The following is a 57,671-nucleotide window of genomic DNA, read 5'->3' as shown; positions in this document are numbered from 1 at the left end:
TTCAGTAAGTGTAAGTAGCACTGCAAATTCAAGTGTGGTTAGCGGAAGCACTACGATTGTTAATTCGTCATCAAGTAGTGTGAAACCAGTTTCTGGCAGCACTACGATTATTAATTCGTCATCCAGCAGTGTAAAACCAGTTTCTGGCAGCACCACGATTGTTAATTCGTCATCAAGTAGTGTAAAACCAGTTTCTGGCAGCACCACGATTGTTAATTCATCTGCAAGTAGTGTGAAACCAGTTACTGGAAGTACAGCAATCAATAATGGATCATCCAGTAGCGCAAAGTCAAGCAGTAATAGCACTACGCCTAGTAGCTCAGCTAGTTCGGCTAGTGCAAGTTCCAATAGCGCAAAGTCAAGCGGTAGTAGCACTACGCCTAGTAGTTCGGCTAATTCATCTAGTGCAAGTTCCAATAGCGCAAAGTCAAGTAGTAATAGCACTACGCCTGGTAGTTCAGCCAATGTGGCTAGTGCAAGTTCCAATAGTAGTCAATCAGCAGCCGTAACTGATCCGGGGGATGTTAACCCAACCTTACCTCAATTTAACGTTGGTGATACGGTTGGAATAATTACTGGGGATCCAAGCATTGTACCAATTGATCACTTCCCTAATAGTGAGACTGATACTTCAGGTAGAGTTGATATCAGTAACATTGATCAAATTAACGTTAAAATCCTAGCTAAAAGGGTTGCTCCTTGGAAGGTTTACTACTACCAGGTTAAGTTTAGCAACGGCTCAACTGCATGGGTAACTAATGGAGATCTATTTAACCCTTACGCTACGCCACAGCAATTAAGCCTTACTGCTAGTGACTATACGAATGCTTATAATCAAGCTCTTCAATACATTAACTACGTTCGGAAAAACCATGGATTGAACCCACTTAGCTTTGATAGTCGCATTTCTAGTCTAGCTAAGACGCGGAGTACGCAATTAGTTTCTAAGTTTAGTCACAGTGATGCAAGTGGCGGTCCAGCATATGAAAATCTAGCTAAACAAGCTGGCTATAGTGATCTTGCTAGTTCATATGGTGAAAATATTTCATATGATGGGGATACGTTCGGAAACCCACTTAACCAAAGTATCTTAGTAAGCATTAACAGCATGCTTTATGAAGATAGTGGATCCGAATGGGGACACCGTGATAACTTCCTATCACCACGATTTACTAAGATTGGAATTGGGACTTCGGTTAGTGGATCTGTTGTGTATACGTCGTTTGATTTTAATTAAATGAATGGGATGGAGATAGGGATGAACTACATGGAATTAACATGTATTGTTCATTCCTATTTATTTTAAATCTATTTGGTTTATAATAACGACACCAAAGGTATATTTAATATTGCTTATTCATTGACATGAAATATACCTTTGATATATAATAAAGATAATCTAAAACTCATTGAAACAACCTGCGTAATGTTAAAATCAAACAAGGCTTTTGCCAAGTTTTCTTTTTAGATGTTCTTATGAGCATCTTTAGGCACTTCGTTAGTGCCATACATACAAAACGTTGAAGGGAGAAAAATCATAATTACTGATTTTTCTCCCTTTTTGTTTTTTATGATCTTAGATGACGTAGTTAATTGGGTTAATTTTAGGAGGCTATTATGGATAAAAAACCTTATGGAATTGGTTTAGATATGGGTGTTGGGTCAGTTGGATGGACAATTGTTGATGGTAATAGCAAGATCCTTAGGGTTAAGGGAAAGGATGCCATTGGTGTACGTCTTTTTGATGAGGGTGAAACAGCAGCTAAGACTAGAACATATAGAGCTGCAAGAAGACGCTATAAGAGAAGAAAATGGCGTTTGAGAATGTTAGATAATTTCTTTTATGATGAAATTATTCAAAAAGATCCTAATTTTTTTCAACGATTGAGGTACTTTAGTGAACATCCTGATGACCCTAATCGACATGGTTATGCAAGTAACTTAATAGCTGGAATGACTGATAAAAGATATCATCGTCTATACCCAACTATTTATCACCTAAGAAATGCCCTAATGACTAAGCATGAACCTTTTGATATTAGACTAGTTTATTTAGCAATTCATCACATTGTAAAGTATCGTGGTAACTTTTTAATGGATGGTACAGCAGATAGCTTTAATGTTAAAAATTCTAACTGGGAAGAGTCATTTAATAGAATCAAAGAACAACTATTAAAAATTAATAGTAATTTTACCGGGTTCAGTGGCGATTTTGATAAAGTTAGAAAGATTGCTTTTGACCACAAGAAGTCTAGTACAGATAAGAAAAACGAAATTGTTAAGGAACTAATAGAAAATAAGCAAGATAAAAAGATTCTAAATAATTTAATTAACGCTATTTTAGGAAATAAAACTAGGTTTGAAGAATTATTTGGGATTGATGTTTCTGATGAAGATCGTAGTAAATTTAACATCTATATTAAAGATTGGGACGATAAAGTAGATGAAATTAGTAGTTACTTATCTAAGATTCCGGATGCATATGACTTAATTAATGAAATAAAAAAATTACACGCTGAAGTTCAGCTTTCTGGAATTATTCCAGGTAACCAGAGTCTATCCGAAAAAATGATTAGTTCATATGAAAAATATGGGGAGCAATTAAATCAACTAAAGGCATTTAGTAAAGCCAACCCTGAAATTGGTAATAAGTTAATGTCAGCTTATGATGTTTATAATTCTGATGGAAACATTGAAACTTTTTATACCAAAGTCAAGAGAGCACTTAAGGAAAGAGAAGATAATTTTCCTAAAAAAATTATAGCTGCTGCTGACCCTAATCATCCAAAGTATTTGGTAAAACAAAGAGCTGCTACTAATTCATCCATTCCATATCAAATTCATCAACGTGAACTAGACGAAATAATTAAAAACCAAACTGAGTTTCACAAAAAATTAGCAACACCAAATCCAACCAGTGATAGCATTAGAAAAAAGGCCTTTCCATATGCCTTAGATGAACTAGTTGGTTTTAGAGTTCCCTACTATGTAGGTCCATTAGTAAGCTCTAAAGAATCAAAATTTGCTTGGATGGAAAGAAAAAATAATAGTGACAACAATGAAGAGATAACTCCATGGAATTTTGATGAAATTGTGGACCGAGATAAGTCTGCCATGAATTTTATTGATCGAATGAAGACCACTGATAGTTACTTAATTGATGAAGAAGTAATTCCAGAAAATAGTCTAACTTATCAAAAATTTACTGTTTTAAATGAATTGAATCGAATTAGAGTTATGTTTAATGGCAATGGTGAAAATGGAGAACTACTAACCGTTAACCAAAAGCAAAGGATTTTTAACCAAGTATTTAAATCTAAAAAAAGTGTAACGGATAAGGATATTATTGAAAACTTGAAGATAAATTCAGAGGTGCCAAGTGATGTGGTAATTAAGGGATTATCAGATGGAAAACATTTTAATAGTTCCCTTTCCGCTTACATTGAATTTAAAAAAATTATAGCTGACAAAGTTGATGATCATAAATATTTTAATGATATTGAACAAATGATTACGTGGTCAACAACTTTTGAAGATAATAAGATCTTTAAAAGACAATTAAATCGAATTAAGTGGTTAGATGATAATCAAAGAAACATTATTTCTAATATCCGCTATCGTGGCTGGGGAAGACTTTCGAATAAATTATTGTTAGAGATTAAAGACAGTAATGATCAATCAATTATGGATCATCTTTGGAATTCTAAGAATAATTTCATGCAGATTGTTAACAGTCCTGAATTTAAATCTCAAATAATTGAAATTAATAATAAAACTTTAGATAGAAATAGAAAAATTGATGGCGGATTAAATGATACAATTAAAGATTTATTTACTTCACCACAAAATAAAAGATCAATTAGTCAGGTAATGCTAGTAGTTAAAGACATTGTCAAGATAATGGGGTATGAACCTACGTGGATTTTTATTGAAGCCGCTAGAGATAATAAGAAAAAGGGTCAAAAAACCATATCTAGAGCTGAACAATTAGCTACAATGGTAAAAGAATTTTCTAAGGATGTTAAAAAAGAATATGAGGAAAAGAAGGATTCAGGTGCAACATTTACTGATGCTTTAATGCTTTACTTCCAACAAGATGGTCGGGATATCTATGGCAATTCTGATAAATTGGATATTAATAGAATAGATAGGTACGACATCGATCACATTATTCCTCAATCCTTAATTAAGGATGATTCATTAAATAACCGGGTCTTAACTTCTAAGGATAATAATGAACATGTAAAGAAAAATCAACTTGCAATGGATGTATTTGGAAAAGGTATGATTAGCCATTGGAAGAATTTAGAAGCTAGGGGCTTAATTACTAAGACTAAGTATAATAATTTAACTATGCGTAGGGAAACATTTAATCAACAAGCTAATCGATTTATTGGTCGACAGTTAGTAGAAACAAGGCAAGTAATTAAACTCGTAAGCGACATTATTAGTAATCAGTATCCCGAAACTAAGATTATAAACGTAAAGGCAAAACTTTCGTCAGATTTTAGAAGAGAATTTAAGTTTCCTAAAATTAGAGTTGTTAATGATTTCCATCATGCTTTTGATGCTTACTTAGCTGCGATGATTGGGAATTACTTAATGCGTCGTTCTAAAACTTGGAATCAATTCGTAATGTATGGAGATTATCCTAAGGATAAAGTATCTTTAGATCGTTTAAATGGAATTAATAATTATAACATTATTGGAGAATTTAAAAAGGATAAGCTAGTTTCAAAAGACACTGGTGAAATTATATGGGATAAGCAAAAGCAAATTAAATATCTTGATCAAGTTTTTAATTGGAAGTGTATTTTAGTTACTCACCGTCTCTATACTGATAATAATAGAATGTTTAAAGAAACAATACTAAAAGCTGGGAATAAAAGTCCTAAACCAGCTTTTCCCATAAAGAAGAATAAGCCTCTGAATCTTTACGGAGGATATGCAAATGGAGAAATTTCTTACTATTCAATTATTAGGGTTCTTGGGAGGAAAAAGAAAACAATTAAAATATGTAAAATTTCAACTGTAATTGTAGATAAATTAAATAAGTCGGTTAATAAATATAAATCTCTAAAAAAATATATTTCTAGTTTTGTTAAGGATGAATTTGAAATATTGATTCCTAAGGTATACAAGGAACAATCATTTATAGATTATGATGGTAGATATAAGCGAAATTATAGAATAGACGGAGATTATAGAAGTAATCAACAATTTTATATGAATAAATCAATGCAGCTATTGTTGGAAAAACCACTGAAAAGAATGAAAATTTATGATGATGATAAAATAAATGATGAAAAGATGAATGACATTTTTGATTATATTTGTGATCAAATCATTAACTATTTCCCAATGTATCATAAAAAGAACTATTTAGATTCTCTTAATAATAGTAAAAAGATATTTTATTCATTGCCTATTTATAGTGGTAATGATAAGGAAGAAGATAAGCTTAAGGTAGTTAGTAAGTTATTAGCAGGCCTTCATACAGACTCTGATTCTGAAAACTTAAAATCTATTGATTTAGGTGATAGATTTGGAAGAATGCAAAGTGGAATTAGCCAAGGACCTGTAGTCATAAATGACTCAACTAAAATAATCTATTCTTCACCAACAGGATTATTAAATAGAGAAGTTAAACTTTCAAATTTAAAAGGAAAATAATAATGGGATGGAGAACTGTTGTAGTAACACAGCATGCTAAGATATCTTTAACTTTAGGTAATTTATTAATTCAAACAGATACTGGAATCAATCATGTTCATGTAAAGGATATTCAAGTTTTGATAGTTTCTTCCTTACAAGTAGTAATTACTTCAGCTGCTATTTGTGAATTATCCAAAAATAATGCCAAAATTATATTTAGTGATAATTCTAATCAGCCGATATCAGAAGTCATTAATTATACTAGAAATATTAGCAACGTTAGTTTATTAAAAAAACAGTTTGATTGGACTAGTAATAATTTAGTTTCTAAGAAATTATGGACCAAGATTGTAATTAGTAAAATTAGTAATCAAATTCAAGCCCTTGATTTTTTTGGTATCAACTCTGATTCAATAATCTCAGAGTTAGATAAGATAGAACTAGATGACATTACTAATCGTGAAGCCGTTGCAGCAAGAAAATACTTTTTATTATTGTTTGGAAATGATTTTAGTAGGGATGAAGTTTCTCCAATTAATGATGCTCTTAACTATGGATATTCCATCATTCTATCTTCAGTTAATCTTCAAATTACTGCTTATGGTCAATTAACTCAGCTAGGAATTCATCATCATAGCGATGAAAATTATTTTAATTTAGGATCTGACTTAATGGAACCATTTCGACCAGTTGTTGACCAATGGGTAGGAAATCAAAAATTTAAAGAGTTAACACCAGATGTTAAGTTTAGTCTTATTAGATTGTTGGATGTCGAAGTTACTTATAATCATCAAGAAATTATATTAAGAAACGCAATCTATGAACACGTAAGAAATTGTCTTGATTATTTAAATCTTAAAAAAGACTCTATAAAAATTGAGGTGGGGATTCCGAGTGAGGTATCGAATAATGCGTTTAATGATAATGTTTGATTTGCCAACTGAAACTAGCGAACAAAGAAGAAACTATCGTCATTTTAGAAAGGACCTATTAAAAGAAGGGTTCTTTATGATGCAGTATTCTGTATATGTAAAGGTTTGTACGAGTCGTCAATCTGCTAAATTTACAGAAAATCGATTAACGGTTTTAGCACCTAAAGAGGGACTCGTTCAATCATTTATGTTAACTGAACGCCAATATCAAGATATGAAATTTATTTCTGGAAAAAAGAATGATGATGTCATTAATTCTAGTGATCGGACGTTGATATTATGAATATTACAATCTATCCGTTTCAACCATATCAGATATTAGATAATTCTCTTAATATTATAGACATTGCAAGTACTAATCTAAATTCAAAGATTATTAATCAAGTTAGAACTTACGGTGATAAAATTATTTTTAGCAGCGAAGACTCTAATGTTATTAGCTCTAAGGATGCATATGATTATTATGGAGATATTCTAATCAGCCTTGATTTAGATAAGATGTTTATTGCTAAGATTGAAAAGAAAATAGAACAAGATATTCAAAATCCTAGCATTACCAATATTTTTGATAATCAAAGAAAAATGTTTTCAATTTTTCTACAAGAAGCCTATCTTTTGGATTTACCCATTAGAATGAACTTTACACCGAATGTAGATAAATTGTTAAAACAATCTAAGTTATCATTTATTCATGATGAATTAAATGAACCATATCCAATTTTGGAAACCTTAGTAAAGACGGTTACTAGTCTCCAAGACGATAAATTAATTATTTTATTAAATTTAACCAATTACTTGAATGATTCAGAATTAAAATTAACTAATCAACTATTAGCTGACTGTAAGAAGACAATTCTAACTTTTAATTTTAATAGTGTGAGAAGATCATTGACTGATAATTATAATTATTTATTTATTGACGAAGATTTTTGTGAATGGAAATAGAAATGAAAGTTCATTTTATAGTATAATTATCGATGAGTTTAGATATTAGAAATAAGTTAATTTTTTAATGATTGAAAAACTTGTTTTGACAGCATTTGTTTGAAATTATTGTATGTTTTATTATAATATAATGGTTTTAGATGCAGGTTGTTTCAATGAGTTTAAGATCACTGATTAGCAACTTTAATAATTTAATTAGGTTTTAGATGCAGGTTGTTTCAATGAGTTTAAGATCGCATTCTGCGTATCCGTATCCGCATTTTGCGTTTTAGATGCAGGTTGTTTCAATGAGTTTAAGATCATTATTCATACTGGAAGTTCAGAGATATTAGTTTTAGATGCAGGTTGTTTCAATGAGTTTAAGATCAAACAAATCCATGATTTCAGCGTGCGCTGTGTTTTAGATGCAGGTTGTTTCAATGAGTTTAAGATCATTAACTTAGCAATTGCAGCGATAAATTCGGTTTTAGATGCAGGTTGTTTCAATGAGTTTAAGATCGCTAATGTTTCTTTCAAGGCTTTAATTTCTGTTTTAGATGCAGGTTGTTTCAATGAGTTTAAGATCGTAGCTCTTAGAGGTATTCCACTACTTCTAGTTTTAGATGCAGGTTGTTTCAATGAGTTTAAGATCCCTTGCATTACATAATTGATAAATAATGGTGTTTTAGATGCAGGTTGTTTCAATGAGTTTAAGATCCTTTCTAGCTGCCAGTTGCCTTCACTATCTGTTTTAGATGCAGGTTGTTTCAATGAGTTTAAGATCACGTTATAGATAGTGGCAGTTCCAGTTCCAGTTTTAGATGCAGGTTGTTTCAATGAGTTTAAGATCTTCATCAAAGGCAAAGCTAACTTAGCTAAGGTTTTAGATGCAGGTTGTTTCAATGAGTTTAAGATCTTATTGTCGCTACGTTAGAAGGTAATCACAGTTTTAGATGCAGGTTGTTTCAATGAGTTTAAGATCCCAAGGACTCGAAGAAGTCTGGCACAAGTAGTTTTAGATGCAGGTTGTTTCAATGAGTTTAAGATCATAAAGTCCTGACTGATATGCTCAACGACAGTTTTAGATGCAGGTTGTTTCAATGAGTTTAAGATCGCGATAATGTAGCAATCCAATCGCTTGTGTGTTTTAGATGCAGGTTGTTTCAATGAGTTTAAGATCAGAATTACAGTGTTGCCGCTGCCTTTCGCTGTTTTAGATGCAGGTTGTTTCAATGAGTTTAAGATCGCTGTTGTTTGGTTCTACTTTGAACAATATGTTTTAGATGCAGGTTGTTTCAATGAGTTTAAGATCACTGATTTTATCCCACATGAAAAAAAGGAAGTTTTAGATGCAGGTTGTTTCAATGAGTTTAAGATCTGAAGCCGATTTCTTTTCAGTAGACGCTTGGTTTTAGATGCAGGTTGTTTCAATGAGTTTAAGATCAAAACTAACAGCTTAGTGGGCACTTTATCCGTTTTAGATGCAGGTTGTTTCAATGAGTTTAAGATCATAATTTTACCGACTTCAATCAATATACGAGGTTTTAGATGCAGGTTGTTTCAATGAGTTTAAGATCCTTCCTTTCAAGAAGATGAACCCACCACGGGTTTTAGATGCAGGTTGTTTCAATGAGTTTAAGATCTGGTCACGTTGCCTTTACCGTCATCTAAGAGTTTTAGATGCAGGTTGTTTCAATGAGTTTAAGATCCTGCCCATTGGCGTATCTTCAACAGTGCCAGTTTTAGATGCAGGTTGTTTCAATGAGTTTAAGATCTGCAATATACACCAACGACCATGGCATCATGTTTTAGATGCAGGTTGTTTCAATGAGTTTAAGATCCTAACATGCGTAATCGGTCAGGCTTTGACAGTTTTAGATGCAGGTTGTTTCAATGAGTTTAAGATCTAACGTTACGATGAAGGGTGGTAATGCTAAGTTTTAGATGCAGGTTGTTTCAATGAGTTTAAGATCAGATGTAATCATCAATGAATTTAAACGCTAGTTTTAGATGCAGGTTGTTTCAATGAGTTTAAGATCCTTAATTGCATTTTTTAAACGCATGTTTTCGTTTTAGATGCAGGTTGTTTCAATGAGTTTAAGATCAACCAATTACGAAATGCAAGTAGGCGGTAAGTTTTAGATGCAGGTTGTTTCAATGAGTTTAAGATCATAATGGCGTTGCCCGTATGATGAAGAGATGTTTTAGATGCAGGTTGTTTCAATGAGTTTAAGATCATGAAATCTGAACTTTCTAAAACTCGAAATGTTTTAGATGCAGGTTGTTTCAATGAGTTTAAGATCCTTAACGTCAACGGATAGACCGTTGTATAAGTTTTAGATGCAGGTTGTTTCAATGAGTTTAAGATCAACCATCACCTTCCTTGTTCGGGTCAGTAAGTTTTAGATGCAGGTTGTTTCAATGAGTTTAAGATCATGATGCCGATGGCTCGCGTTATATGCACAGTTTTAGATGCAGGTTGTTTCAATGAGTTTAAGATCGTCCTTGACGATAGACTTGAGCGCATCGTAGTTTTAGATGCAGGTTGTTTCAATGAGTTTAAGATCGCAAGACGGTGATGATCCGATGGACTGCTTGTTTTAGATGCAGGTTGTTTCAATGAGTTTAAGATCCAAAAGCACATTCCCGAAGATGATTATTGGGTTTTAGATGCAGGTTGTTTCAATGAGTTTAAGATTTAATTCTAAATGGAAATCACTTTAATTATTTTTGTATTTTTAAATTCCAAAGTATGTTAGATCAATAGTTTTATACGCACTTTTTCAATAACGTTTTAGATAAAAATAAGGATTAGAGGGCCTCCAACGCCCTCTAATCCTTATTTACTTGCATTTATATATCTTTTTTTAACAACATATTAATCATTGCTACTTCTGTAAATACGACTATTTTGAACTCCAGTTGAAACTTCATCAACTGGGGATAACGCTAATAATTCCGAGACTGCATCATTACCAATCCCTTATATTGTTTTAATGCACTTTTGACCAGGTTTCATTTCAGCTGCAATCTTCGGGGCTTTCAATTTCTTTCCTAATCAGTTTTTTAGGTGCTCTTATTATCGATATTATCAATCTGCTGAATAGAATCACAACTGATACGATTGTCCATGAACATGTTCCTCCTAAAGAGATTATTACTTCTACATATTTAACATTCAAAATAATCCCGATTCCCTAAATTTTTCACCATTATTTTGACATCCCTACCCACTTCCACTCTATTTAAGACATCAAATTTTTCCCACTAGGAAGTGTAGTGTCGCACCATGAAGAGGGCTACTCATCCACGCTCTTATTCTGAGTCCCATTCTAGCAATTATGTTTGATCAAATCTTACAGGCAAGTACCAAGGTCAGCTCAAATCGGTCTAAGAAAACATTTCGTTCAACATGAATTCCACCGGGACAACCACAACCCAGAGTAACTTACAGACGATCAGCTCGATATTTCAAGAAGATAAGTTCTAAGGGCCACCGGAATAACTTTCTCTCGAATTGCTTTACCAGGATTGAGGACGTGCAACGTTTAACAACGCTACCATCTAAACTGCGTTTGATTTTAATTAAAAAAATTCATTATTCATATCTTACAATGTTTAATTTTGTACTTTAAATTTTATTGTACTCAGTGTATAATAAATATAATATTTAAATAATTCTTAAGGAGTTATGCCCTATGAACAAACTAGCCACGTTTATGACAATTTCACTACTATCAATTACTCTTGCTGGATGTGGCAGCAAGGGAGCTTCCCAAAATGGCAGTAGCAGCGATAAGACCAGTTCATCAAAGAAGACTAGCGCTAGTGCGTTAAACTATCAAAACTTCCAGTCGGTCAAAGTGGGTTCGTTTGTGGACGGCAGCGGTTCGACTACTGCCTACGTGCGCAAGGCACTTGGAAAGCCGACTTCGACTACTACCACTAAGGTTAGTGGGAAAGAATCTAAGACGTACGTCTGGTCCAATCTGAATAGTAGTTTTAAAGCTAAGGACGTCACGATTTCATTTGAAAATGGGCGGGCAATTGCCAAGGGCTATGCGAATGCTGATATTAATCATTTGAAAGCTTTGAATCATCAGAAGGTGAATTCGATTAAAATTGGTGACAGCTACAATAGCGTAATTCAAAAGCTGGGCCAGCCATCTTCTGAATCAGAAAGTGGTAGTGGAAATATTTCCATTCGTTCGGTAGTTTATCTGACCGGAAAAAATGGCGAATCGACCAGCTTTGTCTTTAATGGGGATAAGGTAAACCAAATTACTAAAAGTGAATTAAAATAAAAAATAGGTGGTAAATTGGTGGTGGTCATCTAAAAAGCACGGATAATGACACCACTAATTTAGTTAAAATGCGTTTCGCTTAAATAACACTAATAAATAAAGAGCCATCCAGGACTGAACAGCATTGTTCAATCTCTGATGGCTCTTTTTCTAATCGTTAACTAAATCGATCAAATAAAAAGTTTTCCTTACTTAAGATGTCCATTGCAGTAATTTTTTCAATTGGAATGGGCTCATTTTCATCTACGTCATTAAAGCCGTTTAATTCGCTATATTCGACCTCATTTAAGGTAATCAAGCCATCCTTTATTAATAAGATGCGGCCCTGTTGAACGTAGTCGTGGGCAGTAGTATAAATTGAGACCGCAGCTTCATGGGCAAAGCAGTCTGCAAGAAGCGTTAAGAAGTCATCCGTTTTAAACTGTTTATATTGCTCCTTAAGTTTGAATGGATCATATAAATGGCTTTCCTTAGTGAACTCCACGTACCGGTCAAATAGTTTGGAGTAGGTGGTCCCAAAGGAAATTTTAGAAATATCTGATTTTAACATAACGGTATATGAATCTAAAAAACCATAGTCATCAATCGTCTGGAGAATTAAGTATGGCCCTAAATCCTTTACAATGAACCCCAGGGCAAAGTTTTCATATTTATATTGATCGCGCGACTTGGAATAAATTTCTAATGGCTTATCATTACCGATATATTTGTTAATCTTATGGTTTTCCATTGGCATTAGCTCCTGACTCATTCACTTATTAGGGTTATTATAATTAATTTGGGTAAACTTGTAAAAATATGTGGCTTCAAAAAGAACGCAAAACTAATGTTTTATACTAAAAGGATATAATTTTAAAAGCTGGTTCAACCGGCATTATAATGGATGGTTGACCATTTGATTGCGATGTTAGTTGCTATTGGGAATGATTAACTTATGATTTTTATTATCAACTGCAGCGATAGCAATTATCTGATTTATAATTTTTTTAAATTAACTGTCATTTGCTCGTAACAAGATGTCTTATTGTAGATACGCTCCTGTAATGTCGTCATTTTATAATCTTAACTAGTCAATTAGTCAAAAAATTTAATTTAAGGTAGCTGTAATCCTTCAAGCTATCAAATGAAAATAAACGGGAGTGTAACATACATGTTTAACAAGTATCTGAAGGGAATCCTAGTTGCAGCAGGGCTTTTCTTTACGGTTAACCCAACTCAGTTGATTCCACCGACTGCCAAAGCTGCTTCAATTAGCCAATCGGTCATTAATAACCCCATCCCCGATCTTTCTGAATGGCAGGGGGCCTTGACTGACAGCCAAGTTAAGAAACTAAAAGCCACCGTCCCATTTGTAATCCTGCGGGTTCAATACGGGAGCAGTTATCGGGATAAGTACTTTGACCAAAACGCAGCCCTCTGTCGGAAGTACGGATTAAAGTACGGGGTGTACTCGTACAGTCTCTATACAAATGCAGCGACTGCCCGTACTGAAGCTAAGAATCTTTATAACCGGGGGGTTGGCGCTAGTTTTTACGTTAATGACTACGAGCAACAGACCGTCACCAGTGGTTCCACTGAAACAGCCACGAACGCCTGGTATCAACAAATGCGTCAGCTCGCACCCAACCGCCGGATTCTCTTTTATTCATACCTTAGCTTTGCGCAAACCTACGCCCCAACTTCAATGCTCAAGTATGATGGCTACTGGTTAGCTAATTATACGTCGGTCAAGCCAACCGGAACGTACGCACTTTGGCAGTTTACCGATAGCTGGTACTCCTCGGCGTTAAATCAAAAGATCGATGCAAGTCAAAAGAACCTTAAGACGAATTCATGGTTCCTATCTAGTCGGGCCATTAAATATGATAAGGTGGTAGGCCCCCAGAACAAATCTTATCGGATCTGGCGGAACCTTGATTTTACAGCAAGTAATGGCAGTACTAAGTTAGATAGCAACCAAGCATATGAAGCCCGGAATTACTATGAGCACTACGATGGGGCAAAGTATTATTCACTTTATAAGAATAATCGCTTTGTTGGTTATGTAAACGTTAATGCGATGCAGACCCTAAAAGCAACGAAGACCGATTTAACCGTAAAGATCAATAAGGCTAACCAATCTATTTGGGGAAACCTGTTCTTTACGAAGGTACGGGCTAAAACGGTTGGCAATGATGATAAAACGTATACTGTAAAGAACCTTTATCACCATCCGAATGGCAAAACGTATTATTCCCTTTACCACGATGGAAAGTGGCAGGGGTATATAAATAAAGACGCAGTTACAATTGAAGGAGGAGCATAGCAATTGATCAGTAGCAAAATTAAAGCAATTACCATTTCCACAATCATCGCCATTGTTGGTTTTGCAGGGGGCGTAAAGTGGATCGTAGAAAGTCAAAATGTCCATGCTACCCAAACGGTAGTGCAGCAGTTATCAATTCCAGCAACAGCAACGGTTGATCAACAGAAATACGTTGCCAAGGCCGTTAATAACAATCAAGTTCAATATCAAGATTCCGATTCCAACCTGAAAGCAGCCGACTACCAAGTAATTAACAGTGAAAATCCCCATACCGCTAGTAACCAGTATCACAATCTCAAAATGCCAATCAAATTTGATGGTCAATCGACAACCCTAAGTGATGGGACAAAGTCCACAATTCAAGGAGCGATGGGCCACGTCTACGTTCAATGGCAACGGGGAAACTGGACGGTCACCACCGTTAGTAGCCCAGAGGTTGCTAAGAATCCTAAAGCAGCCGTTAAACAAGCTAATCAAGTAAACAAATTAATCAAGGAATCGCAAGTAACCGACCATTCCATTGACCGCGGATCAATCGTAATTGATCAGGATTCACAGGGAGATAACGAAAGCCAAATTAGCTGGCAAAAGGGGAAACAAACCGTTAACACCACTGGCCAGAATGCTGAATTGATTACCAAAGTGGCTGAGCAAGGACTCAGTAAATAGTTTCATAAAAATCAAAATGCCTGACAAATCATTATTCATGACTTGTCAGGCATTATTATTATGGATTTGAATCGTTAGTAACGAAATGGTGGAAACATTCCTTTCTTATTTAAACTCTGGGGTAAATCGATTGATTAAGTGAATGGTAAGTACCTCTCTTTCATTAGCTGGGTAAAGCAAGCTCTGCACTAAGTTGGTGATTACATCTCCTTATAAATTAATCTGAGGTAAAGCGCTTCTTATGACATTGGAAACAACCCCTTTGATTTATTGTCATTATAATACACCCGCTATCTGAGAAAGTAAACCCTTTTGATCAACTTTTTCTAATTTATTTTAATTATTTTCTAATTTTAAAATCGGGTGAAAAAGCACGGAAATCAAAATACCTGACAAACCATCTTAGATGACTTGTCAGGCATTATTATTATGGATTTGAATCGTTAGTAACGGAATGGTGGAAACACTTCTTTCTTATTTAGAATCTGGGGTAAAGCGGTCGTTTAAGTGAATGGTAAGTACCTCTCTTTCATTAGCTGGGTAGTTCACTTATACTAACATTGGTGGAAACACGTCCTTTACAATTTAATCTGTGGTATTACCTTCGGATTGCATTGGAAACATCCCCTTTGCTTTGTTGTTGATAATAATATACATCCTTTAAATGAGAATGTAAAGCTTTTTATCTAATCTCTTTGTAATTATTTTGCAATTTTTATCTAAGTGTTGATATATCAACGATTTCGGACTACAATAATTTTGCCAAATTAATTTAAAATCTACTAAAGAAGGTTATTATAATGAAAAAGTCATTATTGGTAACACTATTGTTGAGCTCCGTGTTGGGGCTGGGTGCGGTTACTAATGAACCCAATGTAAATGCTGCTAAGCACCATGTTGTTAAGAAGGCCCACAAAAAGAAGGCACATCATCAGCAAAAGCAGACGAAGCATAAGCACAAGCAGGGGGAGCAAACCGTTAAAGCTTCTATCGACCTCAAATCAGATGATCAATCTAATTCCAATAGTAATTCTGATGACCAGAATAATAATACCAATTCCTCGATTGTAAATAATGCTACATATGAACAACAATATCGGGCTGAAGCCTTAAAGGAAATTAATGCCTTGCGGGCCTCAGTGGGTGTGTCTCCGGTGGTTGAGGACCCAACGCTCGATAAAATTGCTGACCAACGGGTGGCTCAAAACATGGCCCGCAGCGACGGTTCAATTAGTCACTATGATAGTAATGGCAATGCTTTGGGTGACGAAGATGCCAAACAATATGGAATCAATGACGGATTAAGTGAAAACTTAGCTGAACGGGGTTATGAAAGTGGTGATCCGAGTTCCCCAACCGAGGTTGCCAATGAATTGACCCACCAATATATTGACGAGGGTCCGGAGGCCAATGACGGAAAGGAACATGGTCACTACGAAAACCTAGTGTCTCCAATAAATAAGTCGATTGGAATCGGATTTGGAATCTCGAGCAATGCTGATTCAGAAGGATTCAAGAACCTCTACGATGCGGAAGATTTTTCGTTCGATACCAACCCAACGAGTGCGCAAAGTCAAAATGACACGGCGCCAGCAACTACGACTAGTACGAATGGTCAACAAGCAACGTCGACCAATTCAAACTCTGCTGTAGGTTCCGTTAGCACGGTCCCTCAAAATAATGCTGACTGGACCTACCAACAGGCCCCCGGTGGTGATTGGGTGGGCACCCCAACCCCTCAGTATGAACAAGAGCAAAAGAATGAGTTTTACGCCACCCATCATATTGAAACCTCTTCCGATGGTGAACAAGTATATGTGAAGAATGGAATGCACCTACAGTTTGATGCCAGTGGTCAAGGAACCGCAGTTCCTAACAATTAGTTAGTAATTTTAAGCCGTTTTGATTGCAGTTATTCAGTTTAATATGCTATTTTGATAATAACTAATAATTTTGAAGGGTGACGAAAATGGATAAAAATGAAGAACTAATTAATTTAGCACACCGGAGATATGCGACTAAAAAATATGATCCGAATAAGCATATTTCTGATAAGGATTGGAACACGATTATGGAAGTGGCCCGCCTTTCCCCTAGTTCAATGGGGTTTGAGCCTTGGCAATTTTTGCTAATTGAAAATGATGATTTGAAGCAGGCAATGTATGACGACGCCTGGGGAGCCCAAAAGAGTTTTAACGGTGCTGATAAGTTTGTGATTATCCTTGCCAGAAAGAACATGGACATTAATTCACCCCACATCAAGCATATGAGTGAGGACGTACAAGGGCACGCATTTGATCCTAATTCACCATTTGCTAAAAAGGTGATTAGTTTCCAGGAAAATGATTTTAAATTAAACACGGCGCGAGAACTATTTGACTGGACTTCTAAGCAGACCTACATCCCACTAGCAAACATGATGACGACAGCAGCTGCATTGGACATTGATAGTTGTCCAATCGAAGGCTTTAACCGGGCTAATATTGACCGGATCTTAGCTGATCATGATGTAATTGATCCTGAGAAGTGGGGGACTTCCGTAATGGTTAGTTTTGGTTATCGTGATCAAGCGATTACGCCAAAGAAGCGTCAACCAATGGAAGCAGTTTACCGGGTAATTAAATAGCTTTGAGAAGGGTGTGCTTGATTAAAGGGAGTGCCTTTTTAATTGGGTTGATTAATTAACGAATATCATTTAATATATAACCGTATCAAAATATACCGATTAATTGGGGTGCTGGAATGGCTGAGATTATACCCACGAACCTGATCCAGGTAATGCTGGCGGAGGGAAATTAAGTGTGTAAACTAATCTAGTGATTGCTTCATTCGATTGATCTTTGAGGAGATTTTTCAGATGGCAAAAACAGTTTTAATTACGGGCGCAAGTTCTGGTTTAGGAGCTGAAACCGCAAGACAATTTGGTACAGCTGGCTTTAACGTGGTGGTTAATTATTACCACCATCAAGCCGCTGCTGATAAAGTGGTCGCTCAGATCGGTTCAGACCACGCAATTGCAATTCAAGCTGACGTGCGGAATCGGGATGCTGTTGATCAGATGGTTAATAGCACAATTGATAAGTTCGGTAGTTTGGACGTGGTCGTGAATAATGCGTTAGTGGGCTTCAAATTTGATCCCGTAAAGCAAAAGGCGTTTAAGGATTTGTCATGGGACGACTATCAAAAACAAATTGATGGTACGTTGAAGGGGGCCTTTAACGTTATCCAAAGTGCACTGCCTGAAATGGTTAAAAACCACTATGGAAAGGTAGTAAGTATCGGGACTAATTTATTTCAAAATCCAGTTGTCCCCTACCACGAGTACACGACTGCCAAGGCGGCTTTGATCGGATTCACCAGGAATCTGGCTGCCGAGTTGGGTGAGGATGGCATTAGCTTTAACATGGTCTCCGGAGGCCTTTTGAGAACGACTAACGCCAGTTCGGTTACCACGCCTGAGGTTTTTGATTTAATTGCGACTCAGACCCCATTAAAAGAGGTAACGACCCCAGAACAAGTTGCAAAGATGGTGCTATTCTTGGGATCACCAGAAAGTGATGGCATTACGGGGCAAAATTACACCGTTGATGGTGGATTAACAATGAATTAAAATTTAAAAAAATAAAAGCAGTGCTGCGCATCATGGTGGCACTGCTTTTTTGCATTTCAGGTCATTGATAAATGGTTATGATTTCTCCCGATTGTTACCAAATTGCTTAACCATCACGGTCAGCATTTCTTGTAATGTCGGAGTTAATTGACTTTCCTTCAAATATACTAATCCAATTCGAATTTTTAAAATGCGACTATTAATCTTTAATGGAACTACGTTGGGATAATGTTTGGCAGCTAATACAGATTTTGGAATTAGTGCGATGGCGGCATTATTTTGCTGGACAATGTCAATGCAACTACCGAAACTACTTAGTTCAAACTGGTAGTTAGGAAAAATCAGATGATTTTGAAAGTACCGGTTTAATAACTTTCTGAAGTAGAATTTATTAGATAGCGTTGCAATCTTTAATTTAGCAATTTCCGTCATTGATATCTCCACCAATGAACTGAGCGGACTATTTTTAGCAACAACCGCCACCACATTATCACTAAAAATGTATTGTGAAGTTATTGAGCTATCTTCAACCGGTAGAAATGTAACTCCGGCATCTAATTCGCGACTATTGATTTTAGTAATGATTTCATCATTCATTAATTCCTGCATTTTGAGGTTATCTAGCCCCGGTTCATTCATTAGGGGGTAGAAAAAATGATCCTCTGCGAAGCCGACCTTGATCTCCGGTTTTGCGTTCCCAGTAAATTTTTCTAGTGATTGGGTAGCATTATGGATTGCTCTTAATATTTGCCCGGCATGGATAACGAATTCTTGACCAGCATTAGTAAGAACGATGTTGCGGCCCTGTTTTTTAAATAATGCAACGCCTAGTGCCTTTTCTAACACTTGAATTTGGCGACTGAGGGAGGGTTGGCTGATAAAAAGTTGTTCTGCTGCAATTCGATAGTTCAAAGTCTGGGCTAGTTTATAGAAGTAGCGAAGTTGATTAAAAGTAAAGTTGTTCAATTTTGGTTTCTCCAATCATAACTAAAAGGTATTGATTTAATAGAATCCTGGTAATTGTTGAGCAGTTTCGCCCAGGGGTATTATTAAGCCATACTTAATTAAGAAAGTTTAGGAGGATTCGTTATGTATACTGTATCTGATTATTTGGTGGATGTCATTAAAGAAATGGGCGCTTCGAATGTGTTTGGGGTTCCCGGAGATTATAATCTAGATTTTCTAGATCACATTACCCACCGCGATGATGTTAAATGGACTGGGAACGCAAATGAACTGAACGCTTCTTACATGGCTGACGGGTATGCCAGAAAGAATGGCTTCGCTGCGTTTGTTACAACTTTTGGAGTTGGTGAATTAAGCGCCATCAATGGACTAGCCGGGAGCGTTACGGAAAACGTTCCGGTTTTAGAAATCGTCGGGGCGCCTAGTATGAATTCCCAAAGTCATCACGAAATTGTTCATCATACCTTTGGAGATGGAAACTACGTTCGGTTTACCAATGCCCATAAGCAACTGGGCGTTAAAGTGGTTTCATTAACTGACCAGCGTCCGATTGATCAGATTAACGATGCCATTAGTTACATCGTTAAATATCGGAAACCAGTTTACATGACATTACCAATTAACGTGGGTAAAATGCCAGTCAACGAAACGATTAAAACTGAAATCAAACTGGTGATTGCTGATAATGATGCTAACTATTCGCAATCGTTAATGAATGACCTTAAGACGCAAGTTAATAATGCCAAACAACCACTTGTCATTTTGGGTCATGAAGTTATCAATATGCAACTATCAGGATTAGTTGAACAATTTATTAAGCAAAATAACCTATTGTTTTCTGACATTGGGTTAGGAAAAGATGCCGTTGATGAAAGCTTAGCCCAATTTATTGGTACTTATGACGGGTTGATTTCTGATCAAGACATTAATAACGTTGTGGATGCCAGTGATTTAATTATTTTGATCGGGGTTAAACTGGGTGACATGGTCACTGGTTTGTTCACCCAGAGCTTTGATGAAACGAAGACGATTAACATCAATAACCAGGATGCCACCGTATTTGGGCAGGCCAAGGACTACCTAGCTAACTATAATTTTGCTGCCAATGTTAAGCAATTAAGCCAGTTAAGTTTGAACAAATGTGATAATGCTGGAAACAACCGTTTTGAACAAATTGCGACGCCGGTTGCTAGTGATAACGCTTTAACACAGAACTTCTACGACCAAGCCGTTGCAAGCTTTATTAAATCTGGTGACACGTTAGTAACTGAACAGGGAACTTCCTTTAGTGGATTAGTTCCATTTACCTTACCAAAGGATACCCAATTTATTGCCCAACCACTATGGGGTTCGATTGGTTATGCATTTCCAGCTGCCATTGGAAGCCAGATTGCAGATCCTAGTCACCGAACGATTCTATCAACTGGTGAAGGTTCGCTCCAACTAACGATTCAGGAATTTGGAATGGCGTTTAGAGAAAAAATTCATCCAATCATATTAGTGATTGATAATGCTGGATACACTGTTGAACGTTTGATTCACGGGATGAATGAGTACTACAACGATGTTCCGCAATTGAACTATGTTAAAATTCCAGATACATTTGGTGCTAAGCAAGATGATTACATTGCATTCGATGTTTCTACTGAAACCGAATTAATCGATGCATTAGAAAAAACCCGTGAAAATAATGATAAATTAGTTTTAATCCAAGCCCACATGGCTGCTAATGATGGTCCAGAACCATTGGTAAGAACTGGAAAACTAATTGCCGAAAATAATAGTAAATAATTGTTTGTAAAAAGCAGTGCTGCGCATCATGGCGGCACTGCTTTTTGGCGAATTAAATTGGATTATTCATTAATATAATCGAGAATTTTAAACATTACATCTCGATTTTCAGCTGGAACTGGGGTGTTCAAAATCGTTTGAGCATCTTGGCCCAATACAGAACCCTCGATGTATGGAAAATCATTGACCACCATTTCACGAACGTTGTTAGCCTTAGGTTCAAAGTGAAATTGGAGTCCGACAATCCGATGGTTCATTACAAACCCTTGATTTTGTAATCCGGGAGTTGAAAATAGTAAGTCAGCCCCCTCAGGAACTTCAAACATTTCCTCATGCCAATGAAGTGCAGTTACCTGATTTGGTAATCCAGGAATCGTGTTACTTTCTTTTTTAACTGGCGCCCAGCCAACTTCTTTAACGGGGGACTTACCAACTGAATAGCCCATTGCTTTAGTAATTTGTTGGGCGCCATAACATGCGCCAAACATTGGAACGTTGTGTTTCAATAATTCACTAATTAAATCCCGTTCCTTTTGGATCCATGGCATTGAATCGTTGGGGCTCATTGGTCCACCTAAAATTACTAACATGTCAGTTTCTTCAGCAGTGGGGAGGTAACCAAATTGGTATGGATGGTATGTGAAAACCTGATGGCCTCGTGCATCTGCCCAGTCTAAAATTGATCCGGGACCTTCATTCGGGGTGTGTTGTAAGACATTAATTCTCATTTAATGACCCTCTTTCTAGTAGGTAGTAATAAACAAATAGCATGCTAATCCGATTGCGAACGTTCCAACACAGATTTCCATTATCTTGGTGGGAATAACCTTCACAATGATTGGGCCCAGGTAACCACCCACGACTAACCCAATCGCCAGGGGGATGATTACAATCCAATCAACGGGAAGCAAGAGTGTAAAAATAACCGCGCTGATTATGTTACTAGCCAGTGATAAAACGTTCCTAATGGCATTATATACGTAATATGGTTGATGAACAATTCTAGAAAGGACGGCTGTTTCTAGGATCCCGGAACCAGCGCCAAAATAGCCATTGTAAAGCCCAATCATGGGAAGGAAAAGGTATTGAATCCCCCGCATGAAGCGGTTTTCAGTCGGCTGCTTTTTTTTAGGAACCAGCATCATGATTCCAGCAAGCATAATGATGAATGGCACCACCGCCTTGAATTGAGCGTTACTACTATTGATTAATACGAATGTGCCGGCGACACATCCGATTACAGATAGAACTGTAATTATTATGGTTTGGCTTCGATAACTTTTGATTTCCTTTGCTGATGATAAAACTGACGTGCACCCACTAAAGATAATGCTAATGGTTGCTGTAACGTTCGCCATGATGGGCGAGACCCCAATTGATAGCAAGATTGGGTAGAGGGTTAGAACCGCCATACCCACAATTCCATTTAGAATTCCTGCGATTAGTCCACCGATAATTAAAATAATGACGGTCGATATTGATAGCATCTTATTTACCCACCTTTTGAATTAATTCAATGGCTGTCTTTACATCACGATTCATCAGTGCTTCGAATAATTGATTGTGATGATTAACTTTACCCTGATAATTGGGACTCTTAGCAATCGATTGGTTTAAATGACTTCGCCACAGGGGTTTCAGTTCGTTGAACCACTTTATTAAATAGGCGTTTTGGGCCATTTTTACGATTTGCTCATGAAATAAAATGTCTTGTTCTAAATACTCATTAAATTTTCCTTGTTCTAATAACTGATTTCTGCGAGTAAGGTAGGCCCTTAGTGTAATCCATTCATCCGGCGCAATGTCATTGTCAACTAGCTCTGCGATTGCTTCTTTTTCAAGCATCTTTTCAGTCCGCCACAATAATGGATTTTGATCATCGATTAATTCCAACTGATTGACATAGGTCCCTGAACCCTGCTTAATGGTTACCACTCCCGAGTGGGCAAGCACCTGCATTGCTTCTCTGATTGTTGAGCGGCCGACATCTAACGTACTCATTAAGGCGGCTTCTTTAGGTAATTTATCTCCCGAAGTTAGTTGATTATCTTTAATATACGCAATAATTTTTTGAATTGTTTCTGTTCCAAGACTAATATTTTTAGATTGCATTATGTTGTTCCTTTCTTAAATACATCACATCATTTATATAATACATCAGATGTATTTGATTGCAAGTTAAAAATGGCAAAAGGAAATTAATGCTGATTCAATTCATGGTATTATTTCTATAATGAATAAACTAAGCTAGTAATAAGCAAATTGTTACATTAACTAAAGAAAGGAATCAAAATGAAAAAATTAGGCATTATCGGTGGCATTGGGCCCGAAGCCACCATTCGATACTACAATGATATTATTAAGGGCTACCAGCACCGATTAGGGACCACCCAATCACTCCCAGAACTAACGATTGAAAGCATCAATATGTATCACATGTTCAAGTTATTGGATGCCGATCAATTAACTCAAGTTGCGGATTACGTGAGCGATGCTGCTAACCATCTGCAACAAGCGGGGGCTGATTTTGGGTTGATGTGTGGTAACACTCCCCACATTGCTTTTAGCCAAATTCAAGCACGAACTAAGTTACCGTTGCTAAGCATCGTAGATACTGCTCTAGCGCATGCTAAGCAACTGCATTTACACCGGTTGTTACTGCTAGGGACGAAGTTTACAATGAGCAATGATTTCTTTAGCAGGCCGTTTCAGGATGCGGGAATTCAAATCTGCTTGCCAAGCCAAGAGGAGCAGGACTGGTTACACTTAAAAATTGTAAAGGAGCTGGAAAATGGAATTGTTAATCCAGCGACCAAGCTACAATTAATGCAAATGGTTAATCATCTGATCAATGACAATGATTTGGATGGGGTGGTTCTGGGCTGCACCGAATTACCATTAATTATCGAACCGACCGATTTATCAGTTGCAACTTTTGATATTGCCAAAATTCAAATTGAAGCGGCTGTTAACACCATTTTAGGAAATGATGTGTTACACTAAAGATAATTAAAGATTGGGATGTGCAGGCGTAACCAAAAAAACAGTGCCGTTGAAATGACTGGAGGAAGACTTCCGTCTTTTTCAACGCGCACTATTTTTTTATTTTAAGGAGGAAATATAATGGCTGAAATTTACTTAAGGGTTGCTAAAACTACTGATTTAGATCAAGTTACATCAATTATTGAAGAAGCGCGGCAATTGTTAAAAGCAGATGGGAGTGACCAATGGCAAAATGGGTATCCAAATCAAGAAACCCTGCTGGCAGATATCAAAAGTGGAAATAGCTACGTTTTAATTGTTAACGGCAACGTTGCTGGAACGGCGTATTTAATGATGGGGGACGAACCAACTTATCAAGAAATTGATGGCAGTTGGAACCGTCCCGCTGAGCAATACACCACGATTCACAGAATTGCGATTGCAAGTCAATATCATGGGCTCCATTTGGGATCCTACTTACTTTCCAATTTAATTACGGTGTCGGTAATGAAGGGGTATCGGAACGTTCGTTTTGACACCAGACCCGTTAACAAACGGATGCAAGAATTGGGGAAGCGATTTGGGTTTGAATATCGTGGCATGATTCGAGTTGTTTACGATGGAAATCAAAAGCAGTTGGCATTTGAATTAAACTTATAACGACTTAAATAAACCGTGAGCTCGTTGTAAGTTACGATTTTAATAATTTTTGATGCCACTTTTGGCCATCGTAATAGCGGTGGTACCAATGCTTGCCATCAAAAATATAACTATACCCCTTTGATTTAGACAGACGCCCACTTTTATCCATTAACCATGTTTGCCAAGTTTGGTAGTTGGTATTGTATATTGAATCACCTGCTCTTAAAACGATGTGCTTTAGCCCATCGGGAGTGGGCTTTTCTAATGATGAAATGCCATTATTACTAGTGGTGTTATAAGGGAGAATGTTTTTATTAGTAGCATAGTAAATGTGTTGGCCCATTTTAACTTGAACGGTCCGGTCATTATAACTACGGACTTTGAATGATTTAGTGATGTTCTTTCCGGAATAATTGATAAATTTGGTTTTTAATACTCTATTCATTTGCTTTTTGATTTGGGTTTCTTTAGAACTACCAATATCAGCAAGTTCATATTGGCGGTTTAATTTTTGATATTGTTTTAAGTCAGAATATGACTTAGCCAAGATTTCATTATTGGTGAGGCCGTCTAATAATTCACTTAATGAGAGATAGCCCGATTGCCATTTATCCTTTGTAAACGTATTACTAGTAGCTGCTTTAACGTTTATCTTAGTGACTACATCATTATTACTAGTTAATTCGAAGTTTACAATATCGTTATAATTGACAGTCCAAAATGGAGTAGTAACTTTAAAGATAGTTTTCCCATAGATGGCATTGTTCTTACTTTCGGTAATTGCAAAATATGATTTGCTAGGTGGACTGTAAGAGCGAAATCCATGGACATAGATGATTGTATTTGCGGGAATTATCTTAGTTTTGGTCACGATTATTTTTACGGAAGATTCATTGGGATAATGAATTAACTTTGCTTCAACTGGTTGAGTCAATTTAACTTCTCGCCAATAATCCCAATAGAAGCTAATTGATGAGGGAATTTGTGAATTAGATACAATCATTCCATTGTTGCTAGTAACTTCAGCGTGAGCAATGGTGGCTCCCGATATAAATAATGTACCGGATAGTAACCAAGTAGCCATAACTTTTTTGAGCATGGTTAACCTTCTCTCCAATTAATTTAATCCTTAGAGTTTGAATAGACCGCATAGGGTCGAACCGTTGTCGGATAAATTGAAACCGGCGGCTCCGTAGCTGGACCAGGTATTAAGCAGGGTGTCACGATGAAGAGCATCTTCAGTTAACAAAGTTTTAGCACAATTTTCAGCAGTTTTTTGGTAGTTTAAAGTTTTATTAGGCCCTGAATAAATTAGGTCAACGCCTAGCATGACCTCTCCATAGCCACTATTCTTAGTGTTGTATGATGTACCATTTGGTCGAACGTGACTGAAGTATTTTTCTAACTCCTTAGCTCTAACGTTCGCTTTTTTGTTAAGGTCGCTACTGGTCTTTAGTGATTTTAACTTTAACTTGTTCCGGTACCTATTTAAATATTGCATGTAATACTTACTCATCTGCTTAGCCGCATCGCTAGCCTTCACGTACTTAACGGTGATTGAAGATGGTAAGTTATCATAAGTTAGTTGATCAGGGGCCTGATAATATGTAACATACCCTTTAATGGCTTTTACATATGGTTTAATTTCCGTCCCGTCGTAGTTGAAGGCATAGGAGTAAAATGAATTCCCGTTGGTAGTCTCAGTTACATCAGGGCTAATTTGTTTGCCGCTAGTGGTTTGGTAATGAAAAGTGATCGTCTTGGTCGGTTGGACATTTGATGATTGATCCGAATCAGAACTATCACTACCAGAATCGCTATCGTCAGAGGAATCAGATGATTGATCTGATTGGTTATTATCATCACTTGTGGTCGTTTGACTACTGGTGGTTGAATCACTAGTATCGGCATGCACAGTATGATACCCCTTACTGAAGCAGGCAATTGATAATGCTAACGTGAATGTAATCATAAATTTTTTCATTGATTAGGACCTCTTTTTTATGTTTTGGAATTGTGAACTATGATTTTAAGGTAAGTGGTTACTTGATCCATTTAGAATTATTAATATTAATAACCCAAAAGTGGTTGGCATTGTTATGCATTCCGTGCCCCTTGACAATCCAATACCAGCTGGCACCACCATTTTGTGCTTTAATTTTAGTGCCTGCTTTGATAACTTTTTTAGCAACAAAATGGTCTTTAAAACCGACTGATGCTACCTTGACTTTGTATGCGGTGACTCGTTTTTTAACCGTCACCGTCCGACTATGTAACCAATATGATGAATTTAACCCAGGGGCTGCTTTAGCAGTTTGATAGGTGGGAATTAAAAGCATCGTAAAGGTTGCTATTAAAGGAATTATTTTCAATTTTTTCATTACTACACCTCCTCAAAGATATCTAGATTAATCTTAGCACATAAATTTTTGATAATCATTTTTAACTTAGGGTGGGGTTGATTATTTTGAAATCAATTAAAAAAATATTTTTTATTATTTAGTAATTGTTTTAATGTGTCTTAGTTGCTGTAATGACGGTCGTTTTAAGATAACGATTAAAATTGAAATAATCTAATTTTAATATTTTACCAATGTTTTAGGTTGACATAAAATTATTTCGGTTGTAGTATTTGTTTCAACTTAAATAATAAATCAAGGGAGTGCAGTTATAATGTCAAAGCTGAATAGTAATTTAAAAATTAATAACTTACAATTTAATATTGATTCAGCTTTAACTTTAGCAATTGCGATTATGATTCTAATTATTATTATTATTATTATTTAGATCATAATCTGCGATGGCTAAGGAATTTTTAATTATGTTATAACGACAACCGATTAAGTCCACCCAGATTATAAGAAATCTGTGTGGAACCCTTTGGACAATCCGAAACAATGGAAAATCCGCACAGTTTTTAAAATCTGTGCGGATTTTTTTATTTTTATATTTAAAATTGATTAACAAGGAGGAAAGGTTAAAGAAATTTTGTTTCATAATTTTGAAAGGGGATTTTATTTATGAGTAAAAATAACGTAGATGAGGTATCAGATAGTTTAGTTTTAGCAAATGAGGATCGACGTTCACTTAATTGGGAACCGTTTAAGGAAATGCTTACTAAGGAAAGTGATGGTTATAGTGTTCAGGAACTAGTTTATAAGGCATTAAATGGCGAAAATAATAAGGTAGCTGCTTATAAAGTCAGCTTAACTAGCGAAAAATCACAAAAGGGATATGGCTATGATCAACCAATTTTTGGGAAGTTAAGTGCTAATCAACTTGTTGTATCTGGAGGAACGGTGGTTTTGAACGAACAATTCAAGCCGTTTTTAGAAGTGGAAGTTGCTTTTCAAGTAAATGAAACTTTATTACCAAGTGATGATTTAACCACCCTATTAGCGAAAGTTGATGTATTACCAGCATTTGAATTGCCAGATTCACGCTTCAAAGACTGGTTTAGAAAGCTTAGTAAAGAGTTATTTATGGCTGATGATGCAATGGCTAACTTATTGGTAGTGGGTAAAAGTGTTTCAACAGCAAATTTAAATCCACTGGATTTAGCGGATGTAACTATGGACTTAGAACACGATGGCTCCGAGTTAGGTCAATCTAAATCATCCTCAGTATTAGGAAATCCACTAAACTCTTTAAAATGGTTAGTTGAGAAGCTCGACCATATTGGAAATCGCTTGACTAAAGGTCAGTTTGTAACTACCGGTACTTCAAAAACCGTAGATTTAGCAAAGGGCAGTTGGCGTGCAAACTTTAGTAAGGGTTTAGGGTCTGTGGCTCTAAATGTTAAATAATTGATGGGGGATGATAAACAATGCTTGAAGTAGTGGGAAAAGAAAAGGAATTAGATGGCGTTTATTCAAAATCAGACGTTGAAGATTTGGATCTTAGATTAGATAACCTACCAACTGGTAGAACGTTCAAAAAGGTATTTTGGTTAGTGTTAGCGGGAATGGTTGTTAGGTCAATCGACTTTTATCTGGCTAGCGGAGTTGCTAGTTCGTTAGTGAAGTCAGGCTATGCTAGTTTAGGTCAAACGGCATCTCTGATGTCTGCTAGCTCGTTTGGATTATTAGTCGGGTCATTATCAGCTGGCTTTTTAGGAGATAAGTTAGGTCGTCGACATGCCTACCAATTAAACTTAGTATTCTTTGGAGTCATGACAATGCTAAGTGCAGTTGCACCTAATATGACTTGGTTAATTGTGTTACGCGGGCTTAGTTGTATTGGGATGGGAGCAGAATTAGTTACTGGTTTTGCAATGATTAACGAATTCGCTCCGGTAAATAAACGTGGCCGATGGGCCGTGGGGATGACCGCAATCACCTGTTGGGGGTCTCCTTTAGGAATGTTAATGAGTTCTTTAATCATTCCAAGTTTAGGTTGGCGAGTCCTATTCATTGGAGTCGGAGTTCTTGCATTATTTGTTTGGGTACTACGTAGAGAGTTACCAGAATCACCAAGATGGTTCTTCTCTAAGGGTAGATATGCAGAAGCTGAAGCAATTGTTAATGAAATGGAAAAAGATGATCCTAATCATGATAAGTTGCTAGATGAAAAGCGGAATAGTAACAAGGTTCAAGATGAAATGGATCAAGCGGATAAGGTTACATATAGCAGTGCAAAACTATTTTGGCGAGTTGTTATTACTTCATTTGTATTAATAGTTGCAGATGTTTGTGAATATACTTTTGTAAACTGGGAGCCAACGATGTTAGCTAAATCAGGACATGGTCTATCACAATCATTAGGGCTTTCAACTATTATGATGGTTGCTGCACCATTAGGAGCACTACTAGGAATGTTACTGGTAGATAGGCTGGGACGGAAGTTCAACTTATTACTAAGCTTTATTGCAATGGTTGTTTTGGGATTGGGGTATACATATCAAACAACCAGTCTAGGACTAATTACGTTCGGGTTCCTATTAACATTATTTATCTACGTTTTAATCTCAACTGTTTTTGGAGCATTTATTCCAGAAATGTTTCCAACTAGTTTTAGATTAAGAGGGGTTGGACTCGCTAACACATTTGCTAAGGGAGCAACAATGGTTACACCATTTATTGTTGTATGGTTGTTAAGCAGTTTTGGATTTAAGGCTGTTTTATACGCAATGAGTGTTCTCTCATTAATTGCTGTTTTAGTAACCGTGTTCTTTGTTCCAGAAACCAAGAAAAAGCATATTCAATAATGTTGGGAGGCTTAAATTATGGATGCAGTACTACATGAAGGTGGGTTAGGCATTGATCATTTATTATTTTCTAAGGATGTTGAAGATCCTAAACCAAGTGCAGATGAAGTCTTAATTACCTTAAAAAGCGCGGGACTTAACCACCATGATTTATTTGTTTTAAATGGTCATCATGATTCAAAACAACCGCCTTTGATTCCAGGATCAGATGGGGCTGGAGTCATTTCCGAAGTGGGGAAGGATGTTAGAGGATTTAAAGTTGGGGATGAAGTTATTGTTAACCCATTATTATGGGGTACCCATACAAATGTCCCGCCAACTAACATGGAGGTACTAGGCTACCCCCATAATGGAACGTTAGCTGATAAGGTTGTAATTAGCTATAAACAAGTTAGCAAAAAGCCGTCATATTTAAACTGGACAGAGGCTGGAGTATTATCCCTTAGTGCTTTAACTGCATATCGGGCTGTCTTTACTAAGGGCCAAGTCCATGCAGGCCAAAGGGTATTCGTCCCAGGGGCTGGTGGTGCAGTTGCTACTAACATGATCGTTATGCTTAAGTCACTGGGAGCTACGGTAATTGTTTCCTCTAGGCAACTAGATAAGTTGGAAAAAGCAATGAAGTTAGGGGCAGATGAAGCAGTTCTTGATTCTGAGGATTGGGTAAAAATGGTTGCTCCAGTGGATGTTGTGATTGATGATGTTGGCCCCGCTACTTTAAACCGGGATGTTGAATTACTTAAATTTGGTGGAACAATCGTTACATTTGGTAGTTCTAGCGGTGATGAAATAACTTTTGATTTAAGAAGATTGTTTTTTAATCAATGGGTAATGAAGGGGTCAACTGGTGGAACCCAATCTGAATTTAAAAAGATGCTTGAACTATACGATAAATACCAATGGCATCCCGTAGTGGATTCGCATGTTTTTAATTTAGAAAATGTTAAACAGGGGTATGAACTGATGATGAACAAATCACAATATGGAAATATTGCGGTTACAATTCAAAAATAATTAGGGGTGGAATGTATGAAAGTTGCTGTATTAGGTGCTGGTGCAATGGGGTTAAGGTATGGACTATTGCTTCAATCAGCTGGAACTGATGTTGATTTCGTGGAACCTTGGGATAAGAACTACAACAAGGTAAAAGAACAGGGTGGCGTATTCGTGGCTAGAAATGGTAAGGATAGACACCTGGTTCAGGTAAACATGTTTAAGCCGGATGAGTATAAGGAATCACCTGATTTGGTTATTTTATTTGTTAAACAAATGGATAATGAAAAAACATTAGAAGCAAGTAAGCATTTTTTGAATCAAAATACCTATGTTTTAACTAATCAAAATGGGATGGGGGCAGTTAATGTAATTGCTAAATACGTTCCTAGACAGCATATTATTGCTGGAACTGCCTTTGCGGCAAGTATTTTAAATGGTCCTGGGGACGTAAATGTAATGGGTGGACGAGGATCTGGACAGGTTCACTTAGTTAATGTTACTGAGCAACCTGATGATTTTACAAACCAAGTCGTTGAAGAATTTGATAAAGCTGGGATGAATCCAAGTCTTTCAGAAAATTATAAGGGAACGCTATGGCAGAAATTATTGCTTAATTCTGTTGTTAACACGCTATGTACGTTAATGGATATCACAATGGGTGAGTATCAAACGTTTAGTGAGGCAGATGAACTGACATCGGAGTTAGTTAATGAAGCCTATGCGGTTGCCGATGCTGATGGAGTTAAAATGCTTAAAAGTGCTGATGAAATGACGAAGGTAATTGCGGATGAAAACAGGAGGCTTAAGGATCATCGTCCATCAATGTACCAGGATATGAGCCATAATCGGCCAACAGAAGTTGATTATATTAATGGATACATTGTTAAAAAGGCAGCTGAACACGGATTAACAGCACCGCATCATGAAATGCTAGTAAAGCTTGTTCATTTATCTGAACAAATGAAGGCTAAAGAATAGTGAGGGAACTTTAATGGATAATAATGAATCATATGTATTTGATAACGGGGTCTTTAAACTAGAATCGGATGTCAAAGTGGGCGTGAGAAGTAAAGCTTTAAACTATGGACTAGGTGTTTTTGAAGGATTTCGAGCATATTGGAATGAAGAAGAACAACAACTGTATGGATTTCGATTAAGAGATCACTTTAAACGATTAAAAGAATGCGCCAAGATAACCAATCTTAATTTTCCCTATTCGGTTGATCAGATGATTGATTTTACAAAACAACTACTTTCTAAAAATCATTTGAAGCAAACTACATATGTTAGGCCGCTAGTTTTAAATGACTCTAACGACATAACTCCGAATTTAAAAGATCCAGTAGTCCGAGTGATTATGTATGTTCAACCAATGAAAAAACGCGTAATGAAGGATGAATTAACCGCTGGCTTTAGTTCTTGGGAACGGTTAAATGATAATATGTTACCACCTCATTCTAAAGCTACTGGTGCGTATATGAACTCTGCACTTGCCTTTTTAGAAGCAGGGAATCACGGATACGATGAGGCACTTTTTTTAACTAATAATGGCCACGTAAGTGAAGGAACCAGGGAAAATATCTTCATGTTAAAGCATGGTAAGTTAGTAACTCCACCGACTTCTGATAATATTTTGGAAGGAATCACCAGAGAAACGGTGATGCAATTGGTCAGGAATGAGTTTCAGATTCCAGTTGAAGAAAGAAGCATTTCAAGGACTGAGTTATATGGTGCTGATGAAGTGTTTGTATCTGGAACGGCAATGGAAGTAACCTCACTGGTTGAAGTTGATAATCGTATAATTGCTGATGGGCATGAGGGTAATTTAGTGAAATCACTAAAGGAGTTATTTTTTAGTGTAACAACTGGTAAGAACGATAAATATAAGGATTATTGTACGCCAGTATACAACAATTAAATATCAATCTATTCTTCAAATAGATTCAAATTAGTTTGAAAGGGATGCTTTTAATTAAGAATCCCTTTTGTTATTGCAGTAATATTTATGTGATACTATATTAAGTAGTTAAATTGTTTAAAATTGGAGGATATAAATGAGGTTCAAGAAACACTACCTTTCGGAATTAGCACTTACAATTGCACTCTTTTTGGTTAAGGGGTCAGCATTAGTGCTTGCAATCGCACTCTTTTTTGTTAAAGGGCCAGCTTGGACCCTCTGTATGTCTGCACTTATGATCATTGTAATCATAAATTTAGTAACTGATAAATTGCATAGTAATACAGAGGAGCGTAAAGCAGCACTGATAACGAAAAATAATCATGATGAAATTAACGCCATGATCAAAACCTCCAAGTCGACTTTAATGGCAATTATAAAAATTAAGAATAACTATAAGGTTGATACGTTTACGGCCATTAATATCTACGGAAAAATAAAAAAACAAAATAGAGATGGATTAATTTAACTTTATTGAAAAAAAGACCAATGGATTCTAGATTATGCTAGAACGCACTGGTCTTTTCGTTTTTAATATTCAAATCAAATTAGTCCGTGGTTACGACCGACTTGATGGTCTTTCTTTCTGCCATTGCCTTGTAGGCGTCATCAACATCATCAATGTTGTAACTATGGGTAAACACCTTTCCAGGATTAATTTGGCCATCTAAAACAGCCTTTAATAGGACGCTCTTATCGTAAGTGGTTACGGAAGCAATTCCACCTGAAATTGATACGTTCTTCCAGAAGGCTAATGGGAATTCAACGTTCCCATGGGGAACTCCGACCCGACCAACGTGGGCCCCGGGACGTGCAACCTTCAACGCAGTATTGGTTGATAATTCGCTCCCCACACATTCAAGAACGGCATCTGCACCGGCGTTGTTAGTGAGTTCCATAACCTTTTCAACAGCTTCATCACCACGTTCGGCAACGATATCGGTAGCGCCAAATTCCTTAGCTAGCGCTTGCCGATCTGCATGGCGACTCATTGCGATGATCTTTTTAGCACCGAGGAGTTGGGCGGAAATAACGCCACAAAGGCCAACCGCACCGTCTCCAACGACGACAACGGTGTCGCCCTTTTGAACGTTTGCAGTTTTAGCAGCGTGGAATCCAGTTGCCATAACATCAGATAGGGCCAAGAATGAATTCAGCATCCCTTGACTATAATCTTCCGGCTTGCCAGGTACTTTTACAAGAGCCCAGTTAGCGTGTTGGAACCGTACATATTCCGATTGATAACCACTACTGAAGTTATCGGAGTGGCTCTGACAATTACCATCAAACCCAGCTCGACAGGCAGCACAGTGACCGCATCCGTGAGTGAATGGGGCGATTACAAAGTCACCTGGTTTAACAGTGGTGATGGCCTTTCCAACTGATTCAACGATTCCGATTGCTTCGTGACCATTGTTCAACGAATTGGGTTCCTTTTTATCTAAACCACGGTATGTCCATAAATCAGAACCGCAGACACAGGCTTGGACAACGTGTAAGATCACGTCATCATCCTTTTCAATTTCAGGTTTAGCCACTTCTTTAACTTCTACTTTACCAGCTTTTACAAATCGAGTTTGTTTCATATTGAGGACTCCTTTAAATTTAATTTGAGGTAGGAATTAGTCTTGATTTCCGTAGTAAAAATCAGCGGTAGCGCCACCGTCAGCTAGGAATGTGGACCCGGTAATAAAGGCACCGCGGTCACTCATTAGTAGTTCGGCAACGTTCGCAATTTCATCAGCGGTTCCTGGTCGTCCAGCAGGGGATTTAGCGAACATCTTTTTATAGAAATCGCCACGGATTCCATTGAATTCATCAATTGCTAGTGGCGTAACAATAATCCCTGGAGCAATGTCATTGATTCTGGCACCTCGTTTGCCCCATTTAACGGCTTCGGCCATGACCCGCTTTTCATTACAACGTTTAGCTAGTTGATATGCTTTGAGCGTGTTTTCAACGTTGCTAGGTTGCAGAAAATCCAAATTCAATAGTTCATCGGTAGGGGTACAAGCCAATTGCTGATCTTGTTCAGGGGTGAGGGCGGGCATTCTAAATCCAGATTGACTAGAAATGGTCACTCCGGTCCCACCGTCAGCAATCACCTTCCCAACTTCTTCTAATAAAACAGCGGTTCCGTATAAATCAACCTTTAAGATGGCTTCAATTGAAGCTTGGCTAGGGGATAAACCAGCACCGTTAACAAGGAATTTGATTTCACCATATTTTTGCGCTTGGTCGATCATTGACCTAATTGAATCCCTAGATGATAAATCCATTTCAAAGGTTTCAACATCAAAACCAGCATTTTCCATCGTCTCAGCGATTTTATCAGCGTTAGATAAATTCTTATCACCAAGAATAATTTTCTTACCATACCCAATTCTTCTAGCGATGGCCATACTAATTTGACCAGCACCAATCACAAGCATTACATCTTTCGACATTTTTTTCAGCTGCCCTTCTTTATTTGATGTGATTAGCTTACATCTTAAAGCTAACTTTAAGTCAAATGAAATTAATAATTATTAATGAGGAAGGGCAGCTTTATAGTGAATCAGATGGGATCAATCATCTAATTCTTCAATTTTAAGGTCTAAATTTTGTTGACCAGCGTAGTTAAAACCATATTTTTGAAGATCTACAAGTAATTCGGGGAGTGGTCTGTGATCATTGAACCACCATTGAATTCGATTTTCTAAGCCGCTATAAGTCTTTTCCTCAGGAAGTAAAACCATTTTGGAACTGGCTGAATCATTATCATCATAGACGACCTTTGAAACCTTGGTTTTTAAATTTAATTCCATTGATATAACTTTATACGAGCCAAACATAAAAGTTAATCGTACGTTATCCTTCATAAATTCAGATCCCTTCTAGGTGTTTAACGAAATATTTATCATAACTACTATCTACATAGTACTAGGGTGCGGGTGTTTTTTCATTAAATCTGAACTGTTTTGCTATTATCATTGAAGGATTTATAAATAAAACACTATTTAGCAATGGAATTAATTTGGTTAAACACACTATTATTGGAGTAAAATTAGATTGATAACTTGATTGATATGGCATCAAAAAGTGCTAAATTAATATTAATTTTAAATATGAAAGTGATTCATTTTAACTGGATAAAGTGAATCACGCAAAGGAGGGGACAAAATAAAATGAATAATTACTTTAGAAGAAAATACCCGTTGCTGTTCACCAATAAAAACTTTGATAAGCTATTGCTAGCAACCGTTTTATCTGAAATGGGCAATCAGATGCAACGATTTGGAATTCCATGGCTCATCTTTCATATAACTAATTCTGGTAGCCTAATGGCATTAAACTTTAGCTTGTCATTAATTCCGGGCGTCTTTTTTGGATTTATTGGTGGCCTGATATCAGATCGGGTAAGCAGAAAGAAAATGTTATTATACATAAACATTAGTGCATTTATTATCATATCGATGATTATGGTTTTACTCCAGTTTGAAAATAACATTAGCGTAATCTTCATTTTCATATTAACATTTATAATTTCTAGCCTGACATCCATGTATGAGCCTACTTTTAATGCCTCTTTACCGGTAATCGTGCCTAAGGATAAGCTAATTTCAATGAATAATATTTTTAATATTGTGGGATCTTTGATCGGTTTATTAGGCCCTTCAATTGCAGGGCTAATAATTGGGGTATACGGGGCTTGGATGTGTATCTTTATTAACGGAATTTCGTACTTATTGTCGTTTGTGGTAATCCTTTTGATCAAATCGGATTTGTCGATTCTGAATAATAAAAAAGACAGCATTAGAAATGACATTGCTTCAGTAAAGAACTATATTTATCAGAATAGTTGGTTCTTGTTTTGCCTACTTATTACAGCCGCTGTTTATCTAGCCACGGGGAGTATTGGGAGTGTTTTACAGTACTTGTTTTTACACTACTTACATTTATCGGGCTTTATGTTTGGATTTACGTTTGTGTTATTTGAATTTATTCCAGTGTTATGCGTTGGACTGTTTTCATCTAGTATCATAAAGAAGTTTGATTCATTATTAATAATCCAAGTTAGCGCTGCATTATTTTGTATTAGTTTAATTGGGATGGGGCTTTCACTGAACTACTTTCTGATTGTTCTAATGGGGATGTTGCAAAATGCCTCTTTTGCATTGCTGATGATTGCTTGGAATAGTAAGCGTCAATCACAGATTCCTAATAATATACTAGGCAAGATAAATGGGGGAATTGTGACGATTCAATCAATTCTTTTACCAATTGGCGCACTATCATCTACAGCTCTGATTAACTTTATTTCTGTGCCAAAAATAATTATCATTTTCGGAACGATATCATTAGTATTTGTATTGTTGTTGATTTTAATAAAAAGAACGATGAATAGAAAAAGTGCGCTGCAGCACTAGTTGATTAAAAACCTAGTGATGCAACGCACTTTTTCTATTAAATATAATTTTAAACTTATTCTTTTATTGAGAATAAAACGATTACTAGTGGTAATACTGAGGCTAAGATTGAAAAATCATTCGCAAAGTTATTAACCGCTCCCATTAATAGTGAGCCGAGAATAAAACTGAACATTATCATTAATGTATCAATTAGAATTCCTTTGGACTTGTTGTCTTTGTTCTTTAAAGTCGCGTATAGGTTATTCATCGTTTTGCTAACGTTTCCAGTCATCATTAACGGATTAAAGCTATTGCCCTTTAGCATCTTAAACTCTTGTAATTGGGCTGAAGCTGCGATAGCTAATAACCCAACGATGAGCATGTCAGGTAATACTTTTGCTAGAATCCCTGAAATTAGTAAAATTGTTATCTCGTAGATAATGATAACTCGCTTTCGTATACTTTCCTGTTCAATCTTTTGTTGAATTAATTTAACGATCAATATTCCTAAAGCAAAGAATAGGATTGAGATAACATATTGGAGGGCTTTGCCAAATTGGAGTTGGCTCAAGCTAATTCCCATTAAGATGTTATTTCCAGTTTGGAGTCCCGCAAATACGCCACCTCGATCCAAAAATGTATAACTATCGATGCTTCCGCTAACCATTGCTAATAACATCCCAATTAATGGGCCTTCATAACTTTTGTATTCTTTCATATTTTCCTCCATTTGTAATAATAATTGTATTAAATTCACTAACAATTTACTTCATCTAATAAAAAAAGATCGTCCAAATATATTTTCATAATTTGGACGATCTTCCCCGCGGTGCAAACCCGAATGAATTAAAAATTCATTCACTAGATGATAACGGATCTATCGGAAACCGCTTTTATTTCTTATAAGTAAACTTGTAAGAAAAGAAATTGTTATTAAATTCAAGAAAATATTAGCACTATCTTTTTTAGTTGTCAATTATTCGTGTTTAGTGTTGATGATAAATAATACTTTATATTTTTATGTTGTAAAATAATTATTAGATTTAAATTTTTTATTTATAGTTTTATCCATGGGCATGACTGCAACATATTAATTTTTACATCATCATAATCCCTTGCATAAACATTTTTAAATTTTTCAGTGTTATCATAAATGTAAACGTGATCGGCCATTTTTGCTATTGATGGTAAATTACGATTAGATTGATAATAACGCTTAACAATAATATCACTGTTTATAACGTGGCCACCTTTAATAACTCTTTGCTTTACTCTATCAATTGCTGTTTGCGCACTATTAACGGTAACGTAAAATAATGTAACCTCAAAAGAATTATCATGGGCCTCATTAATTAAGTTTCGGTGAGTTTTACCGGCACCAGCCAGAGTTGTTTCAATATGAACACTATGGTGATTTGAAAGAGCCTGGTGTAATTTCCTAACTTCTACTTTCATAGCTCTGCGATTATCTTTAGGATTACGCCAATCGCCATGCATCTTTTGAAGAATTTCATCAGCATTTAATCTTTCTGTATCACTGAATATAAATGGTTGCGCTTGATACAATGTACTTTTTCCGGCACCATTAATTCCTGCATCAATGAAATTGGATTGCTTAGGTATGTAATAAAAATCAATGGATGATGTCTCGGATAAGATGGAATTTAATTAAATAGGGGGATGAACATATTGTCTGACGAACTAAAATACTATGATGATTTATTTAAACAGCACTATGAGTATAACGATGAAATGTTTGAAATTAATGGTAATGAAAATAGTATTAAAGAAAGGGAAAAGGATTTAAAATATTATCAAGATCTTATCGATGCTAATTTAGATATCCATTTGAAAGATAATTACAAAAAAGATTTGGATAAAACAAAAGAAGCGGACCTTGAATACTATAAGCTAGTTAAATATCTTGTTATTAGAAATGGACACACAAAACGTTCATTTAAAGGTAAAGAACCCCGTGATAAAGATATTTGGAAGCATCATATTCATGAAAATATAGTTCCCAATTTAGGTTCTAAAAAAATAAAAGAAAGCCTTTTTGAAACAAAATTTCATGAATAACAGCAAAAAGAAAATTTAGTTTTTTGTAATCACATGGAACATGCTATATTGCATGCATTTATAATTATAAAATACGTATGTTTTAAATATGAAGATAGCAAAGCTGCTGGAAATAAAAAAGATTTCAAGTTAAAATTTGCCCCTGGGAGTTTGTATAATCAAGATGCGAATCATTGTAAAGGTTGTTCAAACGGACTTGAAAGCACGATTGGAAAGGTTTATGCGGATTATATAGTGGAATACGTAAAAAATGATAAAAGTAAAAAAGTTGATTATGACTTAGATAAAGGTGAAACAAAGAAAATAATAGATACAATAAAATATAAACTAAAAAGGGCATCGTGTAGTGAAAATAATCCATGTCAATAACTAAATACCACCTGCTATCTAATTCACGAGATAGTAGGTGGTATTTTGTATGGTTATTTAATTTACACGAAACTATTTTTCATATTGTACAGTCATGAACTTAGATTCCTTGACCTTGTGGTTCTTAAGATACTTCGTTCCCTTGTTAACGTAGCTTAAATCACCAACTTTACCAAAGCTAACCTTATTGGTTTTCACGTTGTAGTAAACTTTGGTAACCCCAGAGTTGGGAATTGAGTCATTTGAAACTAACTTCTTATCTGCTTTACTCATGTGCTTATCGTACTTGGATAGGTAGGCAGCGATGATGTCTCCGGAACTAACAACTAATGCATTTTTACCATTCTTTTTGGCCGTTGCATCAGCAACTTGTTTAATTCCCTTAGCTTCACGGTTGATAATTTGCTTGGCACTTTCAGCACGATCAGCCTTAGGGAGGGTGTCATGCTTCTTACTGATTTCGTATAAAGCTTGGTTAGTCTTATTTACGTAGTCGATTCCAAATTTTTTAACTAACACATTTTGATTGGAAACATGGAAGTACTTGTTTAATAGTTCATCGGATTGCTTTTCGTTATAAAGTTCGTACTTACCTTCGCCTGCCTCACGCAACAGTGGGGTTTCACGAACAACTACGTTGGAGTTACCTGAATAATCAAGCATATCCTTAATCGTATCTAGATGCCGAACTAGTTTCCCAGCAGCAGCATAATTAAATTTGATTCCGCGAAGTCCTGCTCCAACTTCCTTAGCAACTTGTTCACCCTTAGGAGTCAATGGATAATCATCCCATCCTTCATTTAGAGTAAGAACGTTTCCAGTCGTTTGACCATGCCGTGCCAAATAAATTGTAACGACATTGGAATTAGATTTCTTGTTGCTAACAGATTTAGCATTAGCTATCCCTAGGGGAATTGACGAGGTTGCTAGTAAAGCAATCATTCCTGAAGTGATGAGCTTAGTTACCTTAAACATAAGTATCTCGACCCTTCAATGTATTATTAATGAACCACTATTAGCCTACTCCACTTTTGTAAATTCGATGTATCATTAAAGTAAAAAAATAGTAATGGGGAATTAATCATAAGGATGGAAGAGTTAGGGTGAGTTGCATTGTTTGATCATTTTTATGTTTAATAATTGAGTTACTAAGGGGGGAGTAGCAGCATTAAATTTATTTTGGAAGAACTCAAACAATTAATGAGTCAGACTATTAATCCATGGAAAGATAATAATTTTCAACTAAATTAATGAGAACATTTGATGGTTATAATTTTTCAATTATTAAGTCTAAACTCGGTTGGCCATTCCAAAAGAAGCCATCTGGATAGATATCATCTAAGATTTTCGGTAAGGTTTGTTGTGTGTTAAACCAAAATTGGAGGCGACTTTCAATACCGTAGTAGTTCCACTCTTTCGGTTGTAAAATCGCATGGAACATTACCGGGTTATCCACATGTTCCAATACTTTAGAAGCCTTAGTTTTTAAATTGATTTCTAAGGCTAAGATTGGTTTATTATTAATGGTAAAAGTTAAGCGGACGTTATCGTTCATATTAAAAAATCCTTTCTGACTTACAATTTGGAGGAATTATCTAATTTAAATTGATATTCCAGTACCTAGTATCAATTTAACATATTGATTTAATAATTATTGGAACGTTAATTTGGGTATCATTTTTTGATTCATTATCTTTTTACTCTTGGTCATGGTGGTTAAAGCATAAAAGGATAATAATAAAAAATAGGCATCGGAAGGGATGCCTGTTTAAGTTCTTACTTCAATGGATCAGTCTTATATTCATTTTCTAGTTTAACTTTCTTAAGTGAACCAACATATTCCCATGATTTACCACTATATTTGATCCATGCTTTAACTTTTTTACCACTCTTTTGGAACTTAACTAGGTTCTTAGAAGTGGTCCCTTGTGGATCCTTAGTCGTTTTTACTTCATAGGTATTGCTGCCAATTTTTTTATAGTAAGGATAAGAAATAATTGGTGCCCCACCACCTAATGAAAAAGCACCTTTTCCGTTATCGTGGAATTTTCTAAAACCGTTTCCAACTTGCGTATTATCAGCAAAAAGAATTTGTCTTTTATAATAACCATTCTTTTTATCAATTTTCTTTGTACTCATCCATGATTTATATGGGTTCACTTTAGCAAAACTAGGGACACCCTTATGCCATGCACTAGCACTTGCAGATGCAAAGGATGCTCCAGTCGTGAATATCGTTACTGCTACTACTGATGATGTAACTATTTTACTTAATCTCATATGTAACCCTCCAATAGTATAATTATCTTTTACAACTAATAGTATATTACACGCTGAAAATAATCACAAAAATAAGAGGGATAATCTTGTTTATATAATTATTATCCGTAATTATTGAGATAAAATAATTTTACTATTAAATGGAAACCATTACTTTTTATTACCATGATTAGGATGAATTTTAAAGACGGTATAAAGCATTAAAATAGTCGACATAATTCCTAAAAATCCGACAATATCGTTTAATATCGAATTGCTAAATTTATCCCTAATGAAGTAAAAAGCAATTGAGACTAAGAAAATAATTAGGGCTTGGATCTTAGTTGGGTTCTGTAACTTTTTAATCATAAGAATCAAATCCTTTCAGAGTGTTAAATATAGTTATATGTGGCAATGACTATAGGCTTATTATTAGCAGCCATATATTAGAACAAAGTTGTCTTATTTTTGTAATTTTTTGTAATTTTCGAAATCATTTTTAGCATTCATTAGTGATTCTACACCTCATAAGTTCTTGTAATGGTAAATTAGAAACAACCCTAATCTTTTTTTCAAAGATATTTTTTGTAGTACGTTTTCTAGATTGTAATTAATAAAATCAAATCATCTTTATCTATAGTGATGAGAGCATCATATTAGTTGAAAATACATGAAATTAGGAAAAGTTGTTTTTTATAAGTTATGGGATACTTTAAAGAAAATAGTTTTAGTTCATCTTCAATTGTACGCAATGTGGTACAATTGAAGATGGATAGGGAGTGATAATAATGGAAGCAACAACATACTCAAACTTTAGAAAGCAATTGAAAATGTACATGGATAAGGCTACTGAAAATTTCGAGCCAATCATAGTGACAAGAAAAGACAATAAAAACGCAGTCTTAATTTCTGAAACTGAATATAATAACATGCTAGAAAATCAATATGTTCTTGGGAATCCTGATAATCTAAAGTGGTTGGAAAAAGGGAAGAAACAGGTCGAAAGTGGCCAATTTATGAGAAGAGAGTTATCTGATGAGGATTAAATGTTTTACTGACAGTGGCTGGGAAGATTATTTATGGATTCAAAAAAATAGTAAGCCGGACTTAAAACGACTAAATAAACTAATCAATATTATTGCTAGAACACCATTTGATGGGATTGGTAAGCCTGAGCCACTTCATGGTGAAATGAATGGGTATTGGTCTCGAAGGGTTAACGATCGAGATCGGATTGTTTACACAGTTACTGAAAGTGAAATTATTATAATTGCTTGTAGGACTCATTATGGACAACGTTAGAATTATGGATAGCATTTTTTAGATTTATTATCTTTTTACTCTTGGTCATGGTGGTTAAGGCATAAAAGTATGACAATAAAGGGGACTTATGTCACAGCCCCCTTCAAAATTCAATCTATTAATAATGAAGTTGATGAACCATTCTATTGTAGCTATGATAATTCATTATTTATGATTAGAATAGGCCTAGATGGAGAGTGCGTTTGATAAGGTTAAAATTCCATTAACTAGAATCTTTTATTGGAACTAAGGCCAGATCAACACTGTAATTATAATAGCATTTACAATTAGTTCAATATATGCATCAAGTATAAAAGCCGATATCTTAAAAAATAGGATATCGGCTTTTTTATAAAATTATTATCAACAATAATTTTATTCATCGTTATTGACATAATAAAATCAAAATGATATTTTAATCATATGAAATTAACTTCATATGATTTTTTAGACCTAATTTTTATAATTTAAAAAGTTTAGATTTGATTAATCACATTGAAAATTAAATTATAATACACGAGGTGTAAATTATGGAAAATAGAATTAGATTAGGTCGTAAAGCAGTTCACGTTGAAGTATTTTCTAATTTTTGGATGGCTATGGAATTTATTGTAGCTATAATTGCAGGAATTAAATCACATTCAGTACTTTTGATTGCTTTTGGACTAGATAGTGCTTTGGAATTAGTCTCTGGATGTATTTTAATTTGGAGATTGAATCTGGAATTTAACGGTGCAGAAACCAGTAAAGTCGATATTGCAGAGAAAAGAGCAGAACGATTCATTAATTGGATACTAATCTTATTAGTTGCTTACATTTTAATTAGTTCAATTTATAACTTATGGACTCATGAAGTTCCAGATAGTAGTACCAGTGGATTGCTAATTTCTTTTGGATCAATTATTGTAATGCCAATTTTAATGTTTTTAAAACGAAAATTAGGTAAGAAATTAAACTCACATGCGTTAGTTGAAGATAGCATTTGTAACTTTACTTGTTTTGCTTTGGCATTAACTGTTTTGATTGGATTATTCTTTAATCAATTTTTCGGCTTTTGGTGGGCTGAATCCGTAGCTTCATTATTTGTAGCAGCGTTAATTGCAAAAGAAGCTATTGGTGAATTACGTGAATAGTATTTAGATTTTATTATTAAGGCCATTCATAATAATACTGAATAGAAAAAGCTCCTATGATTAAATTATACCGGATTTAAAAATTTTTCCGGAATTTAATCATAGGAGCAATGTTCAAATCGCAATCGGAGCGATATTTAAATTACTAGGTTTGAGTTAGATTACCAGTTGTTATCGCTGTAATCATCATTGCTATAGCCATATGAATCATCATTGTAATCATCATGGCTGTAGTCATATGAATCATCATTGTGATCATCGTGGCTATGGTCATATGAATCATCATTGTAATCATCGTGGTTATGGTCATATGCATCATCATTGTGATCATCATGGTTACGGTCATATGAATCATCATTGTAATCATCGTGGTTATGGTCATAAGTATCATCGTTATAATCATCGTAGTTATGGTCATAAGTATCATCATTATAATCATCGTGGCTACGGTCGTATGAATCAACGTTGTAATCATCGTGGCTACGGTCATATGAATCATCGTTGTAATCATCATTGCTATAGCCATATGAATCATCATTGTAATCATCATGGCTACGGTCATATGAATCATCATTATAATCATCGTTGCTACGGTCATATGAATCATCATTGTAATCATCATGGCTACGATCATATAAATCATCATTGTAATCATCGTTGCTACGGTCATATAAATCATCATTGTAATCATCATGGTTACGGTCATATAAATCATCATTGTAATCATCATGGCTACGGTCATATAAATCATCATTGTAATCATCATGGCTACGGTCATACAAATCATCATGGTTATGGTTTTGTTGATCATTATCATCATTATCATCAGGGTCATGTTGATTAAGTTTTAGATTATTATTGTTATGATTATTATCATGATCGAATAATTTATTGATAGCGTACCCACCGATTCCACCAATTAATATCCATTTTAATAAATTAGATTGATGTGATTCTGGATTAGAATGCATGGCGTTTGGTTGATAATGATATATTTGACGGGGGTGTGCTTTTTGATAAGTTGAGACTGAATTAACTTGAGGGTGATCATTTGTTTTGTTTTCAATAAGTTCTTGGTTTGATGACTCATTGATTTTAGGGGGTGTTGATTGTTGATTTTGTCTTTGATCTTGTTTTTGCCGTTTTTGTAAGAATTTAAAAGCGATAAAACTATTGATTAAAATGATGATTAACATTATTAATGACATGGTTATTTTTCCTACTTTCTATTAATTAAATATAATTAAATATTAATAAGTGAGCCTATGTCAAGGATCTGGGCAAAAAATTTTAACTAAATTGTATCTGTGTTATCTCGTGATAGCTAATTCGTTCGTGATTGATTCCTTCAATATATTTGATAATTGATAATTTTGCATGCGCTTAGGAGCATACTATCTTTTTTGGAATATAACAAAGGCTACAGTATTTGTCGCAACGACTATCTTTTAGTCTTTGAAGAAATTTTTTATTATTTATAACTGCTTCAACTAATTCATCGTTCATAAATTGACTTGATCGTTATGTAAAAAAATAACCATCCAAATCAATGAATGGTTAAAACATAGCTATGTTGTAATTAATAAATTATTTCGATGTTGTTTTCATAAATTCATTTAATGCATCACAAAGCCGATCGATTGCAATTTTGATTGTCTTTGAATCTGCATTTGAAAAGTTCAAACGAAAAGTTCCCTGAGTAACCTTACCTGGATAGAATGGTGCACCAGGAACAAAGGCAACGTGATGTTTAATACATTCTTTGAATAAATCAACGGTGTTAACCGATTCAGGAGCCTTGACCCATAAGAACATCCCACCTTCAGGATTACTATGAGTAACACCCTTGGGTGCCTTTTCATCCAATTCCTTCATCATTGTTTCGGCACGTTTCTTATAAAGAGCACAAATTTGATCCACGTGTTTTTGAATGTCATTTTCAGCTAAATATCTGGAAACAACATATTGAGATAAATTATCAGAATGCAAATCAGTTGATTGCTTCATTGGAACTAAGCGTTTTATAAAAGCAGGGTCAGCAACAATCCACCCTAATCTTAAGCCAGGAACTAAGAATTTTGAAAAACTACTTTGATAAATAACATTTCCAGTATGATCAAAATGCTTAACTGGATATTGGTCTTTGCCAGAATATCTTACTTTTCCATACGGATCATCTTCTAAAATCACAATGTTACGTTCAGCCAGCATTTTTTCCATTTCTTCTCTTCTAGCATTTGGCATCGTGCGCCCCGTTGGGTTTTGGAAGTTAGGAATTGTATATAATAATTTAGCATCGGGATGTTCATCCAATGCTTTTTTTAATGCATCCATTCGCATCCCATGTTCATCCATGTCTACCCCGACCAATTTAGCACCATAACTCCTCAAAACATCTAAGGTACATAAATATGTTGGCTTTTCAACTAAAACAGTATCGCCAGGATTAACCAATAATTTACCAACTAAATCGATTGATTGTTCAGTTCCAGTCGTAATAACAACATCATCAGCACTACATTCAATGCCGCGTTTTCTAGTCATCTCAGCTACTTGTTCCCTTAATTTTTCATAACCAGCAGCCATACCGTATTGTAATGCGGTCTTTCCGTCGTTATCGAAAACTTCATCGGCTGCCTTTTTCAGCTCCTTAACAGGAAATAAGTCGGGGGAAGGAAGGCCGCCGGCTAATGAGATAACCTTTGGATCAACAGCTGCTTTTAAGATACTGCCTACTGCATCGTCATCATTTTGTGGAACACGCTTTGAAAAATTAAATTTCATGATAAAGCCTCTTAAATTATGTATGAATTAAATAAATGATAAGATTGTGATTATAAAAATCAATATTTTGTTAAAATTTATTTAATTAATATATTGATTTTAAACTAATCTCTAGTACTATTGATTATATACATAGAATGAGTGTTATTATTGAAAATTTATTATCCGGTGATTTTCTATACTATGTGGATGAAGATGCAAGAATAGGGGATGGTGTTCTATGAAAATAGCTAAAAGTTATAAAAAAATAATTGGTCTGTTGATGTGTTCACAAGCGTTTTACTTATCCGCAATGAGTGTGGATATGACCATTACAGCTTTAGTTGGAATCGAATTGGCACCTAATAAAATTTATGCAACGGTGCCAATGGCATTGATTTCAATTTTAAGTGTGATCGTGGCGCCATGGATTCCAAAAATAGCATCTAAAATTGGTATCAAAACGTTATTCGTTGTCGGTGGATTGATTGCTGCCTTGGGTGGAACGTCATCTTGGTACAGTGTTACCGCCCACTCGTTTCTATTTCTCTGTATCGGAACCTCCTGTGTTGGAATTTATCAGGCCATTGCTAACTACTATCGTTATGTTGCATCCGATGTTTCACACGGAAATGAAGTTCGCAGCATTTCTTTAATTTTATCTGCTGGGGTAGTTGCAGCCATTGTAGGGCCAGTGCTTGCTACCTGGACAAGTCAAGCTATGCTCCCAATTTATTCAGGTGCTTATCTACTAGTCGGCTTTTTAGGGCTGTGTGCGATGCTGATCAATAGCTGTTTGCCGAGTCGAGAAGTAAATCAGACGCTAACCGATTCGTCAACAGCATCAAAGGATGAGCGCGGTGTTCAGAAGACAGTTAGCTTTTTAGCATTGTTAAAACGGGCTTCATTTAGAAACGGCAGTTTGATCTGTCTGTGTAGCTGTTTTTCAATGGCTTTGATTATGTCTGGAGCTCCCATTTTTATGCAGAATGTTCTGCAAAGTTCTCCGGAACAACGAATGATGGGGATGCAATTACATATGATTGGAATGTATTTACCAGTTATCATGCTGTTATTCATGGCTAAATATATTTCAACCAAGGTTCAAATTTTAGTTGCATTTGGAATTGGAATGATTGCTGCACTCATCAGTACTTTTGATATTACCCATGTGACAGTAATGCTGACTTTGCTTTTGATTGGAGTTTTCTGGAGTCTTAGTTATGCTTCTGGAAGTGCTCTGTTAACTAAATCGTATTCATCTGAAGAACGTCAATCTGCACGTGGAAAGGGTGAATTATTCCCAGTTCTTGGATTAGCATTAGGAAGCCTTTTAGCGGGTCCGTTTAACCAGTGGGTTACTTGGTCAGCTCAGATGGATTTCGTATTAATTTTTATTCTGTTAGTATTAGGATTAATTTTATTTGATTGGAAGAGAATATAAAAAAGTTATGTGCACTGAGAGGCTGTGACATAAGTCCCAACAAGTAAAAACAGGCAATGATAGGGAAAAATTTCTTATCATTGCCTGTTTTTATGCTCCTATGTCAATAAATTGGACTAATAATTTTTTCACTACACTATATAAGTCATTGACATATGACCACTAAATTGATGTATCATTTATTATAAACTTACATTTTAGAACATCATTAAGGAGGAACTCGATGTCATCCTACCTAATCTTCACATTTAAGAAAATTTTCAATAATAAAATGAATGTTTTCTTGTTTTTATTAATTCCATTTTTCAGTATCTTACTATTATTTGTTAACTTGAATGCTCAAAAGAGTGATAACATGTATTATTATGCCCAAGAAGCAATCAAGTTCAATAAAGACACTATTCATCAATCAAATGAGGGAAAGTTACAGCAAAGCACTGGTAATAATGCTAAAAAAATGCTAACGATGAATTCTAACATTCAATCCTCAATTGACCAAGGTAACTGGTATGCTGCCTATAACGCTCAAAAAAAATATAATAATTATTTAACGAATGGACCAGATGATATGCCGAGTAGTTTTAAGCAAATAGAAAAAAGAAACAATCTACTAATGAATTACTTAACTAGACATAGGATAACCGATCCTGAATCTGAAAATTATCCGACTCATAATTTAACTTTTACAAACTGGATTAACAATGTATTAATGCCAATTTCAATATCGATTTTGATGATTTTTGTTCTTGGCCGTTTATTTACTAGTAAATTTTATGGATCAATTAATAAAAGCAAATTGATCCCAATAAATTCTAATAAAGAGTCGATATTAGAGATTATCATAGGTGGAATTGGATTTTCACTATACTACCTAATCGTAAATCTTTTTAACTTTATTATCAGTTCGGTTATTGTTGGAGCAACCAGATTAGACTATCCATTTTTTACAAATGTTAACGGAATAATGAAGTACGTCCCAACAATTAGTATTTTTGGAAAAGCACTTTTTTTGCAAGTGTTAATAATATTCTTTATGACTAGTTTTATTTATCTAATTTCTTTAATTTGTAAAAAAACGCTAAGTACTATTATAACAAGCATTGCTTTAATTATTATATTAAGTGCTAGCACTCATATCTTTAACTTCTTAAAGGCAATTGCTGAATTTTTACCAACTACTTACATTGACAATATTGGAATTATTTCAGGTAACTCACTCCATTTGAGCAATAGGATTGGCTTAACGGATGGGGTAATTGTATTACTAATATCAATTTTAGTTATAATTGGGTTCATTTTTACAGTTAATAAAAGTACTGAGTTAAAGGAGCATAAATAATGACAATTAAAGTTAATGATTTAAGTGTTTCATTTTCAGGCCAGTCTGTTATTAATAATTTTACCTATACTTTTAATGATAAAGGGTTGTATCTATTCATAGCACCGAATGGTTCTGGAAAAACAACCATTTTTAGATCGATGCTAGGACTTATCAATTCTAAGAATAGTGGAGTTTTAGTTGATAATAAAAATGTTATAAATTCACGCGGAAAAACATTTTATTATGAAAGTTCAAATTGGTTTGATGTTAACTTATCTGGATTAGACTACTTAAAATTTGTAAAATCTCAGTGGCAATCTCAAATAGCAATTGATGAAATTATCAATTTATGGGAAATGCAGGGATACGTAAACAAATCAATCAAAAAGTATTCACTTGGAATGAAACAGAAACTATTAATCTCACTTTATTTAGTTAGTGATGCTAAGTATATGATTATGGATGAGATTACTAATGGACTTGATGAAGACAGTAGAAAAAAACTAATGCAAATTTTAAGCGATTTATCTAAAACTAAGTGCATAATTACATCTTCCCACTATAAAGACGAGATTATTGAGTATGCTGATTATGTATTAACGATTAAGAAGCATAAGGTTGTGAGCAAAGATGATTAACTATGGCGTATTTCTACTAAAACGACTTCTCAAAAGTAAAATCAACGTTTTTTTGATGCTAACAATACCTATTTTGCTAGTTATTAATTTTTTTACTGGCCTAAATGTTGGGAACGATTCAATGCAGAATAATTTAAATCAAGTTGGATATCAACAAAATGTGCAAACTAGTTATGAAAAACTTATTAACCAAAATGTCCAGCTCATTAAGAAAAATCAATCGAGCACTCTTTCAGATAAATTAGTTAATGATAACTATTTATTATCTTACCTGAAACACTATCGATTAAAATACGAATCAACCGATAAACCTACTACTTCAGTCACTCTATTTCAAAGGATTGGCGATGATTATATGATGGGAATAATATTACTATCAATAATTTTTATTCTAGTAAATGTATACGCTACTAGTTATGTTGATCGCTTGGACCTTGTCAATTTATTACCACTTAATAAAATTAAAACCAGCATAGTAAGCATTGGATTTGGGTTATTAGTCTATCTATCAGTAATTATATTACCAATAATAACATCATTAATTCTGGGATTATTTGGTAACGGATTTGGGAACTTAAATTATCCAATTTCATCAAATTTAATAGATGTAGAACGAGGCGATTATGTTAACATCGGTCAAATTTTAACTCCATTAGTTATTATTCAGTTCCTATTTATTATCTTTATGGTAATGTTTATATACTTGATTGTCATTTTAGCCAAAGATAAGATAAATTCTTTGTTTATCCTTATTATTGCAACATTTGGTCCTATAATTAGCATATACTTTTTTAAACCATTTAGTCAAAAATCACAATTCATACCATTTTCCTTCTTTAACGGACTTAATATTGTTACAAACAGATTAGGGGCAGGAATTTCAAATCTTAACTTAACTTATCAAAATGGTATATTAATCTTATTAATCTCTATTTTGATAATCATAATTATCTTATTTGGATTAGATTTATTGAGAAGAAATATGTAATGTAATTACAAAAAGAGGGCAGTTCTTAGAGTTGAACTACTCTCTTTTTGTAATTACATTATTTTTAAGTCAGTTTTAAGTACACTAATATTAAATCTAATTAACCAATGTAATTGTTTTAATTTTATTTATAAGCCTTAATTACATACGATCCCATCCAAGGACCTGTCCACCAGCCATTAAAACCGACCCTTTTAGCAAAATCAATTTTTAAGTTGTTCTTTTTTAATACACTAACGTATTCGTTCATTAAAATACCAAGATCCATGATGATTAAAGTGCCATTGGGTTTAAGAACTCGACAAGCTTCATCTAATGCACGCTCTCTTTCGGATTTTGGTTTAATATTATGAAATAGTAAGCTAGCCGTTACTAAATTATATTGATTATCTTCAAATGGTAATTTAACAACGTCTGCTGTTAATAGTTTGGTATGGCACCTGACTTTACTATTGATAATATTCTTTTGAGTTGCCATTTTACTATTATTTGATTGATCTCTATTTTTCCAAAGGTCAACACCATCGATTGAACCATCATTACCCAAATGTTCAGCAATTTTAATTAGAACGGCTCCATGCCCGCATCCTAAGTCCAATGCTTTATCATTTGGCTCAATATTTAGATTACCTATCAATCTATTCCATATTATAAATTTTCCTCTTAATGAAGTGTGGATAAAAATAATCCCAGCGATAATCATTAATAACCCAAAGATTATTCCCAATGATTTGAAGTTTAAAGCAGTAATCATAATTCCAAAAATAATGTACAATATCGGCACTAGCGGTGCATCAAGTCCGTATTTTAAATTCATAAGTATACTCCTAAGTATTTAATATGATGATTAAATTATATCATCAATTTAGCTTTTGTACTAAGTACACTCATTTGGTATTTTTTCACTTAATAATACTTTAAATAGATAAAAAATCCACTAAATCATCTGCTTAGATGTAAAGGACATGGACTAAATTTATAAATTATTAACCTAGATATTAAAAATGTTTTTATTATATCTAAGCTTATTAGTTTAATATTGATTTGATTAAAACAGGTTCTAGGATAAAATATAAAATCGTTCATATTATCATATGAGAAGCACAAATATAATTGGGTTAAAAATAGAGTGATTATCCAAATATTTTTAGAATTGGCATATGCTTTTATCCTTCTAAAACGTTTATATATCAACGATGCAACCATAGGGTGCAGGCTATGTTAGTATATAGAGCGTCATTTTGATTGAATTATATTTACAATTATTAAACCAATACTGATAATTAAATTAAATAAAATTACTGGAGGCGTACTTATGAAGAATGTTTTTAGCCATCAACTAATTACACTGAGAAGGCAAAAGAAACTATCGCAAAGTTCATTGGCAAATAAACTATATGTGTCAAGACAATCGATTTCAAAATGGGAAAATGGTGATTCTGATCCCAGTATTGAAAATCTAATTAATTTATCAGAAACGTTCAATGTTGATTTAGACTATTTAGTATTTGGTACGAATAATGCTGATAATTTAGTTATTAAACTAAATCAGATTAGAAAATCATTCGATCAACCGGTCTTAAAAGGGATTGACTTAGAAATATATAGTCGCGACCGAATTGCATTATTGGGAAGCAATGGTGCCGGTAAATCAACATTATTTAAAATCATCATTGGTTTAATGAAAGCAGACAGTGGTAGGGTTGAAAATCATATCAATAATTTAAATTCATTAAATGTTATGCCTCAGGATAATGTTTTGATTGATGGTTTCAAATTAATCGAGCAGATCAAATTAACTGCAGCCATTAATAAAATTACATCGAAGACTTTTATTCAAGATATGATTAAGAAATTTAATTTGGTGAATTATGTAAACACCAATGTTAGTGATTTGTCTGGTGGTCAAAAAAGACGTCTGTCCTTATTGTTAAGCTTACTTAGACCATCTAAATTATTATTACTGGATGAACCAACTGTTGGGATGGATTTAGAAACAATTGATTTCTTTTGGAACTATTTAGACCATGTTAGTGGAAGCATCGTTACCATAACCCATGATTTTAACCAAATTGATAAATTCTTTTCACGTGTTGTTCTATTAAAAAATGGTAGAATTGATCAAAATGTATCAGTTGATACTATCCACAGCCATAACCAAACGATTGAGCAGTGGTATCGTCACTTTAATGATTAGGAGAAAGACATGATTAAATTATTGCAGATTAAAACAGTCCTCAGAAATAAAAGGTTTATCTTTTTCACAATTTTAATTCCCAATTGTTGGTTGATTGCTCTTAGCATGATGCTCTTCGATACTGGAACCCATAATTATTTTGGTTCCGAAGTTAGCTATAAATATATTATATTTGCTACTTGTTGTTTAATAGGAATTTCTGGCAATTCATTGGTTACCTTTAGCAAAAGAATTAATAGCTCTAGAGAATACTATTTACTCCAATTTAAAATTACACATTATACAGTTTGGAATTGGTTAGCTGATTCTTTATTAACCCAGCTAATTTTAAACCTTATGATTAGTATCATACTCTTTATTGTGGGTATATTTCTCCATGTTACGACACTCAATTGGACAATATTAATTCTGATATTATTGAGTAATGCGGTCGGAATTTATCTAAGCTTGATTGGTTTTGCTCTAGGGATTTTAGTTAGAAATAAAACACTAGATGCCATTGGCTTTCCACTTATGATTTTGATGGCTTTTTTGATAATTCCATTTAATCATTTTACAACTGGATCATTTGTCGATTTGATAACTTTAGCTCAAAAATTATTTCCAGGTTATTATACCTATAATATTATTTCAAACTTATCAGATGCTACTGCTATAAATAGTGCTGATATGATAGCATTCTTTGTAAGTATGATGGTTACATCATTTCCATTTATAATTATTTTAGCCTTGAAACTGTCTAATAATCGAAAAATGATTAAAACGAGGGATTTAGATGATTAATCTTAAATTAATTCATGACAAAATTAAACTAGATTACCAAAATGGTAAATATGAATATAAATGTGTGTTGCTTAAGGAGATGTATGTATGAAATTACATGACTTTGTCAAAAAATGTATGAATTTACATGACTTTGTCAAAAAAATTATGAAAACGGAAACTATGATTTTGCAAAGAAAAATTATGAGAATTATAATTCTTCTGGCGGAATCCCCCAATGGGTGAACTACAACAAGTTTCGCCGTCAAAGTAAAGATTTCCAATTAGGATATAATCAAGCATTAAATGATTATAAAATTCGTAACAAATTTAAGCACTACCCTGTAAAACTAATTTATTTAATTAATATGCTATTCAATAACAGAGCAATAGAAATTTATGATTTTGTAAAAGGATACTCGCTAGCAAAAAATACATTAAGAAGAAAAAAAGCTCACTTATAATGTTTAAATAATTTCGATTCCAATTATTTAATAAACGATTATAACCAAGTACAACACACCTTATAAAAGAAGAAATTCATCACAACTAATCATAAAAAAGCCCACAGAGAAGAGGACACTAATGTTTAATTCTGTGGGCTTTAAATGCATCCAAAGGATGGATCTTACGCTAATCATAATAGGGATACAAAAAATATTTCTGACTATGAAAGGGGAAAGATGCAGGCCATAAATGATTTTAAAACTGTAAAACGTTTCAGAAAATGTACTAAAATGATTTTTGAAATAATTAAAATTATATCTCATGGTAAAACTTTTGAGATTGTTAGCTTTATTCGTGGGTATAACGATTAAAAAGTTAAAAAACATTTATGATCAGAAAAACTAAAGTTGATGATGAGCACAGAATTCACTTTTTTAAATTCCAATTAATGGGATATGATTACCCACTAGCTAAGACAACTAAAAATTTAAAATTATTATTTAATGATCCTAACCATGATATTTTAATTATGGATTGGAAGTTGATGATGGGTTACATGAAAAAGATGATGCCGTTACAATTCCCAGTTACGCCAGGAATTGATGTAACTGGGGTGGTTAAATCAGTTGGTTCAGCTATTACTAAGTTCAAACCTGGTGATCGAGTGGTTTCATTCGTTAATACGTACAAGGGAACGCTTCAAGAAGAAACGGTGACGGAAGAAGGGTTAACCGCTGCTCTTCCCGATACGGCATCATTTGAAGATGGCGCCACGATTCCAGTAGCAGGGTTAATTGCTTACCAAGCATTATTTGATAAACTTGACCTTCAATCTGGCGAACGGTTACTAATCCAAGGTGGCGCCGGAGCAGTTGGAATGTTTGCAATTCAATTTGCCAAAAATGCTGGTGCTAATGTAACTGTAAATGCTAGTCCTAGCCACAATGAATTTCTGAAGAACTTGGGCGTCAATGAAGTGATTGATTATCACGATGCAAATGCATTTAAGGGCGTCGATAAATTCAATAAGATTCTAGATTTGATTGGTGGAAAGACGTTGGGTTCCAGCTACTCATTGGTTAATGCTGGTGGTGCAATTGTTTCTACCAGTGGGGTTCCTGACCCAGACACTTGTAAGAATCTATCAATTAGCGGTTCCTTCATTCAAACTGAAGTTAAGCCTGATCAATTAGGAGCAATCGCAGAACAAATTGCTGATAATAAAGTTAAGGTAGTAATTTCAAAGCAATATGCTTTTAACTTGGATAATGTTAAAAAGGCGTTTGCAGAAAGCGAATCCGGACATGCAACGGGTAAAATCGTAGTTACGTTTTAACTAGCAATTGATTCATAAGATAACTAATTCGTAAAACTATCAAAAGAGAGAAATGAACTATTTAACAGCTCATTTCTCTCTTTTTTTGATGTTTCTGTTACCAATTATAAATATAATGTTAAACTTCATATTGATACAGATATTCCTTACATAAGTGATTAGTTCAAGAAATTATTAAATAGATTAAATATAGAGAATTATTATCCATTGAAAGGTCATTCCTACATTAATACCTATATCGAAGAGGTAATCGTTAATATTGATTGGTACGTAAGATGTTACAATAATGATAAAATTGGTTTATATAAAACTATTACAAGCTATTTTTTATAAAATATAGGATACATAATATAAAGAAAAAGTGGTGATAATAATGGAAGCAACAACATACTCAAACTTTAGAAAGCAATTGAAAATGTACATGGATAAGGCTACTGAAAATTTTGAGCCGATTATAGTGACAAGAAAGGGAAGTAAAAACGCAGTCTTAATTTCTGAAACTAAATATAATAACATGCTAGAAAATCAATATGTTCTTGGAAATCCTGATAATTTAAAGTGGTTGGAAAAGGGAAAGAAACAGGTCGAAAGTGGCCAATTTATGAGAAGAGAATTATCTGATAAGGATTAAATGCTTTACTGACAGTGGCTATGAAGATTATTTATGGATTCAAAAAAATAGTAAGCCGGACTTAAAACAGCGAAATAAACTAATCAATAATATTGCTAGAATCCCATTTGCTGGGATTGGAAACCCTGAGTCGCTTCATGTACATGTTGAACGCTACTTTAACTTAAATAAAATAATAAAAAGAATAAAATATCAATAAGCTCGTTCCTTATTCGTTCCCTGATTTAATTTTTCAATAATCTCTGCCACAATTTTATCTGGCGTTTTATCATTAACGTCAATTGTAATGTCAGCTAATTGTTCATACCGATTCTGTCTTGAATGCTTTAGATCCAATAGGCCTTCCTCACCTAATTGTTGGAAAAGGGGGCGCGACTGGATGCCATCACTTACCAACCGTTTGATAACGGTATCATCAGAAGCATTTAAAAATACAGTTGGAGTAGGGTGGTCTAGCAATAACGCAAAGTTAGCATCTTGAACCGGAGTCCCACCACCAGTTGACACAATTCCATCCATTTCCAATGCATCAATTAGCGTTTGGTGTTCAAATTCACGAAACTTCGCTTCACCAAATTGATCAAAGTATTCTGGAATTTTAAGCCCCGAACGATTTTCAATTAATAAATCTAAGTCGTGGTGTTCAATCGCTAGTTGTTCACTAAGCACTTC

56 protein-coding genes, 1 CRISPR repeat array and 1 riboswitch (2 of these 58 only partly in view) are annotated in these 57,671 nt (G+C 34.8%); of the genes, 35 read left to right on the top strand and 21 right to left on the bottom strand.

The genetic code is table 11. The annotated features are described in order from the left end of the window. The 6 genes from HZL42_RS08425 to HZL42_RS08400 form a co-directional block, all read left to right on the top strand. Positions 1-1,237, top strand: partial view of a CAP domain-containing protein gene (locus tag HZL42_RS08425; RefSeq protein WP_219283220.1) — the 3' portion only. Its footprint begins 503 nt before the window's first position; the window shows 1,237 of its 1,740 coding nt (coding positions 504-1,740); the start codon falls outside the window, past its left edge; it ends in the stop codon at positions 1,235-1,237. 380 nt (positions 1,238-1,617) lie between these two features. Then, positions 1,618-5,673 carry a type II CRISPR RNA-guided endonuclease Cas9 gene (cas9, locus tag HZL42_RS08420; RefSeq protein ID WP_219283219.1) on the top strand — a complete coding sequence of 1,352 codons (4,056 nt, stop codon included), beginning with the start codon at positions 1,618-1,620 and terminating at the stop codon, positions 5,671-5,673. Positions 5,674-5,675: 2 nt separating this feature from the next. Further along, positions 5,676-6,587, top strand: coding sequence for a type II CRISPR-associated endonuclease Cas1 (gene cas1 / locus HZL42_RS08415; protein ID WP_219283218.1), 912 nt, complete (start codon positions 5,676-5,678; stop codon positions 6,585-6,587). Beyond that, positions 6,565-6,870 carry a CRISPR-associated endonuclease Cas2 gene (gene cas2 / locus HZL42_RS08410; protein ID WP_219283217.1) on the top strand — a complete coding sequence of 102 codons (306 nt, stop codon included), beginning with the start codon at positions 6,565-6,567 and terminating at the stop codon, positions 6,868-6,870. The genes cas1 and cas2 overlap by 23 nt, the downstream gene beginning before the upstream one ends. Next, entirely contained in the window at positions 6,867-7,532 is a 666-nt protein-coding gene (gene csn2 / locus HZL42_RS08405) for a type II-A CRISPR-associated protein Csn2 (RefSeq protein WP_219283216.1), read from the top strand. Before cas2 ends, csn2 begins: the two co-directional genes overlap by 4 nt. A 133-nt stretch (positions 7,533-7,665) precedes the next feature. Beyond that, positions 7,666-10,210: direct repeats of the CRISPR family, unit length 36 nt; unit sequence GTTTTAGATGCAGGTTGTTTCAATGAGTTTAAGATC. Between the two features lie 999 nt (positions 10,211-11,209). After that, complete coding sequence (locus tag HZL42_RS08400; protein ID WP_219283215.1) at positions 11,210-11,815, top strand: DUF3862 domain-containing protein; 606 nt, start codon at positions 11,210-11,212, stop codon at positions 11,813-11,815. A gap of 157 nt (positions 11,816-11,972) precedes the next feature. Here HZL42_RS08400 and HZL42_RS08395 read toward each other — a convergent pair whose 3' ends face one another. Further along, positions 11,973-12,545 carry a hypothetical protein gene (locus tag HZL42_RS08395; protein WP_219283214.1) on the bottom strand — a complete coding sequence of 191 codons (573 nt, stop codon included), beginning with the start codon at positions 12,543-12,545 and terminating at the stop codon, positions 11,973-11,975. 420 nt (positions 12,546-12,965) lie between these two features. On the opposite strand from HZL42_RS08395, the gene HZL42_RS08390 reads away from it, so the two are divergent. The 5 genes from HZL42_RS08390 to HZL42_RS08370 all read left to right on the top strand — a co-directional run bounded on the left by HZL42_RS08390 (position 12,966) and on the right by HZL42_RS08370 (position 18,399). Further along, entirely contained in the window at positions 12,966-14,120 is a 1,155-nt protein-coding gene (locus tag HZL42_RS08390; protein WP_219283213.1) for a GH25 family lysozyme, read from the top strand. Positions 14,121-14,123: 3 nt separating this feature from the next. Beyond that, entirely contained in the window at positions 14,124-14,789 is a 666-nt protein-coding gene (locus HZL42_RS08385) for a hypothetical protein (protein ID WP_219283212.1), read from the top strand. An 800-nt stretch (positions 14,790-15,589) separates the two neighbouring features. Continuing rightward, positions 15,590-16,672, top strand: a complete 1,083-nt coding sequence (locus HZL42_RS08380; protein WP_219283211.1) for a CAP domain-containing protein — start codon at positions 15,590-15,592, stop codon at positions 16,670-16,672. Between the two features lie 86 nt (positions 16,673-16,758). After that, positions 16,759-17,415, top strand: coding sequence for an NAD(P)H-dependent oxidoreductase (locus tag HZL42_RS08375; protein WP_219283210.1), 657 nt, complete (start codon positions 16,759-16,761; stop codon positions 17,413-17,415). 94 nt (positions 17,416-17,509) lie between these two features. Then, positions 17,510-17,600, top strand: a riboswitch (TPP riboswitch). A 46-nt stretch (positions 17,601-17,646) separates the two neighbouring features. Continuing rightward, a complete protein-coding gene (locus HZL42_RS08370) occupies positions 17,647-18,399 on the top strand; it encodes a 3-oxoacyl-ACP reductase (RefSeq protein ID WP_219283208.1) in 753 nt (250 codons plus the stop codon). A 75-nt stretch (positions 18,400-18,474) separates the two neighbouring features. Here HZL42_RS08370 and HZL42_RS08365 read toward each other — a convergent pair whose 3' ends face one another. Then, positions 18,475-19,365 (bottom strand): LysR family transcriptional regulator, encoded by an 891-nt coding sequence (locus HZL42_RS08365; protein ID WP_219283207.1) that lies wholly within the window; start codon positions 19,363-19,365, stop codon positions 18,475-18,477. A gap of 123 nt (positions 19,366-19,488) precedes the next feature. On the opposite strand from HZL42_RS08365, the gene HZL42_RS08360 reads away from it, so the two are divergent. Further along, the gene (locus HZL42_RS08360; RefSeq protein WP_219283206.1) at positions 19,489-21,156 is read left to right on the top strand and encodes an alpha-keto acid decarboxylase family protein; all 1,668 of its coding nucleotides are present in this window, start codon (positions 19,489-19,491) and stop codon (positions 21,154-21,156) included. A gap of 62 nt (positions 21,157-21,218) precedes the next feature. On the opposite strand, the gene HZL42_RS08355 is transcribed toward HZL42_RS08360, so the two are convergent. The 3 genes from HZL42_RS08355 to HZL42_RS08345 are packed head-to-tail and all read right to left on the bottom strand — an operon-like array spanning position 21,219 to position 23,268. Then, complete coding sequence (locus HZL42_RS08355) at positions 21,219-21,884, bottom strand: type 1 glutamine amidotransferase (RefSeq protein WP_219283205.1); 666 nt, start codon at positions 21,882-21,884, stop codon at positions 21,219-21,221. A 15-nt stretch (positions 21,885-21,899) separates the two neighbouring features. After that, positions 21,900-22,643: a sulfite exporter TauE/SafE family protein gene (locus HZL42_RS08350; protein WP_219283204.1), complete on the bottom strand. Its 744-nt coding sequence runs from the start codon at positions 22,641-22,643 to the stop codon at positions 21,900-21,902. Between the two features lies 1 nt (position 22,644). Further along, on the bottom strand, positions 22,645-23,268 hold the full coding sequence (locus HZL42_RS08345; RefSeq protein WP_219283203.1) for a FadR/GntR family transcriptional regulator: 624 nt from the start codon (positions 23,266-23,268) through the stop codon (positions 22,645-22,647). A 180-nt stretch (positions 23,269-23,448) separates the two neighbouring features. Between HZL42_RS08345 and HZL42_RS08340 the strand changes: the two genes are divergently transcribed. Next, positions 23,449-24,159 carry an aspartate/glutamate racemase family protein gene (locus HZL42_RS08340; protein ID WP_219283202.1) on the top strand — a complete coding sequence of 237 codons (711 nt, stop codon included), beginning with the start codon at positions 23,449-23,451 and terminating at the stop codon, positions 24,157-24,159. A 120-nt stretch (positions 24,160-24,279) separates the two neighbouring features. After that, entirely contained in the window at positions 24,280-24,798 is a 519-nt protein-coding gene (locus tag HZL42_RS08335; protein WP_219283201.1) for a GNAT family N-acetyltransferase, read from the top strand. A gap of 31 nt (positions 24,799-24,829) precedes the next feature. Here the strand turns inward: HZL42_RS08335 and HZL42_RS08330 are convergent, their stop codons facing one another. Genes HZL42_RS08330 through HZL42_RS08320 form a run of 3 tightly spaced genes read right to left on the bottom strand, consistent with a single transcriptional unit; the run spans position 24,830 to position 27,161 of the window. Beyond that, complete coding sequence (locus HZL42_RS08330) at positions 24,830-25,879, bottom strand: hypothetical protein (protein WP_219283200.1); 1,050 nt, start codon at positions 25,877-25,879, stop codon at positions 24,830-24,832. Between the two features lie 30 nt (positions 25,880-25,909). After that, the gene (locus HZL42_RS08325) at positions 25,910-26,764 is read right to left on the bottom strand and encodes a CAP domain-containing protein (protein ID WP_219283199.1); all 855 of its coding nucleotides are present in this window, start codon (positions 26,762-26,764) and stop codon (positions 25,910-25,912) included. Positions 26,765-26,822: 58 nt separating this feature from the next. Then, positions 26,823-27,161, bottom strand: a complete 339-nt coding sequence (locus tag HZL42_RS08320; RefSeq protein WP_219283198.1) for a hypothetical protein — start codon at positions 27,159-27,161, stop codon at positions 26,823-26,825. 639 nt (positions 27,162-27,800) lie between these two features. Here HZL42_RS08320 and HZL42_RS08315 point away from each other — a divergent pair. The 6 genes from HZL42_RS08315 (at position 27,801) to HZL42_RS08290 (ending at position 33,408) form a co-directional block, all read left to right on the top strand. Next, entirely contained in the window at positions 27,801-28,586 is a 786-nt protein-coding gene (locus tag HZL42_RS08315) for a 2-keto-4-pentenoate hydratase (RefSeq protein ID WP_219283197.1), read from the top strand. Between the two features lie 20 nt (positions 28,587-28,606). Further along, positions 28,607-29,986, top strand: a complete 1,380-nt coding sequence (locus tag HZL42_RS08310; protein WP_219283196.1) for an MFS transporter — start codon at positions 28,607-28,609, stop codon at positions 29,984-29,986. Positions 29,987-30,004: 18 nt separating this feature from the next. Then, on the top strand, positions 30,005-31,000 hold the full coding sequence (locus tag HZL42_RS08305) for a zinc-binding dehydrogenase (RefSeq protein WP_219283194.1): 996 nt from the start codon (positions 30,005-30,007) through the stop codon (positions 30,998-31,000). A 15-nt stretch (positions 31,001-31,015) separates the two neighbouring features. Then, the gene (locus tag HZL42_RS08300) at positions 31,016-31,960 is read left to right on the top strand and encodes a ketopantoate reductase family protein (protein WP_219283192.1); all 945 of its coding nucleotides are present in this window, start codon (positions 31,016-31,018) and stop codon (positions 31,958-31,960) included. 13 nt (positions 31,961-31,973) lie between these two features. Beyond that, positions 31,974-32,900 (top strand): branched-chain amino acid transaminase, encoded by a 927-nt coding sequence (locus HZL42_RS08295; protein WP_219283191.1) that lies wholly within the window; start codon positions 31,974-31,976, stop codon positions 32,898-32,900. A gap of 136 nt (positions 32,901-33,036) precedes the next feature. Then, a complete protein-coding gene (locus HZL42_RS08290) occupies positions 33,037-33,408 on the top strand; it encodes a hypothetical protein (protein ID WP_219283190.1) in 372 nt (123 codons plus the stop codon). Between the two features lie 79 nt (positions 33,409-33,487). On the opposite strand, the gene HZL42_RS08285 is transcribed toward HZL42_RS08290, so the two are convergent. From HZL42_RS08285 to HZL42_RS08275, 3 genes are all read right to left on the bottom strand, one after another. Beyond that, a complete protein-coding gene (locus HZL42_RS08285; protein ID WP_219283189.1) occupies positions 33,488-34,525 on the bottom strand; it encodes a zinc-binding dehydrogenase in 1,038 nt (345 codons plus the stop codon). Between the two features lie 36 nt (positions 34,526-34,561). Next, the gene (locus HZL42_RS08280) at positions 34,562-35,386 is read right to left on the bottom strand and encodes an SDR family oxidoreductase (protein WP_219283188.1); all 825 of its coding nucleotides are present in this window, start codon (positions 35,384-35,386) and stop codon (positions 34,562-34,564) included. Positions 35,387-35,506: 120 nt separating this feature from the next. Next, the gene (locus tag HZL42_RS08275; protein ID WP_219283187.1) at positions 35,507-35,746 is read right to left on the bottom strand and encodes a hypothetical protein; all 240 of its coding nucleotides are present in this window, start codon (positions 35,744-35,746) and stop codon (positions 35,507-35,509) included. Between the two features lie 360 nt (positions 35,747-36,106). On the opposite strand from HZL42_RS08275, the gene HZL42_RS08270 reads away from it, so the two are divergent. Beyond that, positions 36,107-37,348, top strand: a complete 1,242-nt coding sequence (locus HZL42_RS08270) for an MFS transporter (RefSeq protein ID WP_219283186.1) — start codon at positions 36,107-36,109, stop codon at positions 37,346-37,348. A 55-nt stretch (positions 37,349-37,403) separates the two neighbouring features. On the opposite strand, the gene HZL42_RS08265 is transcribed toward HZL42_RS08270, so the two are convergent. Beyond that, positions 37,404-38,048, bottom strand: coding sequence for a YoaK family protein (locus tag HZL42_RS08265; RefSeq protein WP_219283185.1), 645 nt, complete (start codon positions 38,046-38,048; stop codon positions 37,404-37,406). A gap of 338 nt (positions 38,049-38,386) precedes the next feature. Then, positions 38,387-38,896 carry an ATPase gene (locus HZL42_RS08260; RefSeq protein WP_255552618.1) on the bottom strand — a complete coding sequence of 170 codons (510 nt, stop codon included), beginning with the start codon at positions 38,894-38,896 and terminating at the stop codon, positions 38,387-38,389. Between the two features lie 123 nt (positions 38,897-39,019). On the opposite strand from HZL42_RS08260, the gene HZL42_RS08255 reads away from it, so the two are divergent. Both HZL42_RS08255 and HZL42_RS08250 read left to right on the top strand, forming a co-directional pair. Continuing rightward, positions 39,020-39,409 (top strand): hypothetical protein, encoded by a 390-nt coding sequence (locus tag HZL42_RS08255; RefSeq protein WP_219283184.1) that lies wholly within the window; start codon positions 39,020-39,022, stop codon positions 39,407-39,409. A gap of 33 nt (positions 39,410-39,442) precedes the next feature. Then, on the top strand, positions 39,443-39,778 hold the full coding sequence (locus HZL42_RS08250) for a hypothetical protein (protein ID WP_219283183.1): 336 nt from the start codon (positions 39,443-39,445) through the stop codon (positions 39,776-39,778). Positions 39,779-39,850: 72 nt separating this feature from the next. Here the strand turns inward: HZL42_RS08250 and HZL42_RS08245 are convergent, their stop codons facing one another. The 4 genes from HZL42_RS08245 to HZL42_RS08230 all read right to left on the bottom strand — a co-directional run bounded on the left by HZL42_RS08245 (position 39,851) and on the right by HZL42_RS08230 (position 42,406). Then, entirely contained in the window at positions 39,851-40,753 is a 903-nt protein-coding gene (locus tag HZL42_RS08245) for a histidine phosphatase family protein (RefSeq protein WP_219283182.1), read from the bottom strand. A 292-nt stretch (positions 40,754-41,045) separates the two neighbouring features. Next, a complete protein-coding gene (locus tag HZL42_RS08240) occupies positions 41,046-41,333 on the bottom strand; it encodes a hypothetical protein (RefSeq protein ID WP_219283181.1) in 288 nt (95 codons plus the stop codon). 221 nt (positions 41,334-41,554) lie between these two features. Beyond that, entirely contained in the window at positions 41,555-42,058 is a 504-nt protein-coding gene (locus HZL42_RS08235) for a hypothetical protein (protein WP_219283180.1), read from the bottom strand. A 150-nt stretch (positions 42,059-42,208) separates the two neighbouring features. After that, positions 42,209-42,406, bottom strand: coding sequence for a hypothetical protein (locus HZL42_RS08230; protein ID WP_219283179.1), 198 nt, complete (start codon positions 42,404-42,406; stop codon positions 42,209-42,211). A gap of 419 nt (positions 42,407-42,825) precedes the next feature. Between HZL42_RS08230 and HZL42_RS08225 the strand changes: the two genes are divergently transcribed. The 3 genes from HZL42_RS08225 (at position 42,826) to HZL42_RS08215 (ending at position 44,472) form a co-directional block, all read left to right on the top strand. Continuing rightward, entirely contained in the window at positions 42,826-43,083 is a 258-nt protein-coding gene (locus HZL42_RS08225) for a type II toxin-antitoxin system Phd/YefM family antitoxin (RefSeq protein ID WP_219283178.1), read from the top strand. Beyond that, positions 43,073-43,339: a Txe/YoeB family addiction module toxin gene (locus HZL42_RS08220; protein ID WP_255552617.1), complete on the top strand. Its 267-nt coding sequence runs from the start codon at positions 43,073-43,075 to the stop codon at positions 43,337-43,339. The genes HZL42_RS08225 and HZL42_RS08220 overlap by 11 nt, the downstream gene beginning before the upstream one ends. Positions 43,340-43,869: 530 nt before the next feature. Continuing rightward, positions 43,870-44,472 (top strand): cation transporter, encoded by a 603-nt coding sequence (locus HZL42_RS08215; protein ID WP_219283177.1) that lies wholly within the window; start codon positions 43,870-43,872, stop codon positions 44,470-44,472. Positions 44,473-44,633: 161 nt separating this feature from the next. Here HZL42_RS08215 and HZL42_RS08210 read toward each other — a convergent pair whose 3' ends face one another. Both HZL42_RS08210 and HZL42_RS08205 read right to left on the bottom strand, forming a co-directional pair. Continuing rightward, positions 44,634-45,680, bottom strand: coding sequence for a hypothetical protein (locus HZL42_RS08210; protein WP_219283176.1), 1,047 nt, complete (start codon positions 45,678-45,680; stop codon positions 44,634-44,636). 379 nt (positions 45,681-46,059) lie between these two features. After that, complete coding sequence (locus HZL42_RS08205; RefSeq protein WP_219283175.1) at positions 46,060-47,256, bottom strand: PLP-dependent aminotransferase family protein; 1,197 nt, start codon at positions 47,254-47,256, stop codon at positions 46,060-46,062. 220 nt (positions 47,257-47,476) lie between these two features. Here HZL42_RS08205 and HZL42_RS08200 point away from each other — a divergent pair, with 220 nt between their 5' ends. The 4 genes from HZL42_RS08200 (at position 47,477) to HZL42_RS08185 (ending at position 51,626) form a co-directional block, all read left to right on the top strand. Further along, positions 47,477-48,679 carry an MFS transporter gene (locus HZL42_RS08200; protein WP_219283174.1) on the top strand — a complete coding sequence of 401 codons (1,203 nt, stop codon included), beginning with the start codon at positions 47,477-47,479 and terminating at the stop codon, positions 48,677-48,679. 223 nt (positions 48,680-48,902) lie between these two features. Beyond that, a complete protein-coding gene (locus tag HZL42_RS08195; protein WP_219283173.1) occupies positions 48,903-50,018 on the top strand; it encodes a hypothetical protein in 1,116 nt (371 codons plus the stop codon). Then, positions 50,018-50,638 (top strand): ABC transporter ATP-binding protein, encoded by a 621-nt coding sequence (locus tag HZL42_RS08190; RefSeq protein WP_219283172.1) that lies wholly within the window; start codon positions 50,018-50,020, stop codon positions 50,636-50,638. The genes HZL42_RS08195 and HZL42_RS08190 overlap by 1 nt, the downstream gene beginning before the upstream one ends. Before the next feature lie 121 nt (positions 50,639-50,759). Then, positions 50,760-51,626, top strand: a complete 867-nt coding sequence (locus tag HZL42_RS08185) for a hypothetical protein (protein WP_219283171.1) — start codon at positions 50,760-50,762, stop codon at positions 51,624-51,626. 124 nt (positions 51,627-51,750) lie between these two features. Here HZL42_RS08185 and HZL42_RS08180 read toward each other — a convergent pair whose 3' ends face one another. Continuing rightward, positions 51,751-52,443, bottom strand: a complete 693-nt coding sequence (locus tag HZL42_RS08180; RefSeq protein ID WP_255552616.1) for a class I SAM-dependent methyltransferase — start codon at positions 52,441-52,443, stop codon at positions 51,751-51,753. Positions 52,444-52,941: 498 nt separating this feature from the next. On the opposite strand from HZL42_RS08180, the gene HZL42_RS08175 reads away from it, so the two are divergent. The 5 genes from HZL42_RS08175 to HZL42_RS09095 all read left to right on the top strand — a co-directional run bounded on the left by HZL42_RS08175 (position 52,942) and on the right by HZL42_RS09095 (position 57,198). Beyond that, the gene (locus tag HZL42_RS08175) at positions 52,942-53,823 is read left to right on the top strand and encodes an XRE family transcriptional regulator (RefSeq protein WP_219283170.1); all 882 of its coding nucleotides are present in this window, start codon (positions 52,942-52,944) and stop codon (positions 53,821-53,823) included. A gap of 9 nt (positions 53,824-53,832) precedes the next feature. Further along, positions 53,833-54,606, top strand: coding sequence for a hypothetical protein (locus HZL42_RS08170; protein WP_219283169.1), 774 nt, complete (start codon positions 53,833-53,835; stop codon positions 54,604-54,606). 874 nt (positions 54,607-55,480) lie between these two features. Continuing rightward, positions 55,481-56,368 (top strand): NADP-dependent oxidoreductase, encoded by an 888-nt coding sequence (locus HZL42_RS08165; RefSeq protein WP_219283168.1) that lies wholly within the window; start codon positions 55,481-55,483, stop codon positions 56,366-56,368. Between the two features lie 373 nt (positions 56,369-56,741). Beyond that, positions 56,742-56,999, top strand: a complete 258-nt coding sequence (locus HZL42_RS08160) for a type II toxin-antitoxin system Phd/YefM family antitoxin (RefSeq protein WP_219283167.1) — start codon at positions 56,742-56,744, stop codon at positions 56,997-56,999. Next, positions 56,986-57,198, top strand: a complete 213-nt coding sequence (locus HZL42_RS09095; RefSeq protein WP_219283313.1) for a type II toxin-antitoxin system YoeB family toxin — start codon at positions 56,986-56,988, stop codon at positions 57,196-57,198. Before HZL42_RS08160 ends, HZL42_RS09095 begins: the two co-directional genes overlap by 14 nt. Here HZL42_RS09095 and HZL42_RS08150 read toward each other — a convergent pair. Then, positions 57,192-57,671: the 3' portion of a shikimate kinase gene (locus HZL42_RS08150; protein ID WP_219283166.1), read on the bottom strand. The gene runs 51 nt beyond the window's last position; only the last 480 of its 531 coding nucleotides appear in the window; its start codon lies beyond the right edge, outside the window — the gene reads right to left on this strand; it ends in the stop codon at positions 57,192-57,194. The two genes, HZL42_RS09095 and HZL42_RS08150, sit on opposite strands and share 7 nt — an antisense overlap.

Origin of the sequence: Lactobacillus sp. Sy-1 (assembly GCF_019303535.1) — a bacterium.
In the GTDB taxonomy this organism is placed as follows: Bacteria; Bacillota; Bacilli; order Lactobacillales; family Lactobacillaceae; genus Nicoliella.
The sequence above is the reverse complement of the archived record's forward strand: the minus strand, read 5'-3'. Positions and strand labels throughout refer to the sequence as shown.

Coding starts and splice junctions, on each gene's coding strand:
- HZL42_RS08375 (WP_219283210.1), top strand. CDS start 16,759: ATGGATAAAAATGAAGAACTAATTAATTTAGCACACCGGAGATATGCG.
- cas2 (WP_219283217.1), top strand. CDS start 6,565: ATGCGTTTAATGATAATGTTTGATTTGCCAACTGAAACTAGCGAACAA.
- HZL42_RS08200 (WP_219283174.1), top strand. CDS start 47,477: ATGAAAATAGCTAAAAGTTATAAAAAAATAATTGGTCTGTTGATGTGT.
- HZL42_RS08330 (WP_219283200.1), bottom strand. CDS start 25,879: ATGCTCAAAAAAGTTATGGCTACTTGGTTACTATCCGGTACATTATTT.
- HZL42_RS08195 (WP_219283173.1), top strand. CDS start 48,903: ATGTCATCCTACCTAATCTTCACATTTAAGAAAATTTTCAATAATAAA.
- HZL42_RS08220 (WP_255552617.1), top strand. CDS start 43,073: ATGAGGATTAAATGTTTTACTGACAGTGGCTGGGAAGATTATTTATGG.
- HZL42_RS08335 (WP_219283201.1), top strand. CDS start 24,280: ATGGCTGAAATTTACTTAAGGGTTGCTAAAACTACTGATTTAGATCAA.
- HZL42_RS08370 (WP_219283208.1), top strand. CDS start 17,647: ATGGCAAAAACAGTTTTAATTACGGGCGCAAGTTCTGGTTTAGGAGCT.
- HZL42_RS08245 (WP_219283182.1), bottom strand. CDS start 40,753: ATGTTTAAGGTAACTAAGCTCATCACTTCAGGAATGATTGCTTTACTA.
- csn2 (WP_219283216.1), top strand. CDS start 6,867: ATGAATATTACAATCTATCCGTTTCAACCATATCAGATATTAGATAAT.
- HZL42_RS08345 (WP_219283203.1), bottom strand. CDS start 23,268: ATGCAATCTAAAAATATTAGTCTTGGAACAGAAACAATTCAAAAAATT.
- HZL42_RS08205 (WP_219283175.1), bottom strand. CDS start 47,256: ATGAAATTTAATTTTTCAAAGCGTGTTCCACAAAATGATGACGATGCA.
- HZL42_RS08360 (WP_219283206.1), top strand. CDS start 19,489: ATGTATACTGTATCTGATTATTTGGTGGATGTCATTAAAGAAATGGGC.
- cas9 (WP_219283219.1), top strand. CDS start 1,618: ATGGATAAAAAACCTTATGGAATTGGTTTAGATATGGGTGTTGGGTCA.
- HZL42_RS08325 (WP_219283199.1), bottom strand. CDS start 26,764: ATGAAAAAATTTATGATTACATTCACGTTAGCATTATCAATTGCCTGC.
- HZL42_RS08270 (WP_219283186.1), top strand. CDS start 36,107: ATGAATAATTACTTTAGAAGAAAATACCCGTTGCTGTTCACCAATAAA.
- HZL42_RS08235 (WP_219283180.1), bottom strand. CDS start 42,058: ATGAGATTAAGTAAAATAGTTACATCATCAGTAGTAGCAGTAACGATA.
- HZL42_RS08395 (WP_219283214.1), bottom strand. CDS start 12,545: ATGGAAAACCATAAGATTAACAAATATATCGGTAATGATAAGCCATTA.
- HZL42_RS08185 (WP_219283171.1), top strand. CDS start 50,760: ATGCAGAATAATTTAAATCAAGTTGGATATCAACAAAATGTGCAAACT.
- HZL42_RS08190 (WP_219283172.1), top strand. CDS start 50,018: ATGACAATTAAAGTTAATGATTTAAGTGTTTCATTTTCAGGCCAGTCT.
- HZL42_RS08280 (WP_219283188.1), bottom strand. CDS start 35,386: ATGTCGAAAGATGTAATGCTTGTGATTGGTGCTGGTCAAATTAGTATG.
- HZL42_RS08215 (WP_219283177.1), top strand. CDS start 43,870: ATGGAAAATAGAATTAGATTAGGTCGTAAAGCAGTTCACGTTGAAGTA.
- HZL42_RS08210 (WP_219283176.1), bottom strand. CDS start 45,680: ATGTCATTAATAATGTTAATCATCATTTTAATCAATAGTTTTATCGCT.
- HZL42_RS08165 (WP_219283168.1), top strand. CDS start 55,481: ATGGGATATGATTACCCACTAGCTAAGACAACTAAAAATTTAAAATTA.
- HZL42_RS08390 (WP_219283213.1), top strand. CDS start 12,966: ATGTTTAACAAGTATCTGAAGGGAATCCTAGTTGCAGCAGGGCTTTTC.
- HZL42_RS08295 (WP_219283191.1), top strand. CDS start 31,974: ATGGATAATAATGAATCATATGTATTTGATAACGGGGTCTTTAAACTA.
- cas1 (WP_219283218.1), top strand. CDS start 5,676: ATGGGATGGAGAACTGTTGTAGTAACACAGCATGCTAAGATATCTTTA.
- HZL42_RS08180 (WP_255552616.1), bottom strand. CDS start 52,443: ATGAATTTAAAATACGGACTTGATGCACCGCTAGTGCCGATATTGTAC.
- HZL42_RS08305 (WP_219283194.1), top strand. CDS start 30,005: ATGGATGCAGTACTACATGAAGGTGGGTTAGGCATTGATCATTTATTA.
- HZL42_RS08320 (WP_219283198.1), bottom strand. CDS start 27,161: ATGAAAAAATTGAAAATAATTCCTTTAATAGCAACCTTTACGATGCTT.
- HZL42_RS08275 (WP_219283187.1), bottom strand. CDS start 35,746: ATGGAATTAAATTTAAAAACCAAGGTTTCAAAGGTCGTCTATGATGAT.
- HZL42_RS08310 (WP_219283196.1), top strand. CDS start 28,607: ATGCTTGAAGTAGTGGGAAAAGAAAAGGAATTAGATGGCGTTTATTCA.
- HZL42_RS08160 (WP_219283167.1), top strand. CDS start 56,742: ATGGAAGCAACAACATACTCAAACTTTAGAAAGCAATTGAAAATGTAC.
- HZL42_RS08250 (WP_219283183.1), top strand. CDS start 39,443: ATGGAACATGCTATATTGCATGCATTTATAATTATAAAATACGTATGT.
- HZL42_RS08400 (WP_219283215.1), top strand. CDS start 11,210: ATGAACAAACTAGCCACGTTTATGACAATTTCACTACTATCAATTACT.
- HZL42_RS08340 (WP_219283202.1), top strand. CDS start 23,449: ATGAAAAAATTAGGCATTATCGGTGGCATTGGGCCCGAAGCCACCATT.
- HZL42_RS08300 (WP_219283192.1), top strand. CDS start 31,016: ATGAAAGTTGCTGTATTAGGTGCTGGTGCAATGGGGTTAAGGTATGGA.
- HZL42_RS08290 (WP_219283190.1), top strand. CDS start 33,037: ATGAGGTTCAAGAAACACTACCTTTCGGAATTAGCACTTACAATTGCA.
- HZL42_RS08170 (WP_219283169.1), top strand. CDS start 53,833: ATGATTAAATTATTGCAGATTAAAACAGTCCTCAGAAATAAAAGGTTT.
- HZL42_RS08350 (WP_219283204.1), bottom strand. CDS start 22,643: ATGCTATCAATATCGACCGTCATTATTTTAATTATCGGTGGACTAATC.
- HZL42_RS08265 (WP_219283185.1), bottom strand. CDS start 38,048: ATGAAAGAATACAAAAGTTATGAAGGCCCATTAATTGGGATGTTATTA.
- HZL42_RS08355 (WP_219283205.1), bottom strand. CDS start 21,884: ATGAGAATTAATGTCTTACAACACACCCCGAATGAAGGTCCCGGATCA.
- HZL42_RS08380 (WP_219283211.1), top strand. CDS start 15,590: ATGAAAAAGTCATTATTGGTAACACTATTGTTGAGCTCCGTGTTGGGG.
- HZL42_RS08225 (WP_219283178.1), top strand. CDS start 42,826: ATGGAAGCAACAACATACTCAAACTTTAGAAAGCAATTGAAAATGTAC.
- HZL42_RS08175 (WP_219283170.1), top strand. CDS start 52,942: ATGAAGAATGTTTTTAGCCATCAACTAATTACACTGAGAAGGCAAAAG.
- HZL42_RS08240 (WP_219283181.1), bottom strand. CDS start 41,333: ATGAACGATAACGTCCGCTTAACTTTTACCATTAATAATAAACCAATC.
- HZL42_RS08315 (WP_219283197.1), top strand. CDS start 27,801: ATGAGTAAAAATAACGTAGATGAGGTATCAGATAGTTTAGTTTTAGCA.
- HZL42_RS08230 (WP_219283179.1), bottom strand. CDS start 42,406: ATGATTAAAAAGTTACAGAACCCAACTAAGATCCAAGCCCTAATTATT.
- HZL42_RS08285 (WP_219283189.1), bottom strand. CDS start 34,525: ATGAAACAAACTCGATTTGTAAAAGCTGGTAAAGTAGAAGTTAAAGAA.